Below are 55,370 nucleotides of genomic sequence, written 5' to 3' on the forward strand. Positions count from 1 at the left end.
AGGACACCTGGCCGGCATGGGAATTCAGCCGCGAGGATCTCAGCGTCAACAGAACGGTCGGATCGTCATGCAGGACAAGCGGCACCAGCACCGCGGCGTCAACCGTCCGCCCACCGGTGCGCGCGACGCGGTCGAGGTCATCCTCGGGCGAGGGCCGGTCGCGCGGCAGGCGTGCCGGATCGGCCAGCCGCGCCCGCAGGACGGCGGGGTCGATACGCAATGTCGTGACGCTCACGTCATGGCCTTCGCATCCGGTCGTCGCGGGCCCGATCGCCGGCGGCGCGTCACGCGATGCACGAATCAGGCCCCATTCAATCCGCCGCCATGTCGAGCGTCGGCACCTCGTCGATCGGGAAGAAGGTCCCCTCGCTCCAGACGCCGAGCACCTCGCGGCCTTCCAGCATCTCCGATTCGGCGAGAGCCACCAGTTCGTAGAACACCGCGCGGCTGATCCGCGCCTCGAGCCCCGGCCGCACGGTGATGTAGGGCCTCGGTTCCCGGGTCGTGGGGCACAGTTGCACACGGATCGGGTGCGCGGCGTCGGCGGTCACCATCTCATCGAGGTTGGTGCGGAAGGTCAGGCATTGCTGCGGCACGCCGCCGCCGCAGTCGCAGTCGCGCCAGAATAGCTCGACGGCGACGAAGGGGGCGTCCTCCACCTCGATCCGCCCACGCTCGGCCGGGGTTTCCAGCCAATAGGACCCGTCATCGCCGCGCTTGAGGACGGATGAGAACAGGCAGACCAACGGCTTCCGCTGGATCGCGCTGCCCTTGTAGTACCAGGTGCCGTCGCGGCCGATGCGAATGGCGTAGTCGCCGCATTCCTGTCGCGCCCGTGCGAGCACCGTGCCGGCCGGCGGCATGCAGCCGCGTGGCACGCATCCTGCTCCGCTTGCGATGGTTTCCACAGGCTTCGATTCCATACCCTGGACGGTGTTTTCCATGCCCTGGACGGTCATTGCATTTCGTCGCCCTTGCACTCAGCGTGGCCGATGCGAGCTAATTGTCAGTGTGGTCGCATCGGCATGCGCGCCTCCGCAACCGTCATATAGGGAGCCCAGCCCGCATGAGTGAAGTGGCCGAGACGACACAGGACCCATCTGTCCTGGTGGCGGAGGTGGAAGCCCTCGGCGCCCGCCTGGCCCGGGTGCGGGACGCGATCGGCCGCGTCATCTTCGGGCAGGAACTGGTGATCGAGCGCGTGCTGATCACCCTGCTGTCGGGCGGGCATGTGCTGCTGGTGGGCGTGCCGGGGCTCGGCAAGACCAAGCTGGTGGACACGCTCGGCACCGTGCTGGGCCTCGACCCTCGGCGCGTGCAGTTCACGCCGGACCTGATGCCGGCCGACATCCTGGGCTCGGAAGTGCTGGAGGAGGACGCCCAGGGCCGCCGCGCCTTCCGCTTCATCAAGGGCCCGATCTTCTGCCAGCTGCTGATGGCCGATGAGATCAACCGCGCCTCCCCCCGCACGCAATCCGCCCTGCTGCAGGCGATGCAGGAACACCGCGTGGCGATCGGCGGCGAGATCCACGCCCTGCCCACGCCCTTCCATGTGCTGGCCACGCAGAACCCGATCGAGCAGGAAGGCACCTACCCCTTGCCGGAAGCGCAGCTCGACCGCTTCCTGCTGGAAATCGAGGTCGGCTACCCCGACGAGGCCGCAGAACGCGCCATGCTGCTGGCGACCACCGGCGCGCGCGAGGCGAAGCCCGTCCAGGCCATGACCGGCGCCGAACTGATCGCCGCCCAGGCGCTGATCCGCCGCATCCCGGTCGGCGAGCAGGTGCTCGAGGCCATCCTGAAACTGGTGCGCGGCGCCCGGCCGGAAACCACCGGCCTCGACGCCGTACGCAAGCACCTGGCCTGGGGGCCGGGACCGCGCGCGGCCCAGGCGCTGATGCTGGCGACTCGCGCCCGCGCGCTGCTGGACGGGCGCCTTGCCCCCAGCGTGGACGACGTGATCGCGCTCGCCGAACCCGTGCTGCGGCACCGCATGGCGCTGACCTTCGCGGCCCGCGCGGACGGCGTGCGGCTGAGCGAGGTGATCGATGCGCTGAAGGACAGCCTGGGGTGAGGATGTGGGCCCGGGTCGCGTTGGAGAGGGGCTCTGCCCCTCTCCAAACCTCACCCCGCCAAAGGCCTAAGGGCCTCTGGACACCAATACCTGGTCGGGAAATTCGGGGAGGGGCGTGGCCCACCCGTGACCAAGGGCGCGCGTGTGACGCCCCTCCCCGAAATTCCCGATTGAAGTTGAGGGATCCAAGGGCCTTAAGCCCTTGGCGGGAGGGGTTCGGGGAGGGCAGAGCCCTCCCTGACGGCAACCTGTGACCACCGTCCCCATCCCCTGGGCCGAGGCCCTCGGCGCCACGCTCCCGCCGCTCGTCGTGCAGGCCGAGCGCGTGGCATCGACCGTCATGCAGGGCGTCCACGGCCGGCGACGCCCCGGTCAGGGTGATGCCTTCTGGCAGTTCCGTCCGTATCTGCCTGGAGATTCGGCAGCGAGGGTCGATTGGCGGCAATCCGCCAAGTCCGACCGACTGTTCGTGCGCGAGACGGAATGGGAGGCCGCGCAGACCGTCGCCCTGTGGTGCCAATCCGGCGAGGGCATGGATTGGCGTAGTGATGCGATGCTGCCGACCAAGCGCGTGCGGGCGGAATTGTTGCTTCTGGCGTTGTCCGCGCTGCTGTTCCGGGGCGGCGAGAGGGTGCGGCTGTTCGGCCTGCCGCGGGCGTTTTCCGGCCGTGGTGCACTGTCGAGCCTGGCGCAGTCGCTGCCCCGCCAGACGGAACAGGCGGAGGATGTACGGATTCCGCGCCATGCGCGGGCGGTGCTGATCGGCGACTTCCTCGCACCGCTTGAGGAGACGCGCCGCGCGGTGGCGCAACTGGCAGCGGGCGCGGTGCGGGGCCATCTGCTGCAGGTGCTTGATCCCGCGGAGGAAACCCTGCCCTTTTCTGGCCGTGTCCGATTCCAGGCCCTTGGCCGGGTGGAGGAAGCGCTGGTGCCGCGCGTCGAGGGCGTGCGCGCGCTGTATGAGGAGCGCCTGGCCCGGCATCGGGATGGGTTGGCCGCACTCGCGGCGGCGTCAGGCTGGTCGTTTGCCACCCACCGCACCGACCAACCGCCGGAAGCGGCGCTGCTGGCGCTGCATCGCCGCCTGGCGCCCGGCTGATGTGGCAGGTCGGACCCCTTGCCTTCGCGGCACCCTGGCTGCTGCTGGCGCTGCCCGCGCTGCCGCTGCTGTGGTGGCTGCTGCGGGTCAGTCCGCCGGCGCCAAAGACCCAGGCCTTCCCGGCGATCCGCCTGCTGCGCGACCTGCCGCCGACCGAGGAGACGCCGCACCGCACGCCCTGGTGGCTGCTGCTGCTGCGCATTGTCGCGGCGGCGCTGCTGATCCTGGGGCTGGCGCGGCCGGTCTGGCAGCCGGGCGGGGGTGGCGGCGGGTCGGGACCGCTGCTCGTGGTGATCGACAATGGCTGGGCCGCCGCGCCCGATTGGCCGGCGCGCATGGCGGCCGCCATGGCGGCCCTGGACGCTGCGGCCCGGGAGGACCGGCGTGTCGCGCTGTTGCCGACCGCCCCGCCCGAGACGGGCGAGCCGATCGCGGCGACCGGGCTGATGCCGGCGGAGGAAGCGCATGCGCGCCTTGCCGCCCTGCGGCCACGGGCCTGGGCACCGGACCGTGCCGCGGCGCTGGCGGCATTGGCTGCCTTCCGCCGCACCAATCCCGGCCCCTTCGCGACGCTTTATGTCGCCGATGGCGTGGAGCATGCGGTGGAGGGCGACGCCTTCACGCCGCTGGCCACGGCGCTGGCGGAAGCCGGACCACTGATCGTGGCGCGCGCCGAGGCACGGCCGGCCCGGCTGCTGCCGCCGCCGCGCGCCGAGGCCGACCGGCTGGTGGTGCGTGTGCTGCAAACCCCGGTGACGACGCCGACCGAAGCCACCGTGCTGGCGCGCACGGGCGATGGGCGGGCGATCGCCTCGGCGACCATTCCGATCCCGGCCGGGGCCGGCAGCGCCGAGGCGGCGATCGACCTGCCGATCGAGATCCGCAACCAGGTCGTGCGGCTGGACCTGGAACCCGAAGCCGGTGCTGCCGGCACCGTGCTGCTCGATGAACGCTTTCGCCGGCGGCCGGTCGGCATCTCGGCGTCAGTGGAGACCTCGGCCGATGCGCCGCTGACCGGGGACCTGTTCTACCTGGAACGCGCGCTGGCGCCTTATGCGGAGATCCGGCGCGGCACGCCGGAACAGCTGCTGTCGCGCCAGCTCGCGGTGCTGATCCTCGCCGATCGCGAGGTACCGGAGGGACGCGAGCGGGAGGCGCTATCGCGCTGGGTCGAACAGGGCGGCATGCTGATCCGCTTCGCCGGGCCGCGGCTCGCCGAACGGCCCGACCCGCTGCTGCCGGTCGCGCTGCGGGCGGGGGAACGGCAGCTGGGCGGCGCGCTGTCCTGGGACCGGCCGCAGGCGCTGGCCCCCTTCCCCGAAGGCTCGCCATTCGCCGGGCTGGTACCGCCGGCCGAGGTCACGATTGAACGCCAGGTGCTGGCCGAACCCTCGGCGCGGCTCAGCGACCGGTCCTGGGCACGGCTGGCCGATGGCACGCCGCTCGTCACCGCGGCGGCGCGCGGCCAGGGGCGCATCGTGTTGTTCCATGTCACCGCCAATGCGGAATGGTCGAACCTGCCGCTCTCGGGCCTGTTCGTGGACATGCTGCGGCGGCTCGTCGCGCTGTCGGCCGGGGTGCAGGGCAGCGAGGGCGAGGTGCCGCTCGCGCCACTGGAAATCCTCGATGGCTTCGGGCGGCTCGGCGCCGCGCCGCCGGCGGCCGCCCCCATTCCGGCGAACCGGGTGGAGGAGACCGCGGCGTCCCCGCGCCATCCGCCGGGCTGGTACGGATCGCCGGGCCAGGCGGAGGATGCCGCCTGGCGGCGGGCGCTCAACCTGTCAGCCCATCTGCCGGCGCCGCGCGCCACCGCCGTGCCGCCAGCCACGGCGCGGGTCGAATCCATCGGCGGCGTGCCGGCCGAACGCGACCTCGGGCCCTGGCTGCTGGCGGCGGCGCTGCTGCTGCTGGCGCTGGACCTGCTGGTCTCGCTCGGCCAGCGCGGGCTGGTCGGCAAGCAATGGTCGCGCTGGACGCGGGCGGCGGCGGTCGCAGCGATGCTGCTCGGCGCCGGGTCGGCGCGCGCGCAGGAGGCAGAGGGCGCCGCGGCCAACGCCACGCGGCTCGCCTATGTGGCGACCGGCGATGCGCAGGTGGATGAGACATCGCGCATGGGCCTCGCCGGCCTGTCGGATTTCATGAACCGCCGCACCGCCGCCGCGCTGGCCGACCCGGTCGCGGTGGTGCCCGGGCGCGACGACCTGTCCTACTATCCGCTGATCTATTGGCCGGTGCTGCCGGAAGCCGCGCAGCCGGATGGGGCGGCGGTCGCCGCGCTCAACACCTTTATGCGCAATGGCGGGATCATCCTGCTCGACACCCGCGACGAGGGTTCGGGCGAGGGCATGAACCAGGGGGCGCGGGCAGCGCTGCGGCGGGTGACGCGAGACCTCGCCATCCCGCCCCTCGCCCCGGTTGCCGAGGACCATGTGCTGCGCCGCGCCTTCTACCTGCTGCAGGACCTGCCGGGGCGGTATGCCGGCGGGCAGGTCTGGGCGGCGCGCGACCAGGACCGCGCCAATGACAGCGTCTCCCCGGTGATCATCGGCGGGCATGACTGGGCGGCGGCCTGGGCGATGGATGCGCGCGGGCAGAATCCTTACGCCACCATTCCCGGCGGGGCGCGGCAGCGGGTGCTCGCCTATCGCTTCGGGACGAACCTCGTGATGTACGCGCTGACCGGCAACTACAAGGGTGACCAGGTGCATGTGCCGGCCATCCTGGAAAGGCTTGGGAATTGAACGACGCGGCTTCCTCGTCCCATGGGCCTGCCGCGTCGCTGCTGCGCGAACGCCAGCCGCATGGCCATGCGCGCGTCACCTATGTCGAGTTGTTCTTCGACCTGATCTTCGTCTTCGCCATCACGCAGCTGTCGCATGGGCTCGCGCATCATTTCGACCTGCATACGGCCGCGCAGATGCTGGTGCTGTTCGTCGCGCTGTGGTGCACCTGGATCAATACGGCCTGGGTGACCAACTGGTTCGACCCGGACCGGCTGCCCACGCGGCTGATGCTGTTCGCGATGATGTTCGCGGGCCTGGTCGCGGCCACCACCATCCCGGCGGCCTATGGCGTCGATGGCCTTGTGTTCGCCTGCGCCTATGTGGCGCTGGAGGCCGGGCGCTTCGGCTGGGCGTGGTGGATGACGCCGGCGGACAACGTGGCGCTGCGCCGCAACTTCCAGCGCATCCTGGTGTGGGTGGGCATGGCCGCGCCCTTCTGGATCCTGGGCGGGCTGCTGCCGGGCGATTGGCGGCTGGCCTGCTGGGCGATCGCGGTGGCGATCTGGGTGGCCGGGCCGATCCTGCGCTTCCCGGTGCCGGGCCTCGGCGCATCCTCGACCCAGGATTGGAACATCGAAGGCGCGCATTTCGCCGAGCGCTGCGCGCTGTTCGTCATCATCGCGCTAGGCGAGGGCATCCTGGTGACCGGCGCGACCGCCGCCGGCCTGCCCACGACCTTCGCGAACCTGGCCGCCTTCGCGGTCGCCTTCATCGGCAGCATCGCCATGTGGTGGGTGTATTTCCACATCGGCGAATCGCGCGGCACGCGGCTGATCACCCAGCATGACGACCCCGGCCGCATCGCGCGCGTCGGCTACACCTATCTCCACGCGCCGATCGCCGCGGGCATCGTGCTGACGGCCGTGTCCGACGACATGCTGCTAAAGCATGCCGGCGACATCGCCGGCACGGCGGGAGCGGTGGCGCTGCTCGGCGGGCCGGCGCTGTATCTGGTCGGTCTGGCACTGTTCAAGCGGCTTAACCTCGGCCACATGCCGCTGTCGCATCTGGTCGGGATCGGGCTGATGGCGGCGCTGGCGGTGGTCGGGCGCGATCTGCCGGTTCTGGTGCTCGGCATCGCCGTATCGGCGACGCTGGTGCTGGTCGCGGCGTGGGAACACATCTCGCTGGGCAGGCGGGCCGCATGAACCAGTCCGTCGCCGGCATCGACTTCGCACCCGTCCTGCCGCTGTGGCTGCTGGGCGTCGCGGCGGCCCTGGCGCTGCTGGCCCTGGCGCCGGCCGCCTGGCGCCGGGCGCGCGGCGTGGTGTGGCGCGCCGTCACCTTCGCGCTGATCCTGCTCGCGCTCGCCAACCCGCGCCTGGTCGAGGAATCCCGCGAGACGCGCCCGGACATCGCCCTGCTGGTCGTCGACCAGAGCGATTCCGCCCGCATCGGCACCCGCGCCGCGCAGATCGAAGCGGCGCGACGGGAGATCGAGGCGCGCGCCGGCCGGCTGCCCGACCTTGAACTGCGCAGCGTCGAGGTGCCGGAGGGCGGCAACCAAGGCACGCGGCTGTTCACCGCCATGGAACGCGCGCTGGCCGAAATTCCTCGCGCGCGATTGGCCGGCGTGATCGCGCTGACGGATGGGCAGGCGCATGACATTCCCGCCGCCTCGCCGATCGACGCGCCCTTCCATGCGCTGATACCGGGCCGTGCCGGGGAGACCGATCGCCGGCTGCGCGTCATCGAGGCGCCCGGTTTCGGCATCGTCGGGCGAGAGGTGGAGATCCGCGTCGCGGTGGATGACCTCGGCGTCGCCAACCCGACCGGCGCGGCGCGGCTGACCATCCGCCGCGATGGGGAGACGCCGCGCGTCGAATCCGTCCCGGTCGGCCGCGATCACCGCATCGCCGTGCCGATCCAGCGCGGCGGCCCGACCGTTGTCGAGATCGAGGCCGAGGCGCGGCCCGGCGAGGTCTCGACGCTCAACAACCGCCAGGTCGTGACCATCAACGGCGTGCGCGACCGGCTGCGCGTGCTGCTGGTGTCCGGTGAGCCCCATGCGGGCGAGCGCACCTGGCGGCGGCTGCTCAAGGCCGATCCGAATGTGGACCTGGTCCACTTCACCATCCTGCGGCCGCCCGAAAAGGACGACCTGACGCCGCTGAACGAGTTGGCGCTGATCGCCTTCCCGGTGCGCGAGCTGTTCCAGGTGAAGCTGCGCGACTTCGACCTGATCGTGTTCGATCGATTCTCCAACCGCGGCATCCTGCCGGCGGCCTACCTTCGCAACATCGCCGACTATGTGCGCGGCGGCGGCGCGCTGCTGATGTCCACCGGGCCGGAATTCAGCGGGCCGGTGTCCCTGGCGCTGACGCCGCTCGGTTCCGTGCTGCCGGCGCGCCCGGCCGGGCGGCAGAACATCGTCGCCGAGGGCGCCTTCCGCCCGCGCGTCTCCGCGCTCGGCTTCCGCCATCCGGTGACCGAAGGGCTGATCGGCGCCAATACCGAGCAGACGGATGCCGCCTGGGGCCGCTGGTATCGCTGGCTGCGCGCCGACCAGCGCAGCGGCAGCACCATCATGGAGGGGCCGGACGGGTCGCCGCTGCTGGTGCTGGACCGGATGGGCGAAGGCCGCGTCGCCCTGCTACTGTCCGACCACATCTGGCTGTGGTCGCGCGGCCATGATGGGGGCGGCCCGCAGCAGGAATTGCTGCGCCGCATCGCCCATTGGCTGATGCGCGAGACGGAGCTGGAGGAGGAGGACCTGACGGCCCGCATCGACTCCGGCCGGCTGACCGTCACGCGCCGCAGCCTGGATGCCGGTGCGCCGCCCGAGATCGCCGTCACCGCCCCCGATGGCGCCGTCACCCGCGCCCAGCCCGAGGCCGCCGGCGGCGGGCGGGCCGTGCTGACGCTGCCGGCCACGCTGCCCGGCGTGTGGAACGCCACCGACGGGCGACGCACCGCCTTTGCCGCCGCAGCCGCCGCCAATCCGCTCGAGGTCGCCGACCTGCGTGCCGACCCGGAGAAGCTGCGCCCGCTGCTGACCGGCACGGGCGGCGTCGCGCGCTACCTCGGCGATGGCGCTGTGCCGGCGGTGCCCGAGTTGCGCCGCGTCGCGCCCGGGCGCGATGTCGCCGGAGCGGGCTGGATCGGCCTGCGCCGCAATGGCGACCACACGGTCACCGGCATCAGTGCCATTCCACTGCTGCCGGCGTGGCTGGCGCTGGCGCTGTTACTGGGCGCGGCGGTGATGGCCTGGCGGCGGGAAGGTCGGTAGAGCCGCTTCCATTCGCCTTGGCGCATGGCAACGTCTTCCGTCGTTGTTTCTCGGGCATCCTCACCCGATCGGGTCATGCCGTGGGAGCGAAGTCCGTAGGACCGGGCTCACCGAAACCGGTGCGGATCCTTGTCTGCGCGAGCCTCGTCATCGGGGCGGATGATTGAACCTGCCCGGCACCTGCACCGGGTCCGGTCCCGGGCCAGTGACGATGGGCCGAGGTCTCGGCGTCGTACCGGCCTGGTCGCGGCAACGCATGATTTCCCACCGCGGCAAACTGCTCTAAACGGTGCGTCATGCGATGCATTTTCCTGCTGGCGCCCCTCGCGCTGACGCTGTTGCCGGTTGCGCCGGCGCTGGCCCAGTTCTCGGGCCCGCCGCCCGAAACACCGCGCGCTGCGCCGCGCCCGCCGCCCGCCCTGCCCGGCATCGCCGCGCGGCGAGCGCCGGAACCGATTCCGGGTGACCCGAACGCCAACCTGTCGCCTACCGCGGCGCTGTTCGACGCGATCAATCGCGGCGACCTGCCGGCGGCGCGCGATGCGGTGAACCGGGGTGCGAGCCTTGAGGAGCGCAACGTGCTCGGCCTGACGCCGATCGACGCGGCGGTCGACCAGGGTCGAAACGAGATCCTGTTCTTCCTGCTGTCGTCCCGTGGCGCCACCCGCGGGCCGCAGGCGCCGCCCGAGGCTTCCTTGAGCCCGGCCCAGCGCGCCGCGCGCGATCGTGCCGCGGCGGCCGAAGCCGAGCGATCGGCCCGGGCGGCCGCGGGGGCGTTGGGCGCCGGCGGCGGCCCGCGCGGTCCCGCGCCGGTCACGCGGCCGCGACTGTTCGCCAATGATGGCGGCGCGGCCCGGCCGGAGATGGGGTTCCTCGGCTTCGATGCCGGGCGCGTCGGCGGGACGGCACCGGCACGGACGGGGCGGCGGGGCTGAAGGGTCGCTGCCGCTTCTGGACGAGTAGAGTCATCCTGGCGGGCTTTGCCCCCCGAATCCACGCCACCAAAGGCTCAGCACCTTTGGAAACCTGTCCCTACCGCTGCCCGCCAGGGTTCGGACCGGAATGATCCGGGCGCCTTCGGCATGACGGTCATCACGCCTGCAGCTGCCGAGCCCAACGGTGGCGTCTCATGATGGCCCGCACCGCCATGCACGGCACCAGCCACCCGCCGTCCAAGGGGCCGTAGCCCCCCCGGTGGGGTGATTTGGAGGAGCACGGCCCCTCCATCGGCAAGGTGAGGGGTCACCGCCGCGTCGCTTCCGCCCGGTACGCCTCCACCCGTGCCTTCAGCCCCGGCCTCGCCAGCGACCGCGCCAGCGCCGCGAGATCCGCATCATCCGCAGCGCGTCGCGTCCGCCCATGCAGCGCGGCGACGGTCGTGGCATCCAGGCGGGATGCTGCCGCCCGCGCGGCGGCCAGGGCGCCATCCAGCGCCGCTTCCTCGGCGATCTCGGTGACCAATCCCACCGCGCGTGCCTGCTCCGCAGCCACCGGCGCGCCAGCCAGCAACAGCCGCCGGGCAACGCCGTCCCCCACCAGCCCGGCCAGCCGGCCGGTGCCCAGCACCAGCCCGAAGGCCGGCCCGGGGAAGGCGAAGCTCGCCCCTGGCAGGGCAAGCCGGTGGTCGCAGGCTGCGAACAGGTCCGCCCCGGCGCCGAACACCCGCCCGCCGGCGACCGCCATCGTTGTCACCGGTAGGGCATGGATGCGCTGCAGCAGCAATTCGATGCGGATGATGCGGAGCGCGAGTTCACCATCGGTCACCGTCTCCAGGTCCGCGAGATCGAGCCCGGTGCAGAAGTTCCGACCCTGGCCGCGCAGCACGACCAGCCGGGCGCCGGCGGCCATGGCGCCATCCAGTGCCGCGTCGATGGCCGCGACCATCTCGGCGCCCAAGGCGTTGCCGCGCTCGGGCCGGGCAAGCCACAGCGTCGCCACGCCGTCCTGAAGCGTGCTGTCCACCGCCTGCCCGTCCATCGCGAATCCCCTGCTGATGCGGCGCGCAGCATGGCGCCGGCGGGCGCAGCTGGAAACGGTTGCGCTGCCGACCGGTTCCTGCTGCACATCCATGCCGAGTCGTGATAGAGGGAAGGCAGGGGAATCAGGGGGTTCGGGGTCGTGCTTCGCATGATCGCGATACTGGCTGCCTTGGCCTTGGGGGGCTGCGGCAGCACGCGTGGCACGGCGCCGGGGGGTTCCGTGCCTGGCTATGCGGGGGGCAATACCTCCTGCGTGCCCTATGCGCGCGCGCGCAGTGGCATCGATTTGGCGGGGGATGCCTGGCAGTGGTGGGATGCCGCCGCGCAATCCGGCCGCTATGACCGGTCACGTAGCCCGCGGGTCGGCGGGGTGCTGGTGTTCATGCGCACGCAGCGCAACCGGACCGGGCATCTTTCCGTCGTGACGCGAGTCGTGTCATCGCGCGAGATCCGCGTGGACCATGCCAATTGGGCGTCCGGCAGCAATCGCGGAAGGGTCGCGCAGGACCAGCCGGTGGTCGATGTCTCGCCGAACAACGACTGGTCGCTGGTGCGGGTCTGGTATCCGCCGGCCAATGCGCTGGGCCAGACGAATTTCCCGACCTTCGGCTTCATCCATGGCGGGCGGCTGATGGCCGCGGCGCATTGATGAAGCGAGGCAAGCCAGAGTCAGGATGAAGCCTTGGAGGGGCGTGGCCCATAACAGCGGCCCGGATTGGCGAGCGGCGCGGCAGGGTGGCTCGGAGGAGCGCCGCCCCTCCAAGCCACCCCGCCAGGGACCAACGGGTCCCGGACCGCGTGTTTTTTTAACGATTCGCAGGGCGGGAGTGCCTGGTGGATGAAGCCCCGAATTTTACTGAGGGCCGGTCCAAACCTTCGTCGCCCGGCGCCAATTCAAGGTGTCCAGAGGCCCTTAGGCCTTTGGTGGGGAGAGGTCCGGAGAGGGGCAAAGCCCCTCTCCTGCTCATCGTCGCAGCAACAAGCCAGCACCCCTCTCCAATCGACCCGTCCACCCGGCCTTCAGGATTTTTCCACCGCATCGGCCTCGATGATCATCGGCCGCCACAGTGCGATCTGGTCGGCGACGAAGGTCGTGAAGCCGGCCTGAGTCATCGGCTCGACGAAATTGCCGATGCGCAGGAAGGCCTCGGTCACGTCGGGGCGGGCGCAGATCTCGGCCAGTGCGGCGTGCAGCGGCGTGGCGATGCTGGCGGGCAGCCCGGCCGGCGCGCTCATGCCGTGCCAGTTCTTGATGACGATGTCCTGGCCGGTCTCGCGGAAGGTCGGGACGTCCGGCGTCAGCGACAGGCGCTGTTCCGACGCCGTCGCCAGCGCCAGCAATTGCCCGGCCTGGACGGCCGGCAGGGCGCTGACGACGCCCTCGAAGGACATCTGCACCGTGCCGTTGGTCAGTTCCGTGCGCAGCGCAGCGGCGCCGCGATAGGGGATGTGCACCATGTCCACCCCGGCCATGCGCGCGAAGGTCGCGCCGGTGATGTGGCCGATCGAGCCGATGCCGCTCGACCCGTAGTTCAACTGCCCGGGTGCGGCGTGGGCCTTGGCGATCAGTTCCGGCACCGCGCGCGCGCCCAGCGACGGATGCGCCAGCACCCCGCCGAAGGTGGCGCCGAGATAGGCGACATGGCTGAAATCGGCCAACGCATCATAGGTGATGCGCGGGAACATGGTCGGCGCGATGGTGAAGGGCGCGTTGTTCGACAGCAGGAAGGCATAGCCATCCGCCGGTTCGCGCTTCAGGGTATTGGCGGCGAGCATGCCCCCGGCGCCCGGCCGGTTGTCCACCACGAAGGGCCGCCCGAAGCGTTCGGTCAGATGCGGGGCGATGATGCGGGCGACCACGTCGCTCGACCCGCCGGGCGGGAAGGAGATCAGGATGCGCACCGGCCGGTTCGGCCAGGTGCCCTGCGCGGTGACCAGTGCGGGGCGGGCCAGGACGCCGCCCAGGGTGGCGAGGACCAGGCGCCGGCGACCGGACCGCATCATGCGGGGCATCCTTCGGAGTGTTGCAGTTGCGAGGCTGACACGGTCGAATGACGCCGGGCAAGCGACTTGTTGCGCCGCAACATGACCGGCGCTGGGGACGGTATCGACGTGAAGCACTGGCGTATCCGGCTCAACGCCGGCATTTCCGGCCCGCAATGCTGGCTGCTGCTGGCGATCCGCCGGGGCTGGCTGGAGGAGGCCGGCATCGCGCTCAACCTCGAACCCGGCCAGGGGGCCTGGACCGCCGCGGCGGCCATGGCGGAAGGCGGCCATGACCTGGGCTACGGCGACATCCATGCGCTTGCGGAGATTGCGATGCGCCGACCGGGCGGCACGGCGCGCGGCATCCATGCGACCTTCGCCGCTTCGGCGGCCGCCATCGCCCTGCCGATCGGCGCATCCAGCAGCCTCTCGGGGCGCCGGCTGATCGGCCATGCCTCCGATGTCGGGCTGCGGCTGTTTCCGGCCTTCTGCGCGGCGCAAGGGATCGACCCGGCGGCGACGCGGGTGATGCCGGCGGACGGGTCGATGGTCGCTCTGTGGGACCGCGTCCGCGCCGGGGAGGCCGATGGCCTGTTCGCCTATGTCAGCACGCTGACCGCAGCGCTCGCCGCCGAGGGCCGCGATGCCGCCGGGGAGATCACCTGGCTACGCTACGACGAAGGCGCGCCCGACCTGCATGGCAGCGCGCTGATGGCCTCGCCGCGGCTGATCGCCGAGGAACCGGAGGCGCTGACCCGGCTGCTCGCCGCGCTGGATCGCGGCCTGGATGCGGCGCTGGACGATCCCGATGCGGCGATGGATGCGGTGCTGTCCTTCGCCCCGGCGGCGAACCGTGCGGCGGAGCGGGTGCGCTGGCAGGTGACGCTCGCGGTCGAGATGGCCGGACGCGGCACCTTCGGCGGCATCAGCCAGGCGCGATTTGGTCGCGGCCTGGCCCTGCAGGCGGCGGCCGCCGGTCTGCCGGCGCCGCGCATCGAGGACGTCTTCACCGACCGCTTCCTGCCGCCCCCCGAAAAGCGCACGCCGCGCCCGGTGGCCGCCTGATGCGTCCGCTTCGCTTCCTGCTGAATGGTGGGCCATCCGGCCCGCTCGCGGGATTCTTCCTGGCGGAGGCCGAGGGCTTCTTCGCCCGCGAGGGCATCGCCCCGGTCTTCCTCGCCGGTGGCGGCGCGGCGGCGTCGATCGAGGATATGGATGACGCGACCTGCGACCTTGCCTATGGCGACATGCCGGCGTTGGTCGCTCGGCTTGGCGGCGCGCCGGAAGGCACCGGCCCCGCCGCCATCTTCATCGGCTTCAACCGCACCCCGCTGACCATCGCTGTGGCCGCGGATGGGCCGATCCGCCGCCCAGCGGACCTGGCGGGCCGGCGCATCAGCGGCCATGGGAGGGATGCCGCGTTGCGCGCCTTGCCGGCACTCGCGCTGCGGGCAGGCATCGACCCGGCCGCCGTGACCATCATCGCGGACCCCGCCAGTCTCGCCGACCAGGCGCGACGGATGCTGGACGAGGATGCGGCCGACGGCGTCTTTGGCTTCGCCAACACCATCATCGCGTCACTGGAGGCCGCGGGTCTGTACGCGTTGGTGCCGCGGCTGCACTTCCTCGACTATGCGGAGGTGCTGCCCGAGTTGCATGGCAACGCCCTGGTGGCGTCGCGCGCGTTGCTTGACGACGATCCGGCGCTGCTGCGGGGCGCGCTGCGCGCCGTCTGCGCCGGCATGGCGGCGGCGATCGCCGAGCCGGCGCGCGCCGTCGTCAGCCTGTGCGCCTCGCGCCCGAAGCTGATCCCGGCGGTCGAGCTGCGCCGCCTGCAAGGCACTATCGCGCGGGAGATGGCGCATCCCGACCGCTTCGCCCTCGGCCTCGGCGATGCCGATCCGGCGCGCATCGCAGCGGGGGTCGATACCATCGCCGACGCGCTGCGCCTGCCCCGCCGGCCGCAGCCGGGGGAGGTCTTCACCGCAGCGTATCTGCCTGCGCGACCTGCACGACCGTGGCCCGTGCCGGGTCCAGGCTGACCAGCGCCTGGGCGCGCATGCGGTCAAGCCGGGCGAGGTCGTCCTCCTGCTCGCGCCGCAACACCATGGCGGCGGGGTCGCAGGTGGTGTCGGGCTGGGCGCGGCAGCGTTCATCGGCCAATGCCAATTGGGCCGCGCGGGCGGCGAGGATCGCGCCGCGCCGGGCTTCGAAGAACTGCGTGCGCGCATCCTCATCGGGGAAGCTGGCGGGCACCATGGCAACGGTGACCTGGCCCGGGTAGCGCATGGTCCGAGCGGAGGCGAGGCTGATGACGGTCGCGGTCGCGCCGATGATGCCGTTCGGCGCCATGCGGAACACCGCCGGGTCGTCGAACGGGCGCAGCGCCTGGGTGGTCTCGATATAGCCCTCCGCCTGGCAGCGCACCTCAAGCGCGGCGTGGGAGCGGGTGAGTTGCACCGTGCCGGGGGCGGCGGCAACCTCGCCGACGACATTGTCGCCACGATGAATGGCGCAATGGGCGCCCGGGGGTTCGGAGGCAAGCGCCACTTCCCCGTTCCAGGGCGGGTGCGGATAGGCGGCGCGCATGGCGGCATTCATCGCCACGGTCGCGCAACCGGGCAGGCTCAACACCCCGGCGCCGAGGATCATCACGCGGAGATATGCAGTCATGGGTTGCACTCCGGGCCGCCTTGAACCCGTCCAGATTGTAGCATCAATGCTTAGGAAAGTGTGAATGCATATATCGTGAGGGCCGAAGCCGGCGCCTCCCGCGACGGACGGCCGCAAGGCCCAGCGGCCGTCGGCCCGAGCCTGTCAGGCAGGACATCCGAGATGCGAGGTGGCGGCTTCCATCCGGCCCGCACCGGGAATAGGAGTGGCCGCCCGGGCCAGTGCACTGCGCCGCCCCGCCGGAGGAATCGCAATGTCCCTGACCCGCCGCGGCCTGGTGGCCGCCCTGCCCGCCGCCGTAGCGCTGGTGCCATCCGTCGCGCGTGCCCAGGATAGTTGGCCTGATCGCCCCGTGCGCTTCGTGGTGCCCTTCCCCGGCGGGTCCAGCCCCGACCTGACCGGCCGCGTGGTCGCGGAACATCTCGGCCGCGTGCTCGGCCAACCGGTGGTGGTGGACAACCGCGCCGGCGCCGGCGGCAACATCGGCACCGACGCCATTGCCAAGGCGACTGACGGCCACACCATCGGCCTGTCGATCAACGGCCCGCTGACGACGGCGACCGCGCTTTACCCCAACCTGCCCTACGATCCGGTCAAGGACCTGATCGCGGTATCGCTGCTGGCGCGCGGGCCGCAATTCCTGGTGGTGAACAACGACCTGCCGGTCACCGACCTGGCGGGCTTCCTCGCGCATGTGCGGGCCAATGCCGGCAAGCTCGCCTTCGGCTCGGTGGGGTCGGGGTCGGGCGGGCATCTCGGCATGCTCGATCTCCTCGCGCGGTCGGGCGGGCTCGAGATGCTGCACGTCGCCTATCGCGGCTTTCCGCCGGCGACGCTCGACCTCGTCGCCGGGCGCATCCAGGCCATGATGGTGACCACCGCGGCTGTCCTGCCGCAGGTGCAGGCCGGGCAGATCCGGGCCATCGCGGTGACCTCCGCCAATCGGTTCGCACAGACGCCACAGGTGCCGACCCTGGCGGAACAGGGGCTGGCCAATGCCGAATCCTATGGCTGGCAGACCATGGTCGTGCCGGCCTCGACACCACCGGAACGCGTCGCCCGGCTGGCGGCGGAAACGCAACGGGGGCTGCGTGAACCCGCCAACCGCGAAAGGCTGGAAAGCGCGGGGTTCGAGGTGATGGCGACCAGCCCGGCCGAGGCCACCGCCTTCCTGGCGGAGGAGACGGCACGCTGGGGCGGGATGATCCGGTGGCTGAACATCCGGCTCGACGGCTGAAGGACTGCGCGAGTGAAGAACCGGAAGGGGCTTTGCCCCCTCCGGACCTCCCCCACCAAAGGCCTAAGGGCCTCTGGACACCTCAACCTGGTGCCGGCTGTTGGCCGGGCGGGTTCCGCGCATGGGAATGGTCAATCCCGGGTATCGGCAACCCGTCAGTGCCCACGCCATGCATCGGCTTCCAATACGCTGCAGCCTCCCTTTGCCGCCGTGCCTCAGGGGAGGCTCTGATGCCAAAACCTGCTCCCGCGCCCGAAACGCGCTCCGTACGTACCACGCCAGGTGTCGCGCCTGGCACAGAGTTCCCGCGGTCCAGGCGGCCGTAGCGCCTGGTGGGGAGGCTTGGAGGGCCAAAGCCCCTCCAATTCTTCGGACAAGCACGCCGCGATCAGCCCGCGATCGCCGTCGTATCCTTGCGCGTCTTCCACAGCGACCACAGCACCCCGCCGGCGATCATCGCCAGCGTGACGCCCAGGGAGATCGCCGGATCCACCTTCCCCACGATCTGGTTCCAGAAGATCTTCCCCCCGATGAACACCAGCACCAGCGCGAGCGCGTATTTCAGGTAGTGGAAGCGGTGCACCATGGCTGCCAGCGCGAAGTACAGCGCGCGCAGGCCGAGGATCGCCATGATGTTCGCGGTGTAGACGATGAAGGTGTCGGTGGTGATCGCGAAGATCGCCGGCACGGAATCGACCGCGAAGATCAGGTCGGCGATGTTGATCACCACCAGGGCCAGGAACAGCGGCGTCGCCACCCGCGCCATCGCGCCGGTCTTCGGGTCGGCTTCGCGCACGAAGAACTTCTGGCCATGCAGCGTGTCCGACACGCGCATGTGCCGGCGCATGAAGCGCACGATCGGGTTCTGCGCCATATCGGGGTCGCCTTCCGGCACCACCAGCATCTTGATGCCGGTGCCGATCAGAAAGGCGCCGAAGATGTACAGCACCCACGAATATTCCTGCACCAGCGCCGCACCGACCGCGATCATGATGCCACGCAGCACGATGACGCCGATGATGCCCCACACCAGCGCGCGATACTGGTACGCGCGGGGAATGGCGAAGTATCCGAAGATCAGGCTGATGACGAAGACGTTGTCGATCGACAGCGCCTTTTCGATGAAGAAGCCGGTGAAGAAGGCCACGCCGGCATGGGTGCCGTCGCTGGTGGCCAAGGCACCGGCATCATGCGCCCACCAGATGCCCGCGCCGAACAGCATCGCGAAGCCGATGTAGAAGGCCGAGAGCCACAGGCTCTGGGCGATCCCCATCTCGCGATCCTTGCGGTTCAGCACGCCGAGGTCGAAGGCCAGCAGCGCCAGCACCACCGACAGGAAGCCGCCCCACATCCACAGCGGCTTGTCCAACCATTCCGCGGTCAGGAATTCCATCCCCGACATCTCCTCTCTGGCGCGATCGACGATCGGCCAGAAAGGGCCTGTCGAATCGCGCGGTTTCCCACGCGATCCGACATCACGGACGCCGCCCATGCAGGGCCGACGACCGCCAGAGGGGCCCGGATCGAGAGGGGGAGATGGTTTCGGCCCGGCCCGTCGTCAAGACCGGTTGCGGCGGAAGCCCGGATGCCCCATGTGGATTTGCACGGGCGCTTCCGGGCCACTAGGTTGCGCCCCGTTCAGACGGAATAGGGCTGCGCCCAGAAGGGTGCGTCCGCAACGGGATCGAGGCGTCGCCATGGGTTCGTTCAGCATCTGGCACTGGCTGGTCGTTCTGCTTGTCATCCTGCTGCTGTTCGGCAGCGGCAAGATCAGCGGCCTGATGGGCGACCTGGCGAAGGGCATCAAGTCCTTCAAGGCGAACATCAAGGAAGACGAGAAGGACGCCTCCATGGAAGCGCAGGCCCCGGCGACGCCGCCGGCCGGGAACATCCCGGGCCCGCAGCAGGGCACGGCTTCCGCTGCACAGGCGCAGCCGCAGCCGGGCAACCGCCCCGCGGCCTGACCGACCTATTCAAGCGGCGGCACCGGCCCGTCACCCCTGCGCAGCGCCGCCCGAATGGGTTGCTGGGCAGGGGACGGGCCGGTGCCGTTTCCGGAGGCCGCACGACCCCCTCGCCCCCGCGGCGTGGCCGGGCCCCGTTGCTCCCGGGTAGGGTAGTGCCATGAATTTTCAGACAGCGACCAGCGCCATCATTGCGGCCGGACAGCGCATGGACCGGCCGGGCTGGGTTCCGGCAACGGCCGGGAACATCTCGATCCGCCAGCCCTCCGGACAGATCGCCATCACCCGGTCGGGCTGTCACAAGGGTATGCTCCAGGCCGAGGACGTGATCCGCGTCGATGCCGCGGGAGCGCCCGTCGACCAGGGCGCCCGGCCATCCTACGAGACGCTGCTCCATTGCGGCATCTATCGCCGCTTCGCCGATGCGGGTGCGGTTCTGCATGGCCATTCCATCGCCAATACGGTTCTCTCGCGCCGCGCGGGGGCTTTCATTCGCCTCGGCGGGTATGAATTGTTGAAGGCATTCCCGGGCGGGCCGACGCATGACGTGGCGGTCGATTTGCCGGTATTCGACAACGACCAGGACATTCAACGGCTGCAACGGGCCCTGGATGCGCTGTGGGATGATGCGCCGGGCGCTCCGCCGGGCTATCTGATCCGCGGTCACGGCGTCTATGTCTGGGGGCCGGACATGAACGCCGCCATGACACGGCTGGAGGCGCTGGAATTCATGCTCCTCTGCCATCTGGAAGAAGGGAGGCATTCGCCATGAGCCTGCTCACCATCCGCGACGCCGCCACCGGCGCCGAGACGTTCCACACGCAGGATGCCGCGAAGATGGCCGAGGCGCTTGCGCCGATTGGCGTGCGCTTCGAACGCTGGCCGGTCGCGCCGCTGCCCGAGGGCGCGGAAGCCGACGCCGTGCTCGCCGCCTATCGCCCGCAGCTCGATGCCTTCCTGCGCGAAAGCAAGGCCGGCACTGCCGACGTCATCCGCCTGACCGCCGACCATCCGCAGAAGGATGCGATCCGCGCCAAGTTCCTCTCGGAGCACATCCATACCGAGGACGAGGTGCGCTTCTTCCACGAAGGCGCGGGCAATTTCGTCATGCATGTGGATGGGAAGATCTACGACGCGCATTGCACGCGCGGCGACCTGATCTCGGTGCCGGCCAACACCAAGCACTGGTTCGATGCCGGGGAGATTCCGCACGTCACCGCGCTGCGCGTGTTCACCGACACCACCGGCTGGACGCCGCATTACACCGGCAGCGATATCGCCGCGCGCATCCCCGTCTCGGTGGGCTGAACACGCCATGGCGCTGTCCTGCGTGCTGACGGATATCGAGGGCACCACCAGCGCCATCGCCTTCGTGAAGGACACGCTGTTCCCCTTCGCGCATGACGAACTCGACGCCTTCCTCGATGCGCATTGGGAAGACCCGGAGGTGGCCGCCATCCTCGCCGAGGTGCGCGCCATCGCGCTGCATGAGGAACCGCGTTCCGTGCTGCGCCTCTGGATGAATGAGGACGCGAAGGTTACCCCGCTCAAGACCCTGCAGGGGTTGATCTGGCGCGCGGGGTATCTGGATGGGCGGCTCAAGGGCCATCTGTGGCCGGATGTCGCACCCTGCCTGCGGGCCTGGTCGGCGGCGGGGCTGCGCCTCGCGGTCTATTCCTCCGGCTCGGTCGCGGCGCAGAAACTCCTGTTCGGGCATTCGCAGGCCGGCGACCTGACGCCGCTGTTCGACGGCTTCTTCGACACCAAGGTCGGCGGCAAGCGGGAGGCCGCGTCCTACGCCACCATCGCCGCGGGACTGCACCTGCCGCCCAGCGAGGTCCTGTTCCTGTCCGACGTGGCGGAGGAACTGGACGCCGCGGCGCAAGCGGGCCTTGCCACCTGCCAGCTTGTCCGCGCGGCGGATGGCACGCAGCTCAGCGACCGCCACGCGCAGGCGGCGGATTTTCCGGCCGTGGCGCGGTTGTTCGGCCTGCCGGCGGCAGGCTGACGGCCGCATGCCCTACGCGGTCACGCTGCGCCTCGACGCAGCTGCGGCCGCGCCGATCGAGGCGATGTGGCGCGCCCTCGCCGAGGCCGGGCTGCATGAGGACAGCCTCGCACTCGGCTATCCGCCACATGTCACGCTGAGCATCCATCCGGACGGGGTGGATACGACACGGCTCGATGCCGCCGTCGCGCGCTTCGCCGAGGGCTGGACCTGGCCGGCGCTGCACTTCGCGAGCTTCGGCGTCTTCGCCGCGCTGGTGCCGGTGCTCTACCTCGCGCCGGTCGTGACGGATGCATTGCTGCTGGGTCATCAGGCGCTGCTCGGCGCGCTGGACGACCTGCCCTGCGACGCGCATTACCGTCCCGGTTGCTGGGTGCCGCACGTCACCCTCGCCAAGGGCGGTTCGGCCAGCCAGCCCGGTTGGATGGGTCGCGCACTGGACTGCCTCGTGCCGCTGTGGAGCAGCCTGCGGGCCGGCCGGGCGGAACGCCTTGATCTCGTGCAGTTCCGGCCGGTGGCCGTGCTGCGAAGCCTTGTCATCCAGCCTGGTTTGGCGCCGCGCGCGACAAGCGTCTAGAAGCCAGCCAGGCCCACAGCGGAGGTTTCCCGTCATGCTCACGACCTGGACGGTCGAGGACGGCCGTTGTCGTGTCCGCGAGGGCGCCGTCTCCGATGTCACAGCCGCCCTGCCCGCGCCGGAACTGCGCGCCGCCGCGATTGCCGTGGCCGAGCCCGAAAGCCTGCGCCACGCGGTCTGGATCGACCTGCTGAATCCCACCCAGCAGGAGGAGCGCGCGGTCCAGGATGCGCTCGGCATCGAGATCCCGACACGCGAGGAGATGCAGGAGATCGAAAGCTCCTCCCGGCTCTATCGCGAGAACGACGCGCTGTTCCTGACCGCAAGCTTTCTCTACGGCGTGGAGGTCGGCGAATACGCTTCGACGCCGATCACCTTCGTGCTGACCAACACCGCGCTGATCACGGTGCGCTACGCGACGCCCAAGGCCTTCACGGTGTTCGGCGTGCGGGCGCAGCGCCAGCCGGGCACGCTGCTGGTCACCGCCGATGCGGTGATGCTGCACCTGTTCGAACAGATCGTGGATCGGCTTGCCGACGTGCTGGAGCGCCTGGGTGCGGACATGGACCGGGCCAGCCAGCGCACCTTTCGCGCCGCGCGGTCCAACATCAAGGCGAACCGCCGCGACGAACAGCTCAAGGAGACTCTGATCACCCTCGGCCAGGTCGGTGAGGTCACCAGCCGCACCATGGACACGCTGATCGGCCTGACCCGCATCCTGACCTTCATCGGTGCCGAGAAGGCCACGGCGGTGCGCAAGGAAAACCAGAACCTGCTCAAGACACTGGTGCGCGACGTGCGATCGCTGGTCGATCATTCGAACGCGCTGACCAACAAGGCACAATTCCTGCTCGATGCCGTGCTTGGCGTGATCAACGTCGAGCAGAACGCGATCATCAAGACCTTCACCGTCGCCTCGGTGGCGCTGATGCCGCCTACGCTTATCGCCAGCATCTACGGCATGAACTTCGAGAACATGCCCGAGTTGAAATGGGCCGAGGGCTATCCGATCGCCCTGGTCCTGATGGTGGTCAGCGCGATCCTTCCCGTCCTGTATTTCCGTCGCAAGGGCTGGCTGTAGGGCGAACCCCGCTGACCGGGGCGGGCGGCGACGCCCGCCCGTCTCGGGCGAGGGCGAACCGCGATCGAGCGAAGCGGTCTGGTCGTGGCGCGAATCCGGCGCAGGATGGCCCAGCCACCACTGCCGCAAAGGATTCAGCGATGCGCCTGCTTCTCGCCAACCCCAACACCACGGCCGGCATCACGGCGCTGATGGCCGAGGCCGCCCGAGCCGTCGCCGCGCCAGGCACCGAGATCAAGCCGGTGACCGGGACGATCGGCGCCGCCGTGATCGGCAGCCGCATGGAGATGGTGGTCGGCGACTATTCCAGCCTGACGCTGGTGGCGCGGGAAGCCGAGGGCTGCGATGCCGTGATCGTCGCCGCGTCGATCGACAGCGGCCTGCGCGCCATCAAGCAGATGCTGGATGTTCCCGTGCTCGGCCTGACCGAGGCGGCCATCCACGCCGCCTGCCTGTCGGGTGGGCGGTTCGGCATGGTGGTGTCCTCCGCCCGCGTCGCCAGCGTGATGCGGGAGATGGTGGAGGGCTACGGGCTCAGCACCCGCCTGGCCGGCATCCGCTGGCTGGGCAGCGAGGCCAGCGCGGTGTTCAGCGACCCCGAGGGCTACGCCATCGCGATCACCGGCCTGGTGCAGCGCCTGGCAGAGGAGGATGGCGCCGATGCGGTCGTGCTGGTCGGTGCCGTGATGGCCGGCATGCCCGCGCGCATCGGGGATGCGGTGCCGGTGCCGGTGATAGAAGGCGTCACCGCCGCGGTCGTGCTGGCCGAAGGGATGGCAAGGCTGGGGCTGCGCAAGGCGACGTTGGGTAGTTTCGCGCCGCCGGTCGGGCGCAGCGTGACGGGGCTGGACCCAGCGCTGGAGGCGCGGTTCCGGGCGGCGGGGTGAGTTGCTTCGATGTGCGGGAATCGGAGGGGCGCTGCTCCATTGGCGCGAAGATGAGGTCCTGCGCGGTGTGACCGGAGAGGGCCTTGCCCCCCTCCGGACCTCCCCCACCAAAGGCTTAAGGCCTTTGGAAACCTTGGTTTTGGCGCTGAACACCGCGGTGCGGTCCGAGAATCATGGTGCCATTCTTCGCACCCCTTTCAGCCGCGCGCTGTTCCCCATGCAAAGCGCCAAAATTCCGCGGTCCAGGAGCCCGTTGGCTCCTGGCGGGGTGGTTTGGAGGGGCGGCGCCCCTCCAACCTTCACCCCGCCCGAAGCCGCGCCGCGAGCGGGGTCCACCGCGCAACTTCCGTCCGCAGATGCGCCTCGGCCGCTTCGGGAGAACTGTCCGGCCAGGTCTCGACCCCGATGCGCGCCAAGCGTTCCTTCGTCGTCGGGTTTGCCAGCGCCTCCCGCGCGGCGGCGCGCAGCCGGGCGAGGATGTCCGGCGGTACGTCCGGTCGCGCGTAGAGGATCTGCCAGGCGCTGACGTCGAAGCCGTCCACGCCCGATTCCGCCAGTGTCGGCAGGCTGGGATCGGGCGCGCCGCGCTGCGCGCCGCTGGTCGCCAGCGCCCGCAGCGCGCCGGCTTCGACGAGGGGCTGCAGAACGGTCGGCGTGTCGATCGTCATGTGCATGCGGCCGGCGACGAGGTCCTGGATGGCGGCCGCCGTGATGCGATAGGGCACCATGGTGAAGTCGAGGCCGAGCGTGGCCTTGAGCAGTTCGCCCGCCATCGCGTTGGTGGTGCCGGGCGTGCCGCCACCGTAGTTCACGCCCGCACCCTCCCGCCGCAGCCAGGCGAGAAAGGTCGGCATGTCGGTGGCCGGGACGTCCTTGTGCACCACCAGCATGAAGGTCTGTCGCGCGGCGAGTGCCACCGGTGCGAAGGCCGTCGCGGGATCGTAGGGGAAGTTGGGATAGAGCAGGTTCATGACCGGGTGGTTGTTTGTCGCCGTCATCAGCGCATAGCCATCGGCCGGGGCGCGGAGGAGTGCGAGCGCGCCGAGCGTGCTGCCCGCACCGGGCAGGTTCTCCGGGACCAGCGGGCGACCGAGCGGCACGGCGATCTGCTCGGCAAGGATGCGCCCCACCGCATCGGTCAGCCCGCCCGGCCCGACAGGCAGGATCATGCGCAGCGGGCGGTTGGGGTAGGCGTCCTGGGCCAGGGCCCGGGTGGTGGGCAGGAATGCGGCGGCACCCAGCAAGGCGCGGCGGGTCGTATGCGGCATGGCAGCCCCTTCGGTTAGGAACAGATCGGTTCTGATGGCCGTGCGATAGCGTCCCGCCGGGAGACTAGGGCAGATGCCGCGCCTGTAAAATCGAGGCTCCGACCCGATGCCATGGACCAGGCCTCGGGCCTGCAGCGCGACCGCGCTCGTCAATCGCTTTGCCATCGATGCCGCCGGCGCATGGGGCTTGCGGCAAGACCAGGACTCTCCCCGGTTCCCGCGGCGCAGCATTCCTGCTTGGATCGGGGCAGCCAGCAGGAGCCCGAGCATGAGTGAACCGGTCCGCGTCCCCGCCTCCCTGACGAATTGCCGCTGGGGTGCCTTCGATGCGTCCTTCCCGCCGGTCGCGAGCATCGATCCGGGCGAGCTGGTGGTCCTCGAATGCCTGTCCGGCGGGCCGGAGGTGATGCCGCCGCAGGAGAAGATGATGGCGGTGCCGCCCATGCTGCGGGAGGTGCACCAGAGACTGCCGCGGCTTGGCGCCCACATCATCACCGGCCCGGTCGAGGTGCGCGGCGCGGAACCCGGCGATGCGCTGCGCATCGACATCGAGAAGATCGAGTTGGGCAATGATTGGGGCTTCTGCGGCTTCCGCCCGCTCTTCGGCACGCTGCCCGAGGACTTCCCCTATCGCCGGACGCTGCACATCCCGGTGGACCGCGCGGCGATGACCTGTCGGCTGCCCTTCGGCCCGTCCGAGGCCGGGATGGAGTTGAAGCTGGCGCCGTTCTTCGGCGTGATGGGCGTGGCGCCGCCGCGCGACTGGGGGGCGGTCAACACCAAGGAGCCGCGCGCGATGGGCGGCAACCTCGACAACAAGGAGCTGACCGAGGGGACCACGTTGTTCCTGCCGGTGTTCAACGAGGGTGCGCTGTTCTCGGCCGGTGACGGCCATGGCGTGCAGGGTGATGGCGAGGTCTGCATCAATGCACTGGAAATCTGCCTGACCGGGCATTTCCGCCTGTCACTGGTGAAGGGCGGCGGGGCGAAGGACCCGGTGCTGAAGTTCCCGCGCGCCGAGACGAAGACGCACTTCATCACCATGGGGCTGAACGAGGATCTCGACCTCGCCATGAAGCAGGCGCTGCGGGAGATGATCGGCTTCATCTGTTCGCGCACGAACCTGTCCGACGCCGATGCGTATCAGTTCTGCTCGCTGGCGGTGGATTTCCGGGTGACGCAGACGGTGAACGGCGAGAAGGGGGTGCATGGGATGCTGAGGAAGGGGCTGCTGTTCTGAAAGACCGAGGCCAGGGACTGTGCCGGGCGCCGATGGCTCCGGGCGCCTGAAGTCGGCACAGCCGTTGCATCCCCTGGGCATCAAACCGCCCAGGGGCCTGCAGCCACCATGACCATCCCACCGTTCAGCCGCCGCGCCCTGATGGGTGCCGCCGCCACCGGCGTCGCCGGGCTCCCATCAGCCAGCCCCGCGCTTGCCCAGGCCACGCCGGAACGCGTCATCCGCTATGGCATCTCCATGGCCGATATCCCGCAGACCACCGGCCAGCCGGACCGCGGCGCCGGTGCGTACCAGTTCACCGGGTACACGTTGTACGACCCGCTGGTGGCCTGGGAGATGGACGTGGCCGACCGCCCGGGGAAGCTGGTTCCCGGCCTCGCCACCTCCTGGGAGGCCGACCCCGCCGATCGTCGCAAATGGGTGTTCCGCCTGCGCGAAGGTGTCACCTTCCACGATGGCTCCGCCTTCGATGCCGACGCCGTGATCTGGAATTTCGAGAAGGTGCTGAATACCCAGGCACCGCATTTCGACAACCGCCAGGCGGCCCAGGTCCGCCCGCGCCTGCCCTCCGTCGCATCCTACCGCAAGGTCGATGCGCAAACCGTCGAGGTCACCACCAAGGCGGTGGACAGCTTCTTCCCGTACCAGATGCTGTGGTTCCTCATTTCCTCCCCGGCGCAATACGCGAAGCTCAGCAATTCCTGGGACCGCTTCGCATCAGAACCGTCGGGCACCGGCCCCTTTCGCCTCGCGCGCCTCACCCCACGGCAGAGCGTCGAACTGGTGAAGAACGCAACCTACTGGGACCCGCGGCGCATCCCCAAGGTGGACCGCGTCATCCTGGTGGTCGCCCCCGAGGCGACGACGCGATCTAACGCGCTGATCTCCGGCCAGGTGGACATGATCGAGACGCCGGCGCCCGACATCGTCGCGCGGCTGCGGCAGTCCGGCGCGCGCATCGTCGAGAACGTCACGCCGCATGTCTGGAACTATCATCTCAGCCTGCTCGAAGGTTCACCCTGGCGCGACATCCGCCTGCGCAAGGCGGCGAACCTCGCCATCAACCGCGATGAGGTGGTGGGGCTGCTGAACGGCCTGGCCAAGCCCGCGGTCGGCATGGTGGACCCGTCCTCTCCGTGGTTCGGCCAGCCCGAATTCCGCATCCGCACCGATATGGACGAAGCGCGCAAACTGGTCCGCGAGGCCGGGTACAGCCCGCAGAACCCGCTGCGCACGCGCTTCCTGGTGCCCTCCGGCGGGTCGGGACAAATGCTGTCCATGCCGATGAACGAGTATATCCAGTCCGCCTGGCGCGAGGTCGGCATCCAGGTGGAGTTCCAGGTCGTCGAGCTCGAAGTTTCCTACACCTGCTGGCGCCAGGGTGCGGCCGGGGAGATCGCGCGCAGCGGCAATATCACCGCGAACAACGTCGCCTACGTCACCTCCGATCCGCTCTACGCCTTCATCCGTTTCTTCCATTCCAACCAGGCCGCGCCGACCGGCGTGAATTGGAGCCACTATCGCGACGCCGAGATGGACCGGTTGATCGACAGCGCACAGCAAAGCTTCGACGTCGCCGAACAGGATGCGCTGATGCGCAAGGTGCACGAAAAGGCGGTGAATGAGGCACTGCTGGTCTACGTCGTGCACGACACCAACCCGCATGCATTGGGGCGCAATGTGCGTGGCTATACCCAGGCACAGCACTGGTTCCAGGATCTGACGACGGTGTCTTAGAGAGCAGGATCCGTTCGCCTTCGCTCACGCCTCCTGCTCCATGCCTTTGTTTGATCGTGTGATTCACGCCTCCGGCGATTCCGCCTGCGGCGATCACGCTTTGGGTTGACACCCGGAGGGCGGGCGGCGGGCTTCCGCCCGCCTTGCCTTCGCGCACGCACTGGTGCGTCCGGGGCGGATGATGGTCCGCGCGCGGTCGCGCCATGCGGTCCCGGATCGGGTGCAGACGGCGGGATGCTCGGCGCCGACGCGATGCGGAAGTCGTGGTGCGTCAGCGCAGCGGCCCGCCGCCGCGCCCAGGCTGTAGCCACAGCCCGACCGGCGGCAGCGTCGCCGGCGCCTGGCTTATCGTCGGGTCGGGCGGGCACAGCGGCCGCATTGCGCCGCAATCCCACACGAAGCGGTCGGGCCGGCCGGTCAGCTGGCCGCCGCGTTCGAACCGGCATTCGCAGAGCTTGCCGGCCATGCAGGCGGCCTGGCCCTCGATCTCCGCCGTGCACACCGGCGGGGACTGCGCCCGGGCGGACAGGGCGGTCGTGGCAAGAAGCAGGATCATCCAGCGCATCGGACCAGTCTGCGCCGCGAAGCTTGCCGATCCGTTGCCGCCGCCTATTGCGGGTAGGTGCCGACCACCACCGGGCGCGACGGATCGCCCCCTTCGAACATCACCCAGACCGTTTCGCCCACCGAAGGGGGCGCCGCGCCCGGCATCCCGAGCGCGCGGCAAGGCATCGCCCAGCCGCTATCCTCGTCTCCGCTGACGGCGGGCACGCGCACCTGCACGCGCCCGCGCGCCATCGGATCGAGGTTGTTGATGCACATGCCGCGAAAGATACCGTGGTAGGTCATGCCGAAGCCTCCGATATGGGCAGGGCTACCTTGGCACAGCCGCCGCGGCCCCGCATTGCGACAAGCGGCGCTTGACGCAGCGCAACACAGAAGGTCTATCTACCGAGCGACGGCCCCGCGGGACCGTCATCGGTGTCCTGCCCCCGAGGCGCGCGGCGCGGCCGCGACGACCGGGGCACCAGGCCACCGAGAGTAAAAGCCCGTGACGCGACGCCCGGTCCCGCCCCGTTTTGGCGCGTATCGGCCACGCGGCACGGACCGAAACGGGCCTTCGCCGGCACGCGGTCCTTCGTGCGCCGGGCAACGCGTTGCGAGGCTTCCCCATGCCGCTCGGCGACCCTGCTGAACCCGACCCGGATTCCACATCCTTCGTGCGCCTGGTGGGCGGTCGCGCCTGGTCCAGCCGCATCGCCGCCCTCGCCGAGCGGGCGCAATCCGGGCCGCTATCCGGCCGCGCCGCGCAGCAACGCCACGCCCTGGAATTCGCCCTGGCCCGCGCCGCCGACCCGCGCGCCGCGGCGAAGGCCGGGCAGGCCGAACGCCGTGTCCTGGCCTTCGCGCAGGATGCGGTGCGCCTTGCCCGCAGCCTGCCCGCCGGCCCCCGCGCCCGCCTGCGCGCCCTGTTGGCCGAGGGCCTGACGGGCGAGGCCACGTTGATCCCGCTGTGGCACCTGCTGCGCAGCGCGGCGCTGTATCGCGAACGAGGCTTCAGCGTGGAATTTGCCGGCCTGGCCGAGGAAGCCCCGTTCGACCTGCGCATCACCCGCGACGGCACCGTCGCCGAGGTGGCCTGCGAAACCGTCTCGGCCGAGGATGGCCGGCCAGTCCATCGCGGCGACTGGTGCGCCCTGGTCGATCGCGTGCATCCGGAACTGCAGACATGGCTCGCCGCCCATCCTGGCCGCTATCTGCTGAAGGTCACGCTGCCCGATGGCCTGGCCGGCCCCGGCAAGGCGGCCGAGTTGCAATCGCGCATCGTCGCGCTGCTCGCCGCCCAGAAGCGCCAGGACAGCAGCGCGGACGCGGTGCTAAAGCTCGACCCGCTGGTGCTGGCCGGCGCCCAGACCGCCGCCGCCCTGCCGCAGCACCTGCGCGCGCAGTTCGGGCCGGAGGCCCATCTCGCCGTCACGGCCGGCGCCTCGGGTGGTTCGGTCTTCGTCATGGCCGCCCGCGCAGGGCGGGAGAATGCGGTGGCGGATGCCGTGGTCGCCCGCATGCGCACCGCGGCGGCGGCACGGCTGACCGGGAGCGCGCCCGGGATCCTGTCGGTGTTCGTGGAAGACCTGGATCGCGCGGAATGGCGGTCGCTGCGGGAGACACTGCAACTTGAAGGCGCTGTGCGACGGTTCCTCACCGAACCCATGGCACGGCGCGTGGTGGCCACGGCCTGCGCCTCGCGGATGGAAATGTTCGGCATGGCGCCGCCGGATGCTGCACCGGACGGCGAGCTGCGATTCCGCAACCCCGGGCATCCGGCCGGGAAACTGCCGGCCCTCGCACCGGCTGTGACGTCACTGGCGTGATGGCGCGCGAGGAGGCCGATCGGGGCGGGCGCATTGGAAGCGCCATGCCCGTCCAGCCATGGGTTTCCAACGACTGCCATGCAATGCTGATGCGGTCCCAAAGCGGCGAACGCGCCCCCGGACGGCAGGAACCTGGTACCGCGGCATCAATGCGCCGAAGCCGGCACAGTCGCATGAAGCGCGCTGAGACAACGCAGACCGGCCACGGCGCACAGAGCCAGGAATCCGGCATTCCAAAGGCCCCTCGGCCTTTGGTGGGGTGAGGTCCGGAGAGGGGCCAAGCCCCTCTCCGCGTCCCGTCCTCTCAGGCCGGCGTGAACATCGGCACCGGCGCGGCACCTTCCTCGGTCGGCTTGAAGACGATCTTCACCTTCTGCCCGATCTTCAGCGAATCGAGGTCGCAGTCCACGATGTTGGTGAACATGCGCGGGCCTTCGTCGAGTTCGACGTAGGCCACCGCATGCGGCTCCTTCGTGCGCATGACGGAGAAGGAGTAAATCGTCCCCGTGCCCTTCGCTTCCACCATCTCGATGTTGTTCGAGAGCGTGAAAGGCGAGCAGCCGCGCGGATACCAGAAATGCTTGCCGGTATCCTTGCACAGGCCGATGAGGAACCTGCCCTCGCGGGCAGCGTCCCAGAACGGCTTGGTCGTGGGGTCTTCCTTCGGCGCCGGAATGGCGCGGTTGGCGGATTGCGTCGCCATGATGATCACTCCCGCTCCATGATGAGGGTCGCACCGCCGTGGCGGTGGCCCAGCAGGCCGCCCACGCCGTTCGCCAGCGCCAGCTTGCAGCCCGGCACCTGGACCTTGGGGTGCGCTTCGCCGCGAAGCTGGCGCACCGCCTCGATCACCTTGGTCATGCCACCGCGGTTCGCCGGGTGGTTGTTGCACAGCCCGCCGCCATCGGTGTTGAACGGCAGCTTGCCGACGCCGCTGATGAGGTTGCCGTCCATGACGAACTTGCCGCCCTCGCCCTTCTTGCAGAAGCCGAGGTCCTCAAGCTGCATCAGCACCGTGATGGTGAAGCTGTCATAGATCGAGGCGTACTGGATGTCGGCCGGCTTCACCTTCGCTTCGGCGAAGGCGGCCGCACCGGCCTGGCGCACGGCCGAGTAGGACAGGTCGATGCCGCCACCGGCCTGGTTCTTGGTGGCCTCGGCGCAGCCGAGCACCTTCACCAGCGGACGCTTCAGCGACTTCGCGATCTCCGGCTTCGCCACGATCAGCGCACCGCCGCCATCGGAGATGACGCAGCAATCGAGCCGGTGCAGCGGGTCGGAGACCATCGGGGAGTTCACCACCTCCTCGACCGTGACGACCTTCTGCAGCATCGCATGCGGGTTATACTGGGCGTGGGTGGAGGCGGCGACCTTGATCCAGGCGAGCTGTTCCGAGGTGGTGCCGAATTCATGCATGTGGCGCATCGCCACCATGCCGTAGGAATTTACCACCGTGCGGCCCATCGGGATCTCGAAGGGGTCGTCGGGGATGTTCGGCGCCCAGGACCGCGGCACGGTGCCCGTCGCCATGCCTTCGGCGCGCGGCCGGCCGGCCAGGGTGATCAGGGCGACGTTGCAGCGGCCTTCCTTGATCGCCTGCGCGGCGTGGCCAACATGCATGACGTAGGAGCAGCCGCCCATGTCGGTGGAATCGACATGGCGCAGCTTGGTCAGCCCCATGTAGTCCGCCATGTTGATGGGCCCGAGGCCCGGGGCGGCACCGGTGCAGAAGAAGCCGTCCACGTCGTCCTTCGACAGGCCGGCATCCTGCAGGGCGCCGTAGGCGACCTCCGCATGGAGTTGCGCGACCGACTGTTTCTCGGCCTTGCGCGTCGGGTGCTCGAAAGCCCCGACGAGATAGGCCTGGCCGTTGATGCTCATGACGGGAGCGTTTCCTCCTGCTGGTTCAAGCGCGGCGCAGGGAAGCAGCGGAAGGCCACGCTGTCGAGGGGGCGGCCCAACCGATCGGTCAGCGCCGGCGGCCAGTGCCGCCCGACCTTAGGCCCAGGGCCCTGCCCCGGGCCCGGGCCCGGAGCGCATGGCGCGACCGCGCCAAGACCTTCAGCGGCCGCCGGCACGCCAGCGCTGGGCGCGAAGGCAAGCGGCCCGGATGGGCCGCGCCCGCCGATCGAGGGCATATAAGAAAGTCCCGCCGGGGCCGTGCGGAATTGCACGACACCCGGCGGGGTTTCACTGCCTGGCTGGGGGGCAATTCAGCGCGGCAGGAACTCGGCGAAGTATTCGTAGCTGTCGGCATTCATCTGCGCGGCAGCGGGGTCGTCCTTGGCCAGCGCCTCGACCCGGGCAGGCTGGTAGGCATGGTCGCGGGTGCCGAGGGCGAGGTGGCTCATCTCATGCAGGATGATGCCGCCCTGGCTGTCCTGGCCGGTGCGCGCGGCGCGGAAGTAGGCCGGGCAGACGCCCATGACTTCCCGCGCATTCCCGCCCCAGCGGACATAGGCGAAGGTCTGGCCGCGGCAGGATTCGGCGCGGTTGCATTCGTAGGTCAGGCGCGGTTCGCGCTGGTCCATGCCGGCCGAGATGGCGCGGAAGTTCTTGGCGATCGCCCCCGCCGGATTGCTGCCGAAGAAGCGGGCAAGGTGCGGGCGGATCGCCTCGGGTTCCAGCGCCAGCGCGGCGAGCGAGGCGTTGGTCATCTGGCGGGCATCGGAGAAGCCACGACGGATGGCAACGCGCTGTTCCTCGGTGCAGGTACCGGCCTGCGACAGGGCCTGCCGGTCGCCGCCCTTCACGCCCTGCGCCGCGAGCGGCAGCGGGGCCAGCATCAGGGTGGCGAGGGCGGCGGCGATGGAGAAGGACTTGCGCATCTCGTGTCTGCCTGGGTTGGGGTGGCAGGGGGAGAATGACGCGACGGGTCGGCCCCGGCGATGAAACGGTTCACGGGTGGATCGGTTGCGGCGACAAGGTTGGAGGGGCCTTGACCCTCCAAGCCACCCCACCAAAGGCCTAAAGGCCTCTGGACACCTCAACTTCGCGCCGGGCGGAAAGGGCATCCTGGCCCGCTGAAGGAACGTCGGGCACAGGAGCGGGTCTGGTCATCGGCCCTGGCCGCCTGGCCCGGCGCCAGACGATGGCTTTCCAAATGACACTGTCATTTGGTGGGGGTGGCCTGGAGGGGCAAAGCCCCTCCAGCCTTCCGGCCGCCTGCCTCAGGCCGTCGCGGCGCGGCGCTTTTCCTGCGCGTTCCGCAGCAGCGCGATGCCGCGATACACCCCGTGCACCATCTTGGAATACGGCATCACCAGGAAGAAGGCGAAGACCAACCCGAGATGGATGGCGAGCATCAGCCCCATCGCCCCGGTATGGCGCACCACCAGCAGCAGCAACCCGGTCACGGCGATCAGGAACAGCAGACCGAGGATGGCGAATTCGCCGCCCATCACCTTGCGCGACACCGGGCCCGGGTCGGTGATAACCTTCACATGCGCAAGCCCCGCCGCGCCGATCATCATCAGCACCCCGCCCCAGGTACCGAACTGCACGGGCAGGGAGAAGAAGGCGTGCGGCGAGGTCCAACCAAGCAGATAATGATAGATCGTGCCGGTGCAGGTGGCCGCAAAGCACAGCAGGAAGCCATACATCAGGGCCTGGTGCAGCCAGCGCCGGCGGACGGAGAAACTGTCGTCGATGTCATTGCAGCCATGGCCGCCGCCGCCGAGGTTGCGCATCGTGGCGATGTCCACCATCGCTTCCGCCGCCGGTGCCGGTGCGAAGGCGCCGCCGCCGCCGGTGGCGCGCCAGTAGCTGCGCGCGCCCATGGCCATGGCCAGGATCGCATAGCCGAAGGTCAGCACGCCAAGCCCGATCATCAGCCAGTGCGGGATGATGCGGAAAAAGGCGCCGGCCCCGCGTTGCGCGGACCACAGCACCGCGGGGTCCTGCAAGGCCACCGTCAGGATCAGCAGCAAGGCAACGCCCAGCGACGCGGCAAGCGCGACCACCGTGCCATTGCGTTCGAACATCGCGCCGAGCGCGCCAGGCCAGGCGTGCTTCGCGTAGGTCTCATTGCGGATCTCGGCAAAGGTCGCGGGGATGTTAATGCCGAAGGCGTGCGGCGGCGCATACTGGCAGGCGTGGTAACAGCCCTTGCAGCCGTGGCACAGGTTGGCGAGGTGCGTGAGATCGGCTTCCGCGAAGGAGCGACGCATCGCCATGGCGGGGAACACGGCGCAATACCCTTCGCAGTAGCGGCAGGAATTGCAGATCTCCATCTGCCGCCGCGCCTCGGCGATGGTTTCGGATTCCTGGGCCATCGCGTCAGTTCCTCACCAGTTTCGCCGCTTCCTCGCCCGCGATGCGGCCGAAGGTGGTGCCGATGGTCATGCCGAAGCCGGCCAGATAGCCCTGGCCGAGGATGTTGCCGGACATGATCTCGCCCGAGGCGAACATGTTCGCGCTGGGCGTGCCGTCGGCCATCATCACGCGCGCGCGGTCGTTCACTTTCACCGACAGGAAGGTGAAGGTGATGCCCGGCCGCAGCGGGTGGCAGTAGTAGGGCGGCGTGTCGATGCGCCGCGCCCAGTGGGATTTCGGCGGGGTCAGGCCCTCGGTGCGGCAGTCGTCCAGCGTCTGCGCGCTGAAGGTGCCGGGCCGCACGGCGGCGTTGTAGTCGGCGACCACCTTTTCCAGCTTGCCGGCGTCGAGGCCGATCATCCCGGCGAGCTCGGCGATGCTGCCCGCCTCGTAAGGGGCGAAGACCGGCGGCAGGTAGTTGTGCTGTGCTTTCGAGTCATTGATGGCGAAGGCGACCTGGCCGGGCTGCTGGGCGATCAGCCGTCCCCAGATGGCGTAGCGCTTCGGCCAGACATCTTCGCCTTCATCGTAGAAGCGTTCGACGTCGCGGTTCACCACCACGGCGAAGGGCACGCAGTCGAGCCGCATCGCAAGCCCGCCATCTTCCATCGGCGCGCGGGCGTCGTTGGCCACGGCATGGAACTGCGTCGGGTCGCCCACTTCCTGCACGCCCGATGCCAGCATGTCCTTCAGGATGCGGCCCTGCGCGTATGGCGTGCCGCGGATCTGGAAATTGTCGGCGGCATCGCCCCAGTATTTGCGCAGCCATTCGCGATTGGCCTGGAAGCCGCCGGCGGAGGCGATGAAGGCCTTGAAGCGGATCCGCGCGGGGAAGCCGCGATGGGAGACGATGGCCTCGGTCGCGAAGCCGTCCTTCACCTCGATATGCTGGACCTCGGTGTCGTACAGGATGGTGATGCCGAGCGCTTCCGCGGTGCGGTACAGCGCATTCACCAGCGCCTTGCCGCCGCCGAGGAAGAAGGCGTTGGTGCGCGACAGCGACAGCGTGCCCGACAAGGATGGCTGGAACACGACACCACAGGATTCGAGGAACTTCGGTGCCTGTTCGCTGGCGCGGATGCACATGCGGGCAAGCTGTTCATTGGTCTTGCCCGCCGTGACGCGACGCAGATCGTCCCAGTATTCTTCCTCGAGGTAGGATTCCGTCAGCACCCCGGTCGGGCCATGATGCAGGGCGCGCAGATTGCGGGTGTGGCGTGAATTGCCGCCGCGCATCGACTTCGGCGCGTGTTCGGCGATCACGACGCTCGCGCCCGCCCGCCGCGCCGTGATGGCGGCGCAGAGCGCGGCATTTCCGCCGCCTGCGATCAGGACGTCGAAGGTCTGGCTGAGATCGGCCATGCTTTCGCGGCTCCGGTGTTCGCCTCGATGTGTACAGATGTATCCAGCGATGTCCAGATGGTTGTTCCGATTGACCGTCAGATCGGCTATGGCTGCGCCATGGACGGCATCACCCCGACCCGGGATCTCGGCGAAAGCGCCTATGCCCGCATTCGTGCGGCCATTCGTGACGGCGGGCTGGCACCCGGAGAAAGGCTGACGGAGGTCGATCTCGCCGCCCGCTTCGGTGTGTCCCGTACCCCGGTTCGCCAGGCTATCGCGCGGCTGGAAGCCGAGGGGCTGCTGTCGCATGAGGCCCGCCGGGGCCTGACGGTGACCCGGCCGGACCACCAGCAGGTCGTCGAACTCTACGTCATGCGCGAAGTGTTGGAAGGGGCGGCGGCCCGGCTTGCCGCCCAGCACGCCAGCGACACTGAGATCGCCGCCATGGCCGAAATCGTCGAAGGCGAGCCAGCCGCCTTTGGCGACGCCGCCGCGCTGGCGGCGGTGAACCAGCGGCTGCATGGGCTGCTGTATCTCGCCGCGCACAACCGCTACCTGCTGCGCAGCCTGGAACAGCTCGCCGCGACCATGTCGCTGCTGCCGACGCTGTTGACGCGCGGCGGGCGGGCGGAACAGGCGCATGCGGAACATCGCGCCATCCTCAAGGCCATCGCGAAGCGCGATGGCGACGCGGCGGAAGCAGCCGCGCGCAAACATGCCCGCGCGGCGCAGAAGCATCGCCTGGCATGGATGGTGGGCACCATCGGCGTGCCGCTCGCAGCGCCGGGGAATGCCGGGCCCGATTGACTTGCGGGCCGCGGCGCCGAAGGCTGCTGGCTTCACGCGCCGGAGAGTTGCCCGATGAAACGCCTTTCGCTCGCCCTGGCGGCGGCCTGCCTGCTCGGCTTCGCACAGCCGGCGCGGTCGCAATCCCTGACCATGGCGGTGGAGGCACCCTTCGGGCTCGACCCGCATTTCCTGTTCGCCGGGCCGAACATGGCGGCGGCGCGCCATATCTATGACAGCCTGATCAACCGCGACGCCGAAAGCCGCTTCGTCCCGGGCATCGTCGAATCCTGGGCGATGGTCGAACCGCTGGTCTGGGAACTGCGCCTGCGCCACGGCGTCACCTTCCATGACGGCAGCCCGTTCACCGCCGATGACGTCGCTTTTTCCATCGCCCGCGTGCCGAGCCTGCCGAACAATCCCGGCCCCTATACCTCCAACCTGCGGACCATCGTGCGGGTGGAGGTGGTGGATCCCCACACCGTCCGCCTCCACACCGACCAGCCCAACCCGGTGCTGCCGGGGCAACTCACCAACATCTTCGTCGTGTCAAAACGCGCGGCGGAAGGCGCATCGACCTCCCACTTCAACAGCGGCCGCGCGGCGATCGGCACCGGGCCGTTCCGGTTGGAGCAGGTGCGCGGCCAGGAAGGCATGACGATCGCGCGCAACGACTCCTTCTGGGGCGACAAGGCGGCGTATCAGCGCGTCGATATCCGGGTGATCGGCAATGACGCCTCGCGCCTCGCTGCATTGCTGAGCGGCGACATCGAGATCATCGAGAGCGTGCCGCCCGCCGATGTGGAACGGCTGCAGCGCGATGCGCGGCTGTCGGTGTTCCGGCGCAATTCCGACCGCATCATGTATCTGCTGCCGAATATCCGGTTGGACCAGTTCCCGCTGATCGTCGATGCCAGCGGGCAGGCGTTGCCGCGCAACCCGCTGCGCGATGTACGGGTCCGGCAGGCGCTGTCGATCGCGCTGGATCGGCAGGCCCTGGTGGCGCGCGCGCTGGACGGCCAGGGTGTGGCGACGGTGCAGATGGTGCCGGAACAGTTCGGCGGCTTCGATCCGTCGATCACCGTGCCCGCCGCCGACCCGGCCCGCGCCCGCGCGCTGCTGGCCGAGGCCGGTTATCCGAACGGCTTCGGCCTGACGCTGGGCTGTTCCAACAACCGCTATGTCAACGATGCGCGGGTCTGCCAGGCGGCGGGGCAGATGCTGACGCGTGCCGGCTTCCAGGTGCGGGTGGAAACGCAGCCCTGGAACGTATTCTCGCCGCGCACGCTGGCGCAGCGCAACGATCTGCCGCTGATGCTGTACGGGCTGTCGCTGTCATCCTCGCGCGATGCGTCCTACATCCTGTCCACCGCGGTGCATACGCGGGTGCCCGACCAAGCCTTCGGCCAGGGCAATCGCGGTGGCTTCAGTGATGCGCGGCTGGACGGGCTGATCGATGCCGTGATCGGCAATGCGACCGAGGGACGCGAGGCAGCGCTGCGCCATGCCGCGCGGGAATCGCTCGACCAGGTGCCGTTCATCCCGCTCTACAACCAGGTGGTTGTGGTCGCAGCGCGGCGCGGGATCGAATACACGCCGCGCATGGATGAACAGATGGTCGCCTACCATGCGCGGCCGGTGGCGCGCTGACGGGCATCGTCACCGTCCGGACGGCAGCAGCCCCGCGCGTGCGAGGCCGGCGCGTTCGGCTGCCTTCGAGTCAGGCTGCGATGCCGCAAAGTCGGCCGTGTTCATGTACAGCCGCGGCAGGTTGAAGCGTTCCATCACCTGCCGGGTGGACGGATCGTCCAGCGCATCGCGGAAGGCATCGTGCAGCCGCGCGACGGCGGCCGGATCCATTCCCTTCGGCCCGGCGATGCCATAGGGGCTGTCGACCACCACGTCGAAGCCGGATTCGCGCAGCGTCGGCACATCGGGGAAGCGCGGCATGCGCGCACTACCCCACACCACCAGCAGTCGGAAGCGGCCATCAGCGACGGTCGGCGCCCAGCCGCTGGCATCGGCGATCATGTCCACCTGGCGCGACAGCAGCGCGGTCGTCAGTTCCCCGCCGCCGCGATAGGGCACATGTGTGAACTCGACGCCGGCGCGCTGGGCGAGATCCAGCATCGTCATATGCTGCACCGAACTTGCGCCAAGCGTGCCGTAGGTGAGCCGGCCCGGATTGGCCCGCGCGGCAGCGAAAAGCTCGTCCAGCGTCTTCCAGGGGCTGTCGGCATGCACGCAGATGCCGTGCACCGATCCGCTGAGCTGCACGATGAAGGTGAAGTCGTCGATCGAATCATAGTTTGGGCGGTCGGCCAGCAGCATCGCGCGGTGCACGCCGCTGAAGAACTGCGCGATGGTGTAGCCATCCGGCCGCGCATCCTTCAGCGCGGCTGCGCCCAGGGTGCCGCTCGCGCCCGGTCGGTTCTCGGGTATCACGGGCTGGCCAAGGCGGCGCCCGGCCTGGTCGGCCACCGCGCGCAGGAAGACATCGGCCGAAGCGCCCGGGGGCCACGGTATCAGCAGCCGGATCGGCCGGTCGGGGAAGCCCGTCTGGGCCGCGGCAGGTGTTGCCAGCGCGGTGGGCGCCGCCAACAGCGCTCGACGCGAGAAGCCTGCCCGATCCATGATCCGCATTCGCCTGTCCCCCGGCCTGTCGTGGCCATGGTCCCGGCCAAAGCGGCCGGCGGTCAAGCCGCCAGCGCATCCTTCACGAAGCGCCCGCCGAGCATGATGGCGGACAGGTGCTCGCCCTGACCGGCCAGCAGGCTGAGATCCTTCAGCGGATCGCCCTCGACCACGATCAGGTCGGCGAGCGCACCCGGCGCGACGCAGCCGATGCTGCCTTCCGCCACCAGGAGCTTCGCCGCGTTTATGGTCGCGCTGCGGATCACCTCGATGGCCGGCAGCACCTGGCCGCGGATGACGAATTCGGACGATTGGTGGCGGTGCATGTCGCCCAGCAGATCAGTGCCGAAGGCCATCATCAGCCCGGCATCGCGCATGATCTCCAGCGAGCGCAGCCCGGCCGTCCGCACATCGTCGATCTTGGCGACCGATTCCGCCGGCAGGCCGAGCGACGCACCTTCATCCTTCAACGCCTGGTAGGTGACCAGCGTCGGGCAGGCGATGGCGCCGCGTTCGGCGGCGAAGCGTGCGGTCGGGGACTGGATCAGGTTGCAATGTTCCAGGCTGCGCACGCCGCATTCGACGGCGCGATGGATGGCGCTGTCGGTGTACAGGTGGGCCGCCACATAGGTGCCGGCGTTCTCGGCTTCCTCGACCGAGGACAGCACTTCCTCCTTCGAGAAGCCGACGAAGGCGATGGGGTCGGTGGGGGATGCGACGCCGCCATTGGCCATGATCTTGATGTAGTCGGCGCCGGCCTTGATTTCCTCCCGGCAGGCGCGCCGCACATCGGGCACGCCATCGACCAGCCGGCCCAGCGTGCCGAGCCGGGCCGCGAAGAACGCCGTGTCGCGCGTGTCGTGGCGGCCGCGGAAGTCGCAATGCCCACCGGTCTGGGACAAGGCCTTGCCGCAGATGTTCAGGCGCGGGCCGTCGAAATGCCCTTCGTCGCGCGCCATGCGCAGCCCATGCGTGGCGCCGCCGAGGTCGCGCACCGTGGTGAAGCCGCGCATCAGCATGCCGTTCATGATCTTCGCCGCGCGGAAGGCGATGACGGCATCGGGCAGCATCGCATTCAGGCCGAGATTCACGATGGAGGCGACGACATGCACATGCGCGTCGATCAGCCCGGGCATCAGCGTGCGGCCGCGCAGGTCGATGTGGCGCGCGGAGGCGGCCACGATCGGCTTGTCGCTGACCTCCTTGATGGTGCCGCCCTCGACCAGGACGTGGCCGGGGACGGCGCCCTCGGCGGTGCCGTCCAGGATGGCGGCGTTCTCGAACAGGATGGTGTCAGTCATGCGGGCGGTCTCCGGCATTCAAACGGCAGCAAGGTCGGCGGCGCGGCGCAGCGCACCGGGCAGGAAGCCGCCGATCACCTCGGCGACGGCGATATCCTCGTCCGTAAAGGCGTCGACGGCATCGAGGATGTTCAGCGTGCCGACCACGACGCCACCCTCACGAACGGGAATATTGATGCAGGCGGCGCAGCCAAGGCTTTCGATCAGCGCGTGGTCGGGGAACGCCCAGCGGATGTCGTCCATGCCGTTGCCGTGCCAGACGCGCCCCTGTTTCAGCACATGCTCGCCCCACGGCGTCGGGCCCATATGCTTTCGGCCGGTCAGTGGATAGGCAACGGGGTCGGAGGAATACACGCGCTCCACCTCCGCCCCACCGGGCACCACGAACAGCGCGGTGAACAGGCGATGGCGCATCAGCGCGGCGGAGGCGGCCTCGGCGGCGCGGAACACCGCGACAGGGTCGGCGTCATCCGCGGCAGCGCGGGCAAGGGCGATCAGGGCAGGCGGCAGGGCCACGGTCATGCGGGGGCCTTCTGGTTCAGTTCGGGAAACAGGCCGCGCTGGCGGAAGCGCAGCAGCAGGATCAGCGCGACGCCAACCGAGGCTTCGCGCAAAGCCGCCGCCTGGACGGCGGTCACACCTGGCACGATCTCGGCGGCGAAGCGCGTGGCTTCCAGGAAGGCGATCAGGATATACGCACCGATCGCCGCACCCGTCGGGCGCCCATTGCCGCCGGCCGTCACCGCAAGGAAGACATAGATGGTGATCAGCGGCTGGAAGATCTCCGGCGCGATGTATGACGTGTAGTGACCGTACAGCGCGCCCGCGAGGGCGGCGATGGCGCAGGCGATGGCGAAGGCTTCCGCCTTCAGCCGCGTCACCCGCTTGCCGGCGACGGCGGCGACGATCTGGTCCTCGCGCACCGCGCGCAACGCGCGCCCCCAGGGGGAGGCTACAAGCCGGCGCAGCGCCAGCCACACCAACCCGACGAGGGCGCTGACCACGACCAGCGATACGATATGGAACCCCTGCCCCCAGTCGCGCGGCATGCCGGCTGGAATGCCGGAAATGCCATCCGTGCCGCCGGTCAGCCAGATCTCGTTCGATGCGACGACGCGCACGGCTTCCGCGAAGCCGAGGGTGACGATGGCGAGATAGTCGTCGCGCAACCGCAGCGTGGAGACGCAGACGACAAAACCTGCCACCGCGCCCGCCACCATCGCCGCGACCAACCCAATCGGAACCGGGACACCGCCCCATTTCACCAGCGTCGCCGAGGCATAGGCCCCGATGGCAAAGAAGCCGGCAAGGCCGAGATTGACCAGTCCCGTGACACCCCAGGCCAGGCACAGGCTCTGCGCCAGCAACGCGTAGATGCCCGCGATCACCAGCAGGAAGATGATGTAGGAGATCATCAGGCGGCTCGCGCGCCGAAGAAGCCCGCCGGGCGCAGCGTCAGCACCGCGAGGATGACGACGAAGCCGACCACCAGGCGATATGCGGGGCTGAAGGCCAGCACGGCGAGTTCCTCCGCCATGCCGATGGCGATCGCGCCCGTCACCGCGCCGGGGATCGACCCCAGCCCGCCGAGCACGGCAGCGGCAAAAATCGACAACACCAACCGCGTGCCGGTCAGCGGATCGACCGAGGTATCGAGCCCGACCAGCATCCCGCCCATGCCCGCAAGCCCCGCGCCCACCGCCACCGTCACGGCGGCAACGCGCGCGGGGTCGACACCCCGCAGCAGGGCCAGGTCGCGATTGTCGGCCACCGCGCGCATCGCCCGTCCGGTGCGGCTGTAGCGCAGGAAGGCCCAGAGCAGCGCCATGCAGGCGAGTGCGAGCCCGAAATTCTGCACCTGCTGCGGCCCGATGCGGAATTCGCCGAAGCGCCAGTCCCGCAACAGTGGCAGGTCGAAGCCGCGCAGATCATTGCCGAAGCAGAAGCGCAGCATGTTCTCGATCACCAGCCCGGCGGCCATCGAGGCGATCGCCATCATCAGCGCGCCGGCGGATTCGAGAGGCTTCACCGCCACCCATTGCAGCGCGAGGCCCGCGAGCGCCGCCGCCGCGAAGGCGATCGGCAGCGCCGCGATCATCGGCAGGCCGAACACCGTGTTGCCGACCCAGCCCGCATAGGCACCCACCGTCGCCAGCGCGCCGATGGCGAAGTTCGGGTAGTTCAGCACCGCGAAGATCGCCGTGAAGCCGAGCGCCGGCACCGCAAGGATGATGCCGGCGATCACGCCGTTGATCAGCGCCTGGAGAAGCGCCTCGATCATCAGGCGATGCGGATCAGCGTCTGGCGGCCGCCGCGCACCTGTTCATAGCGGAACTTGCAGTCGGTGATGTCGCCCGCATCGGTGAAGTCGCACGGGCCCGAGGCGCCGTCATAGTCGACCTTCTTGCCCGCCGCGATGGCGCGCAACCCGTCCATCGCATTGTCCACGCGATCGCCCCCGCCCTGGCTGACCTTGCGGATGTTGTCGTGGATCACCTGACCAGTGCCGTCGCCGCCAATGGCCATCGCCATCAGCACCAGGTTGATGTGGTCGTAGATCTGGCAGGTGTAGGGATCGGGATTGTCGTTGCCGACGATCCGCTTCACGCGGTCGAAGGCGGCCGACCCTTCCGCCGGTGACGGCGCGAGGGTGTAGATGCCCTCCGTCACCTCATTCGGCAGCGATCCGATCATCTGCTGGTTCACCGAATAGGCGTAGGCGAGGATCTTGCCGCGGAAGCCCGCGCGGAAGATGTCGCGCAGCAGCACCGTGGTGTCGGGCGTATAGCCGCCGAGCACCAGCACCTCCGGCCGTGCGCGCAGCGCCTGGTCCACCTCGGTACGAAGCGACGGCTTGTTGTTGTCGTAGATCAGCATGTCGATCGTGCCGCCGGCGGCCTCGATCGGCGGCTTCATGTTGGCGAGCTGCGACTGGGTGAAGGGCGTCTGCGGCGCCATGAAGAAGGCGCGCTTCGCACCGAGTTCGACGATGTATTCGCCGAACTTGCGACCCTGCAGCGTGGTGTTGGGCTGGGTGCGGATCAGCCAGCCATTATGCGGCAGGGCGGTGATGGAATCCGCGCCCGACACGGTGGCGAGGAAGGTCTTGTTCTCCCAGCACAGCGGCGCAACCGCGGTGGTCACCGACGACGCCCATGTGCCCATGATGGCGGCGACGCGATCGACATCGATCAGCTTGCGCGCGGCGCGCAGGCCGGCTTCCGGGTTGGTCTGGTCATCCTCGCTGACCAGCTGGACCTGGCGGCCGAGCACGCCGCCGGCGCCGTTCACCTCGGTGATCACGGCGCGCACGCAATTGGCCATGACCGGGCCATAGGGGCCGCCCGCCCCGGTCAGCGGCGTCAGCGTGCCGAGCCGGATCGGCGCGCCCTGCGCGCGGACCAGCGAGGGCATGGCGAGAAGCGAGGCGCCGGCGATCAGCGCCGAGCGGCGAGTGATGCTGGTCATGGGGTGGTCTCCCTTTGGGTCCCTGTGTCGTCCATCCTGCCCGCTCCACGGCCGCCGAGGAACAGGCGTCGTATCGCCGGGTCGCGCGCCAGCGCGGGCGCGGGTCCTTCATGCGCCTGGCGGCCATCCACCAGCACGAGGGCGCGGTCGGAGATCTCCATCGCCTGCAGCGCGTTCTGTTCCACCATCAGCACGGCCACGCCGGATTCGACGGTGGCGCGCACCAGGGCGAACAGATCCGTCGCCGCCATGGGCGACAGGCCGGCGGTCGGTTCATCAAGCAGCAGGAGGCGTGGTTCACTCATCAGCGCCTGGCCCATGGCGAGGATCTGGCGCTGCCCGCCCGACATGGTGCGCGCGGCCTGGCGGCGGCGTTCCGCCAGCAATGGAAAGCGGTCCATCACCGCCGCCATGCGTGCCCTCGCGCGGCGCGGATCGAGGAAGCAACCCATGACGAGGTTCTCCTCGACGCTCAGCGTACCGAACACGTTGCGTTCCTGCGGCACCAGTACCATGCCGGCCTCGATCACCGCGCGTGGCGATTGGCCTGTGACGTCGCGGCCGTCGAGTGCGACATGCCCTGCGCGCGGACGCAGCAGGCCGGTCAGCAGCTTCAGCACGGTCGATTTGCCGGCGCCATTCGGCCCGATGACGCAGACGAGTTCCCCCGGCGCCACTGCAAAGGAGACGCCTTTCACCACATGGTCGGCCGCGGCATAGCCGCCCGTCAGGTCGTGGACCATCAGTGCCGTCATCGTGCACCGCCCAGATAGGCGTCCTGCACCGCGGCGTCCTCGCGGATCTGCGCGAAGCTTCCCTCCGCCAGGGTGCGGCCAGCGGCCATGACGACGATGTGGTCGGAGATCCGTTCGATCAGCGCCATGTCGTGCTCGACCAGCAGGATGGTGCGACCTTCGGCGACGATGGCGCGCAGCAGGTCGCCGATCTCCTCGGCCAGCGTCGGGTTCACCCCCGCGGCGGGCTCGTCGAGCAGCATCAACGCCGGTTCGGCCATCAGCGTGCGGCCGATCTCGAGCAACTTCTTCTGCCCGCCGGACAGCGCGGTGACCTGGTTGTCGATGACATGAGACAGGCGCAAGCGGCGGGCGGTGGCCAAGGCCTGCTCGGCCAGCGCCTGTTCGCGCCGGCGCGCGGCGGCGGACCCAAGCAGGGCGGCCGTCCAGCTCTCTCCCGGCTGGTCCTGACCGTAGAGCATCAGGTGCTCGAACACCGACAGCTTCGGGAAGCCGCGGGCGATCTGGAAGGACCGGACCATGCCGCGCGCGGTGATCTGTTCCGGCTTCAGGCCAAGAAGTTCCTGCCCACGCAGCCGCACGCTGCCTGCATGCGGGCGCACTAGGCCGGAGACGGCGTTGAACAGCGTGGTCTTGCCCGCGCCGTTCGGGCCGATCAGGGCGGTGATGCGGCCGGGCGCGACGTCGAAGGCGACGCCATCCAGCGCGGCCAGCCCGCCGAAGGACAGGCGCAGCCCGTCCACCGCCAGCAGCGCGTCGCTGTTTCGTGAAGCCTCCATGACGCGCAGAACGGCGCATTCCGCGTCGGCTGGCAAGAGGCTTCAGGCATGGGCGAACAAAGGCTGGCCCGGATGGTCCCAGCGCGTGCGCAGCACCGAGCCCGACTCGCTCTCGGTGATGAAGATGTCGCGGTTGTCCGGCCCGCCGAAGCAGACATTGGTGGTGCCCAGCCCGCGCGGAGACCTGATGCGCAGCAGGGGTTCGCCGAGGCGGGAAAAGATCCAGACCGTTCCCATGCCGGCATGGGCGACGACCAGGTTCCCCTGCGTATCCAGCGCCATCCCGTCCGGCCCGGCCAGGCCGCCGGACATGGCGATGAACCGTCCGACGCGGATCACGCCGCCATCGGGGGTAATCGGCACGCGCCAGATCGCGTTGTCGCGTGTCGCGCCGACATACAGGGTGTGGCCATCGGGCGTCAGCACCAGGCCGTTCGGGCTGGGTATGTTGGACACCAGCGCATCCGCCTGGTCGGCACCCGCGCGCAGGCGATAGGCGCGCCCGGCCGGGTCATGCAGGCCGGTCTGGCCCTGGTCGGTGAAGTACAGGTCGCCATTCATCGCGAAGGTGCAATCATTGACGCCGCGGAAGCCCTCGCGTCGCGCGCGCGGAACCAGGGGCGCGACGGCACCCGTGGCGGGATCCAGCCGCAGCAGGCCGCGCTTGGCATCGGTGATCGCCGCCCAGCCGTCGCGATGGAAGGCGAGGCCGTTCGGTTCGCCATCATAATCGGCGACAACGGTCCAGTCGCCCGCCGGACTGACACGGAAAATCCGGCCGAAGACGATGTCGGTCAGCCACAGATTGCCGGCGCGATCGAAGGACGGGCCTTCCAGGAAGGAATGCGGCGTCGGGCCGGGCCGGCCGTACAGCCAGTCGCTGCCGCGGTCGCGGATGCGCAGCGCCTCGGGCACTTCGGTGTGGATCTCGGCGGTGACGGAAGGCGGTGCGGCGTACATGGTTCAACCCAGGGTGATGTTGGCCAGGCGGATCAGCCGCGCGGCGCGGTCCCGCTGCGCGATGACGAAGGTGGCGAAGTCCTCGGGGGTGCTGCCGAGCGGGACGATGCCGATCTGGTCCATGCGGGCACGCACGTCAGGCTGGTTCAGCGCAAAGACGGCCGCTGCGTGCAGCCGCATCACGGCGGCGGCCGGCGAACCGGCGACGGTCCACAACCCGTTCCATTCGTCGAAATCGAAGCCGCGATAGCCCTGTTCGTCGAGCGTGGTCACGTCAGGCAGGGCACTGATGCGACGCAGGCCGGCGGCCCCCAGCGCGCGCAGTCGGCCGCCCTGGACATGGGCGGTTGCCGCCGCGGCCGAGGCGAAGGCGCAGGTGACGTTGCCCGCCACCAGGTCGGTCATGGCCGGACCGCCGCCGCGATACGGGATGTGCGTCATCTCGACGCCGGTGAGGCGCGTGAATTCCACCATCGCGAGATGCGCGCCGGTGCCGTTGCCCGAACTGGCGTAGGAGACCGTGCCCGGCCGTGCCTTGGCCGCTGCCACGAGGTCGGCCGTCGTCCGATGGGGTGAACTGGCGGCCACCACCAGCATCTGCGGCTGCCAGGTCAGCTGCGTGATGGGCGCGAAGGCGGACGCGTAGTCGAACGGCAGGCCCGTCATCAGCGTCGGGTTCACCACATGGCCCATGCTGTCGAGCAGCAGGGTGTGGCCATCCTTCGGGGCGCGGGCAACTTCGGCGGCACCGATGGAACCGCCGGCGCCGCCGCGATTCTCGATGACGATGTTCTGGCCGAGTTGGGACATCAGATGCGGCAGCAGCAGCCGCGCCACGGTGTCGGTGCCCCCGCCGGGCGGATAGGGCGGGATGATGCGCAGCGGCTGCGTCGGGAAAGATTGGGCGCGAGCGCTGCCGGCCACCGGCAGCGATGCGGTGGCACCCAGCAAGGCACGGCGTTGGATGGACATGGACGGCGTCCCCGCGGATTTTGGCGAACCCTGCGCCACCGCGCGCCCCCGGTCCAGTCGTCCGGGCCGGCGGGCAACGAGGCGATGGCGCCGCCGGGCCAACGGGTCCAGGCTTCGACCGGATGGGCCGGCCGGCATGTCCCTTGTCGCCGGCTTGATTCACGCAACATCCTTGCATCGGACCGCCCCGGACGCCGACGGAGAAGACCATGCGCAGCACATACCGGATCGAACGCCGCAGGGCGCTGGCGGGTGGCGCGGCCTTCGCGCTGGTCGCCGTGGCGGGCGCGCGCGTGCCGGGCGCGCAGACGCTCGACCGTGTCTCCTTCCAGACCAATTGGCTCGCCCAGGCGGAGCAAGGTGGATACTACCAGGCGGTCGCCGGGGGCATCTATCGCCGCCATGGCATCGAATGCGACCTGCGCATGGGCGGGCCGCAGCAGAACCTGGCGCAGCTGCTTCTGGCCGGGCGCGTGGACATGGTGATGTCGAACGGCTTCCAGGCGCTGTCCTATGTGCGGGAGAACCTGCCCTTCCTGACCATCGCCGCGATCATGCAGAAGGATCCGCAGATCCTGATGAGCCATGAGGAAGCCGGCATCACCGGCTTCAAGCAGATGCGCGGCCGCCCGCTGCTGATCGGTGCCGGCGGGCGGATCACCTTCTGGCCCTTCCTGCGCGCGCGCTTCGGCCTCAACGACGAACAGATCCGCCCCTATACCTTCAACCTGCAGCCCTTCCTCGCCGACAAGGGCGCCATCCAGCAGGGGTTCCTGACCTCGGAGCCATTCTCCGCCATGCAGGCCGGCGCGCATCCACGGGTGCACCTGATCGCCGATGCCGGCTTTCCGAATTACCAGACGACGATCGACATCTCCCGCCGCATGGTTGAGCAGAAGGCCGATGTCGTGCAGCGTTTCGTCGACGCCACCATCGAGGGCTGGGCGCAATACATGCAGGGACAGGACGTCGAAGCGGCGAACCGCATGATCATGCGCGACAATCCGGAGATGACACCCGAACGCATCGCCTATGCGGTGCGCGTGATGAATGAACGCGGCATCGTATTCTCGGGCGATGCCGAAAGACTGGGCATCGGCGCGATGACCGATACGCGATGGGAGAGTTTCTACACCACCATGCGTGACGCCGGCGCCGCGCCGCCGGGGCTCGACATCAGGCGGGCCTATTCGCTGCAATTCGTGAACAAGCGGGTGGGGCTGCGTTGAACCCGGGCGCGCCGCTCGTCTCGCTGCGCGGCGTCCGCAAGCGCTACGCGGGCGGCACGCTCGCGCTGGACGGAATCGACCTTGCGATCGGCCAGGGCGACTTCCTGGCGCTGCTGGGCCCGTCTGGCTGCGGCAAGTCCACCCTGCTGCGCATCCTGGCCGGACTCGACGCGCCATCGGCCGGATCGCTGGACTGGGCGGATGGCAAGCCGCAGCACGACATCGGCTTCGTCTTCCAGGAACCGACGCTGATGCCCTGGGCGACGGTGATGCGCAATGTCGCCCTGCCGCTGGAACTTGCGGGCATGAGGCGCAGCGAGGCCGAGGACCACGCCGCGACGTGGCTGGCGCGGGTCGAGCTGGCGGGTTTCGAGCACGCCTATCCACGCGCGCTGTCGGGCGGCATGAAGATGCGCGTGTCGATCGCGCGCGCCCTGGTGACGCGACCGCGCCTGCTGCTGATGGACGAGCCTTTCGCCGCGCTGGACGAGATCACCCGCTTCCGCCTGAACAACGATCTGCGGCAGCTGTGGCTGGCGGAGCGCTTCACCGTGGTCTTCGTCACCCATTCGGTGTTCGAGAGCGTCTTCCTCGCCGAGCGTATCGCCGTGATGGCGCCACGCCCGGGGCGCATCGTACAGTCGTTCCCGGTTGCGGCACCGGAGGGCCGCGGCGAGGAGTTCCGCACCTCGGCCGACTATGCGGCGCAATGCCGCACCGTGTCCCACGCCCTGTCGGCCGCGATGGAGCCGGCGGCGTGAACGGCGGGCCGCCGGGGATCGTGTTGCGCATGCTGGCGCCGACGGTGATCGTCCTGCTGTTCCTCGGCGGATGGGAGGCCGTGGTACGGATCAACGGCCTGCCGCCCTATATCCTTCCAGGGCCCTTGCTGGTGGCGCAGACGCTGGCGAAGGATTGGGGAACGCTGTCGGTCTCGCTGCTGGTCACGCTGAAGATCACCTTGATGGCGCTGGGCGTGGCAGCGTCGCTAGGGCTGCTGCTGGCGGTGCTGTTCGCGCAGTCGCGCATCGTCGAGATGTCACTGCTGCCCTTCGCCGTCATCCTGCAGGTGACGCCGATCGTCGCCATCGCGCCGCTGATCATCATCTGGGTGAACGACGTCACGCTCTCCCTGCTCATCTGTGCCTGGATCGTCGCCTTCTTCCCGATCCTGTCGAACACCATCGTCGGCCTGAATTCCGCCGACCACAATCTGCGCGACCTGTTCCGGCTCTACCGGGCCAGCCGATGGCAGATGCTGTGGCGGCTGATGCTGCCCAGCGCCCTGCCCTATTTCCTGGCCGGGCTGCGCATCTCTGGCGGGTTGGCGCTGATCGGGGCGATCGTCGCGGAATTCGTGGCGGGCACCGGCGGCAGCGCGTCCGGGCTGGCATTCCGTATCCTCGAGGCCGGGTACCAGCTGCAGATCCCGCGCATGTTCGCCGCCCTGGTGCTGGTATCGGGGACCGGGATCGCGATCTTCCTGGCACTCACGCTGCTGTCGCACCTGCTGCTGCGCCGCTGGCACGACAGCGCCATTGACCGGGGATGATGGCGCTAAGCGCCACCGATGCGGTCGTAGCGCAGCCCGCGCGCCAGCCAGCAGCCGACCGTGGCGCCGGTCGCCTGTCCTGCGGCGTCGCGATGGATGGCAATGGTCCAGTCGCCGGGGGGGGTGTGGTCCAGCGCCCGCGGACAGGGCAGCGCCCAGAGGTCGGGCCCGATCGGATCCAGCAATTCCATGCGGCCACGGCCCAGGAAACCTGAGAAGGCGCCATACAGCGCGCCACCGGCATTGGCGATGGTGAGTTCGGCGCCAAGCTCGGCGCAGGCGTAGCGACCGGCGGCGTCGATGCGCGTCGATCCTCCGGCCGGGCGCAGCAGCGTCGACTGATTTTCCCTCACCCGCCGCATGCGCAATCCCTGCGGCGTCGGATGGATGCGGGTCTGCACGTTTGCCGCCGACCCGTCGGCGTTCAGGTCCAGCGTCTCCGCACTATGGCCGAAACGCAGCCGAAGCCTGCCAGGCGATGCCGCGTCGATGCGTACGGACAGACCGGTCGATGGGTCCAGATAGGCGCCGCACCAGTCCGGCGCGGGCAGGTCGGATGCCGCTGTGGTTCGTGGCTCGTCCAGCAGCGCGGCCAGCAGGTCGAGCATGGCCGCATGCGCATCGGAGAGATGGTTGAACATCACCACCACGGAGACGCGCTCGGCCGCGACATGGATGCGGTTGCTGCGCCAGCCGCGAAGGGCACCGCCATGACCGGTGACGGCACGACCGAATTCCGCGCCACGCGCGAGACCGAAGCCATAGAAGGCCGGCGCGCCATCGGCAAACGCCACGGGTGCCGACAGGCGACGATACAGCGACCCCGCATCATCGCGCGTCGCGTCGATGTGCTTTTCCCATGCGATCATGTCGTCCAGCGAAGCGCCAAGCCCGGCATCGCCGGTCCAATGGATGCGGTTCACCGCCGGGCGGAAGCCGGTGGCGTGGGTGCCCTCATAGCCTTCCGTGCCGTCCGGCATGGCATGCGTGTCGGCGGCCAGAAAGGCCGTCTCCATGCCTGCCTGGTCGAAGGTGCCGCCGCGCAGCATATCGGCGAAGCTCTGGCCGGTGCGGGCCTCCAGCATCTCGGTCAACAGGCGGAAATTCTGGTTTACGTAGGAATACTGCGTGCCGGGCGCGAAATGCAGCGATCGCGTACCACCGATGACGCGGGCGGATTCCTCAGGCCCGAACGGGGCCTCGACGGGTGACCCGTGCAGCATGGCGACGGCCCAGTAATCGCGTAGCCCCGACTGGTTGTGCGCGAGGTGCAGGCTGCCCGGCGCCACGCCCTCCAGCAGCGGCAACCGACGCCGCAGATCGTCGTCCAGCACCGTCGGGTCCGACAGCCGGTCCAGCAGCGTCGCGCAGGCGAACTGCTTGGTGATGGAGCACATGCGGAACAGCGCGCGCGGCGTGAACGGGATACGCTGCTCGGCATTGGCGAAGCCCCAGGCGTGGCGCAGCAGCACTTCGCCATTCCGCAGGACGGCGGCGGCGCCGCCCGGTCCAGGATATAGGCGCGGCAGGGCCTGGGCGATGCGTTCGATCGGCGTGTCGGTCATGGCGCGACTGTCGCGCGCGGGCGGCCGCTTCGCAAATCGGCTTGCGGAGACGATTTTCGCGGTGGAGTTGCCGCGCAGAGTGGCACGATGCACGAATGACGTCGCGCGGGACATCGCCAGGCCGATGTTGCAGCGCAGCACCTGCAATGCCAAATTTGGTCTTCACTGGAGCGTGACCCATGATCCCGACCGTCGTTGGGCTTGATCATCTCGTTGTCGCCGTGCGGGATCTTGATGCCGCGGCCGATGCCTGGCGCGCGCTGGGTTTCACCCTGTCGCCGCGCGGGCTGCACAGCGCGCATGTCGGCAGCGCCAACCACACGATGATGTTCGGGCAGGACTACCTTGAATTGCTGGCCGTGCTGGTGCCGCAGCCGCACAACCAGGCACTGCGCGACTTCCTGGCGAAGCGCGAGGGGCTGGAGCGCGCCGCCTTCACCACCACCGATGCCGCCGCGGGTGCGGATGCGTTGCGCGCGCGGGGCGTCGATTCAGTGGGGCCGCTGCATTTCGGCCGCCCTGTGCCGATGCCCGATGGCAGCGAAGCCGAGGCGCGCTTCAGCGTGTTCCGGTTTCCGTCGTCCCTGTATCCAGCCGGCCTCGGCATCTTCGCCTGCCAGCACCACACGCGCGAGGCGGTCTGGGTGCCATCGCTGCAGACGCACCAGAACGGCGCGACCCGCATCCTGCGGGCACTGGCGACGACCGAAGACCCCGCCGGCGCGGCGGCGACGCTTGCGGGGGCGATCGACAGCACGGTGCGGCAGGATGGCGACTTTTGCCTCGTCGCAACCGGACCGGGCCGGGCGGACATAGGCTTCGCACCGCGCGCCGTCATCGCCCGCCTCGCGCATTGCGCCGAGGATGCGCTGCCCGCCGAGGGCGGCGCCGGCATGGTGCTGGCGACGCCGACACCGCGCCCGCCTGGCCTTGCCAATGGCGTTGCCGTGATCTTCCAGACCGCCTGATCCACGCGACAGGAGAATGACGACCATGACCGGACCGACCCGCCGCGAGACGCTGCTGCTTGGCGCCGCCGCGATGTTTCCCGCCACCGCGATGGCGCAGGAGACGCCCCGCCGCGGCGGCGTGCTGACGGTGCATTTCGCTACGGAACAGCGCATCCTCAATCCGTCGCTTCAGGCGTCGACCGGCGTCTACATCGTCGGCGGCAAGATGCAGGAAGCGCTGGTCGATCTTGACGCGCAGGGCAATCCGGTCGGCGTGCTGGCGGAATCCTGGGAGAGTGCGCCGGACGGGCTGACCCATGTGTTCCGCCTGCGCCGTGGCGTGACATGGCATGACGGCAAGGACTTCACCTCCGCCGATGTCGCCTTCTCCGCGATGGAGATGTGGAAGAAGATCCTCAACTACGGGACGACGATGCAGCAGTTCCTCACGGAAGTGCAGACGCCCGACCCGCATACCGCGATCTTCAAGTACGAACGCCCGATGCCGCAGGGGCTGCTGCTGCGCGGATTGCCGGACCTGGGCTACGTCTCGCCCAAGCATATCTTCGAGACGGGCGACATCCGGCAGAATCCGGCGAACAACGCGCCGGTCGGCACCGGGCCGTTCAAGTTCGTCCAGTACGAACGCGGGCAGCACATCATCGCCGAGCGCAACCCGAACTACTGGCGCGAGAACATGCCGTATCTCGACCGCATCATCTGGCGCGTGGTTGGCGACCGCGCGGCCGCCGCTGCGCAGATGGAATCCGGCCAGCTCCTGTTCAGCCCGTATTCGGCACTGTCGATCGCCGACATGCAGCGGCTCGGACGCGATCCGCGCTTCGAATCCACGACGCGCGGCAACGAAGGCAATGTCCGCACCAACACGCTGGAATTCAACTTCCGCAATCCGATCCTGGCGGATATCCGCGTGCGCAAGGCAATTGCGCATTCGCTCAACGTGCCCTTCTTCATCGAGAACTTCCTCGGGCCCTTCGCCAAGCCCGGCACCGGGCCGATCCCGTCGGTCTCGACCGACTACTACCCGACCGCGTCGATGCCGCAATACGGCTACGACGTCGCAGCGGCAAACCGCCTGCTCGACGAAGCCGGGCACCGGCGCGGCGCCGGCGGCGTGCGGTTCAACCTACGCCTCAATCCCGCTCCCTGGGGCGAGGACATCGCGCTGTGGACCACCTTCATCCAGCAATCGCTGCAACAGGTGGGCATCCGCGTCGAGATCGTGCGGCTCGATGCCGCCGGCTTCCTCCGCACGGTCTACAACGACTGGAATTTCGACCTGGCGACAGGGTGGCACCAGTATCGCAGCGACCCTGCGGTCAGCACGACGGTGTGGTACCGGTCCGGCAGCCCGCGCGGCGCTCCCTGGACGAATCAATGGGGCTGGACCGATCCCGCCATCGATGCGGTCATCGATAATGCGGCAACCGAGGTCGATCCGGTGAAGCGCAAGGCGCTGTACGCCGACTTCGTACGCGCCGCGCAGACCGAATTACCGCTGTGGATGCCCATCGAGCAGATCTTCGTCTCGGTGTTCAACCGGCGCATCCGCAATGCGGGGAACAATCCGCGCTGGGCGTCTTCCTCCTGGCATGACACCTGGTTGGCGTCTTGAGGGTCCTGCGCCTCGCGCTGTGGCGGCTGGCGGCGTCGCTGCCGACGCTGCTGCTGATCCTTGCCGGAATGTTCCTGCTGTTGCAGTTGGCGCCGGGCGACACGGTCGATGCGCTGATGGCGCAGATGGGTGGTGGCGACCCCGCGCTTGCCGAGGAACTGCGCCGCTTCTACGGGCTTGATGTCGGGGTCGCGGCGCAGCTCTGGCGATACCTGATGCGACTGGTGACCCTCGATCTGGGCTTCTCGGCCATTTATGGCAAACCGGTCGCGACCGTGATCCTCGAACGGCTGCCGCCGACCATCCTGCTGATGGTCGCATCCCTGTCCTTCGCCTTCTTCTTCGGGCTGCTGTTGGGCGTAGTGGCAGCCCGGCGGGTGAACAAGTGGCCCGACACGCTGATCTCGACCTTGGGACTGGTGTTCTATGCCACGCCGTCCTTCTGGTTCGGCCTGATGGCGATCGTCCTGTTCAGCGTCTATCTGCAATGGTTGCCGGCGGGCGGCTTCACTGACATCACGGAATCCTACACCGGCATCGCCGCCGTGCTGGACATCGTGCGGCACCTGGTGCTGCCGACGCTGACACTGGGGCTGATCTTCCTGGCGATCTACCTGCGCATCATGCGCGCCTCGATGCTCGAGGTGCTGTCGCTTGACTTCGTGCGCACCGCGCGCGCCAAGGGTCTGTCGGAGACGCGGGTCGTGGTGCGGCATGTCCTGCGCAATGCCATGCTGCCGATGGTCACGCTGATCGGGTTGCAGGCGGGGACGATGCTGGGCGGATCGGTGGTGGTGGAAAGCGTCTTCGCGCTGCCGGGCCTGGGCCGGCTAGCCTATGAGAGCGTGGTGCAGCGGGACCTCAACACCCTGCTCGGCATCGTCTTCGTGTCGGCGCTGCTGGTGATCACCATCAACTTCCTGGTCGACAT

At 69.4% G+C, this 55,370-nt stretch carries 53 protein-coding genes (2 of these 53 cut by a window edge); 28 read left to right on the forward strand and 25 right to left on the reverse strand.

The genetic code is table 11. The features are described from left to right. Both AAFN86_RS24530 and AAFN86_RS24535 read right to left on the reverse strand, forming a co-directional pair. Positions 1-235: the 5' end (the start) of a CoA pyrophosphatase gene (locus AAFN86_RS24530; RefSeq protein ID WP_347546215.1), read on the reverse strand. Its footprint begins 386 nt before the window's first position; 235 of the gene's 621 nt are visible here — the first part of the coding sequence; its start codon is at positions 233-235; the stop codon falls past the left edge of the window. Positions 236-311: 76 nt separating this feature from the next. Continuing rightward, the gene (locus AAFN86_RS24535) at positions 312-878 is read right to left on the reverse strand and encodes a DUF1285 domain-containing protein (RefSeq protein WP_347546216.1); all 567 of its coding nucleotides are present in this window, start codon (positions 876-878) and stop codon (positions 312-314) included. 188 nt (positions 879-1,066) lie between these two features. On the opposite strand from AAFN86_RS24535, the gene AAFN86_RS24540 reads away from it, so the two are divergent. The 6 genes from AAFN86_RS24540 (at position 1,067) to AAFN86_RS24565 (ending at position 10,120) form a co-directional block, all read left to right on the forward strand. Then, positions 1,067-2,074 carry a MoxR family ATPase gene (locus AAFN86_RS24540; protein WP_347546217.1) on the forward strand — a complete coding sequence of 336 codons (1,008 nt, stop codon included), beginning with the start codon at positions 1,067-1,069 and terminating at the stop codon, positions 2,072-2,074. Between the two features lie 250 nt (positions 2,075-2,324). After that, the gene (locus AAFN86_RS24545) at positions 2,325-3,173 is read left to right on the forward strand and encodes a DUF58 domain-containing protein (RefSeq protein WP_347546218.1); all 849 of its coding nucleotides are present in this window, start codon (positions 2,325-2,327) and stop codon (positions 3,171-3,173) included. Further along, positions 3,173-5,914: a DUF4159 domain-containing protein gene (locus tag AAFN86_RS24550; protein WP_347546220.1), complete on the forward strand. Its 2,742-nt coding sequence runs from the start codon at positions 3,173-3,175 to the stop codon at positions 5,912-5,914. Before AAFN86_RS24545 ends, AAFN86_RS24550 begins: the two co-directional genes overlap by 1 nt. Continuing rightward, complete coding sequence (locus AAFN86_RS24555) at positions 5,911-7,104, forward strand: low temperature requirement protein A (protein ID WP_347546221.1); 1,194 nt, start codon at positions 5,911-5,913, stop codon at positions 7,102-7,104. The genes AAFN86_RS24550 and AAFN86_RS24555 overlap by 4 nt, the downstream gene beginning before the upstream one ends. Beyond that, the gene (locus AAFN86_RS24560) at positions 7,101-9,185 is read left to right on the forward strand and encodes a hypothetical protein (RefSeq protein WP_347546222.1); all 2,085 of its coding nucleotides are present in this window, start codon (positions 7,101-7,103) and stop codon (positions 9,183-9,185) included. Before AAFN86_RS24555 ends, AAFN86_RS24560 begins: the two co-directional genes overlap by 4 nt. Positions 9,186-9,481: 296 nt before the next feature. Continuing rightward, complete coding sequence (locus AAFN86_RS24565) at positions 9,482-10,120, forward strand: ankyrin repeat domain-containing protein (protein ID WP_347546223.1); 639 nt, start codon at positions 9,482-9,484, stop codon at positions 10,118-10,120. A gap of 307 nt (positions 10,121-10,427) precedes the next feature. Here the strand turns inward: AAFN86_RS24565 and AAFN86_RS24570 are convergent, their stop codons facing one another. Further along, positions 10,428-11,162: an enoyl-CoA hydratase/isomerase family protein gene (locus AAFN86_RS24570; RefSeq protein ID WP_347546224.1), complete on the reverse strand. Its 735-nt coding sequence runs from the start codon at positions 11,160-11,162 to the stop codon at positions 10,428-10,430. Positions 11,163-11,312: 150 nt separating this feature from the next. Between AAFN86_RS24570 and AAFN86_RS24575 the strand changes: the two genes are divergently transcribed. After that, positions 11,313-11,813 (forward strand): CHAP domain-containing protein, encoded by a 501-nt coding sequence (locus AAFN86_RS24575; protein WP_347546296.1) that lies wholly within the window; start codon positions 11,313-11,315, stop codon positions 11,811-11,813. A gap of 371 nt (positions 11,814-12,184) precedes the next feature. On the opposite strand, the gene AAFN86_RS24580 is transcribed toward AAFN86_RS24575, so the two are convergent. After that, the gene (locus AAFN86_RS24580; RefSeq protein ID WP_347546226.1) at positions 12,185-13,168 is read right to left on the reverse strand and encodes a tripartite tricarboxylate transporter substrate binding protein; all 984 of its coding nucleotides are present in this window, start codon (positions 13,166-13,168) and stop codon (positions 12,185-12,187) included. 81 nt (positions 13,169-13,249) lie between these two features. Between AAFN86_RS24580 and AAFN86_RS24585 the strand changes: the two genes are divergently transcribed. Together AAFN86_RS24585 and AAFN86_RS24590 are read left to right on the forward strand one after the other, a co-directional pair. After that, a complete protein-coding gene (locus tag AAFN86_RS24585) occupies positions 13,250-14,215 on the forward strand; it encodes an ABC transporter substrate-binding protein (RefSeq protein ID WP_347546227.1) in 966 nt (321 codons plus the stop codon). Next, positions 14,215-15,192: an ABC transporter substrate-binding protein gene (locus AAFN86_RS24590; RefSeq protein WP_347546228.1), complete on the forward strand. Its 978-nt coding sequence runs from the start codon at positions 14,215-14,217 to the stop codon at positions 15,190-15,192. The genes AAFN86_RS24585 and AAFN86_RS24590 overlap by 1 nt, the downstream gene beginning before the upstream one ends. Here AAFN86_RS24590 and AAFN86_RS24595 read toward each other — a convergent pair. Next, positions 15,131-15,823, reverse strand: a complete 693-nt coding sequence (locus AAFN86_RS24595) for a hypothetical protein (RefSeq protein ID WP_347546229.1) — start codon at positions 15,821-15,823, stop codon at positions 15,131-15,133. The two genes, AAFN86_RS24590 and AAFN86_RS24595, sit on opposite strands and share 62 nt — an antisense overlap. Positions 15,824-16,076: 253 nt before the next feature. On the opposite strand from AAFN86_RS24595, the gene AAFN86_RS24600 reads away from it, so the two are divergent. Beyond that, on the forward strand, positions 16,077-17,060 hold the full coding sequence (locus AAFN86_RS24600; RefSeq protein WP_347546230.1) for a tripartite tricarboxylate transporter substrate binding protein: 984 nt from the start codon (positions 16,077-16,079) through the stop codon (positions 17,058-17,060). A 388-nt stretch (positions 17,061-17,448) separates the two neighbouring features. Here AAFN86_RS24600 and AAFN86_RS24605 read toward each other — a convergent pair whose 3' ends face one another. Beyond that, positions 17,449-18,453 carry a TerC family protein gene (locus AAFN86_RS24605; protein WP_347546231.1) on the reverse strand — a complete coding sequence of 335 codons (1,005 nt, stop codon included), beginning with the start codon at positions 18,451-18,453 and terminating at the stop codon, positions 17,449-17,451. A 304-nt stretch (positions 18,454-18,757) separates the two neighbouring features. Between AAFN86_RS24605 and AAFN86_RS24610 the strand changes: the two genes are divergently transcribed. The 7 genes from AAFN86_RS24610 (at position 18,758) to AAFN86_RS24640 (ending at position 23,577) form a co-directional block, all read left to right on the forward strand. Next, positions 18,758-19,024, forward strand: a complete 267-nt coding sequence (locus tag AAFN86_RS24610) for a twin-arginine translocase TatA/TatE family subunit (RefSeq protein ID WP_347546232.1) — start codon at positions 18,758-18,760, stop codon at positions 19,022-19,024. A 160-nt stretch (positions 19,025-19,184) separates the two neighbouring features. After that, entirely contained in the window at positions 19,185-19,796 is a 612-nt protein-coding gene (locus tag AAFN86_RS24615) for a methylthioribulose 1-phosphate dehydratase (RefSeq protein WP_347546233.1), read from the forward strand. After that, a complete protein-coding gene (locus tag AAFN86_RS24620; RefSeq protein ID WP_347546235.1) occupies positions 19,793-20,332 on the forward strand; it encodes an acireductone dioxygenase in 540 nt (179 codons plus the stop codon). The genes AAFN86_RS24615 and AAFN86_RS24620 overlap by 4 nt, the downstream gene beginning before the upstream one ends. Before the next feature lie 7 nt (positions 20,333-20,339). Beyond that, positions 20,340-21,032: an acireductone synthase gene (mtnC, locus tag AAFN86_RS24625; protein ID WP_347546236.1), complete on the forward strand. Its 693-nt coding sequence runs from the start codon at positions 20,340-20,342 to the stop codon at positions 21,030-21,032. Between the two features lie 7 nt (positions 21,033-21,039). Next, positions 21,040-21,609 (forward strand): 2'-5' RNA ligase family protein, encoded by a 570-nt coding sequence (locus AAFN86_RS24630; RefSeq protein WP_347546238.1) that lies wholly within the window; start codon positions 21,040-21,042, stop codon positions 21,607-21,609. A gap of 34 nt (positions 21,610-21,643) precedes the next feature. Further along, complete coding sequence (corA, locus tag AAFN86_RS24635) at positions 21,644-22,690, forward strand: magnesium/cobalt transporter CorA (RefSeq protein WP_347546239.1); 1,047 nt, start codon at positions 21,644-21,646, stop codon at positions 22,688-22,690. A gap of 140 nt (positions 22,691-22,830) precedes the next feature. Further along, positions 22,831-23,577, forward strand: coding sequence for an aspartate/glutamate racemase family protein (locus tag AAFN86_RS24640; RefSeq protein ID WP_347546240.1), 747 nt, complete (start codon positions 22,831-22,833; stop codon positions 23,575-23,577). A gap of 299 nt (positions 23,578-23,876) precedes the next feature. On the opposite strand, the gene AAFN86_RS24645 is transcribed toward AAFN86_RS24640, so the two are convergent. Next, entirely contained in the window at positions 23,877-24,845 is a 969-nt protein-coding gene (locus tag AAFN86_RS24645) for a tripartite tricarboxylate transporter substrate-binding protein (protein ID WP_347546241.1), read from the reverse strand. A 268-nt stretch (positions 24,846-25,113) separates the two neighbouring features. Between AAFN86_RS24645 and AAFN86_RS24650 the strand changes: the two genes are divergently transcribed. Both AAFN86_RS24650 and AAFN86_RS24655 read left to right on the forward strand, forming a co-directional pair. Next, on the forward strand, positions 25,114-26,085 hold the full coding sequence (locus tag AAFN86_RS24650) for an acetamidase/formamidase family protein (RefSeq protein WP_347546242.1): 972 nt from the start codon (positions 25,114-25,116) through the stop codon (positions 26,083-26,085). A gap of 108 nt (positions 26,086-26,193) precedes the next feature. After that, entirely contained in the window at positions 26,194-27,822 is a 1,629-nt protein-coding gene (locus AAFN86_RS24655) for an ABC transporter substrate-binding protein (protein WP_347546243.1), read from the forward strand. Positions 27,823-28,093: 271 nt separating this feature from the next. On the opposite strand, the gene AAFN86_RS24660 is transcribed toward AAFN86_RS24655, so the two are convergent. Beyond that, on the reverse strand, positions 28,094-28,387 hold the full coding sequence (locus AAFN86_RS24660) for a hypothetical protein (RefSeq protein WP_347546244.1): 294 nt from the start codon (positions 28,385-28,387) through the stop codon (positions 28,094-28,096). Positions 28,388-28,431: 44 nt separating this feature from the next. Further along, positions 28,432-28,671: a phage baseplate assembly protein V gene (locus AAFN86_RS24665; RefSeq protein WP_347546245.1), complete on the reverse strand. Its 240-nt coding sequence runs from the start codon at positions 28,669-28,671 to the stop codon at positions 28,432-28,434. 323 nt (positions 28,672-28,994) lie between these two features. On the opposite strand from AAFN86_RS24665, the gene AAFN86_RS24670 reads away from it, so the two are divergent. After that, positions 28,995-30,194, forward strand: a complete 1,200-nt coding sequence (locus AAFN86_RS24670; RefSeq protein ID WP_347546247.1) for a hypothetical protein — start codon at positions 28,995-28,997, stop codon at positions 30,192-30,194. A 304-nt stretch (positions 30,195-30,498) separates the two neighbouring features. Here AAFN86_RS24670 and AAFN86_RS24675 read toward each other — a convergent pair whose 3' ends face one another. The 5 genes from AAFN86_RS24675 to tcuA form a co-directional block, all read right to left on the reverse strand. After that, positions 30,499-30,897 carry an OB-fold domain-containing protein gene (locus AAFN86_RS24675; RefSeq protein ID WP_347546248.1) on the reverse strand — a complete coding sequence of 133 codons (399 nt, stop codon included), beginning with the start codon at positions 30,895-30,897 and terminating at the stop codon, positions 30,499-30,501. A 5-nt stretch (positions 30,898-30,902) separates the two neighbouring features. Further along, a complete protein-coding gene (locus AAFN86_RS24680; protein ID WP_347546250.1) occupies positions 30,903-32,075 on the reverse strand; it encodes a thiolase domain-containing protein in 1,173 nt (390 codons plus the stop codon). A gap of 332 nt (positions 32,076-32,407) precedes the next feature. After that, a complete protein-coding gene (locus AAFN86_RS24685; RefSeq protein WP_347546251.1) occupies positions 32,408-33,022 on the reverse strand; it encodes a M35 family metallopeptidase in 615 nt (204 codons plus the stop codon). A 342-nt stretch (positions 33,023-33,364) separates the two neighbouring features. After that, a complete protein-coding gene (gene tcuB / locus AAFN86_RS24690) occupies positions 33,365-34,468 on the reverse strand; it encodes a tricarballylate utilization 4Fe-4S protein TcuB (RefSeq protein ID WP_347546252.1) in 1,104 nt (367 codons plus the stop codon). A 4-nt stretch (positions 34,469-34,472) separates the two neighbouring features. Beyond that, complete coding sequence (gene tcuA / locus AAFN86_RS24695; RefSeq protein WP_347546253.1) at positions 34,473-35,870, reverse strand: FAD-dependent tricarballylate dehydrogenase TcuA; 1,398 nt, start codon at positions 35,868-35,870, stop codon at positions 34,473-34,475. A gap of 57 nt (positions 35,871-35,927) precedes the next feature. On the opposite strand from tcuA, the gene AAFN86_RS24700 reads away from it, so the two are divergent. After that, positions 35,928-36,659, forward strand: a complete 732-nt coding sequence (locus AAFN86_RS24700; protein WP_347546254.1) for a GntR family transcriptional regulator — start codon at positions 35,928-35,930, stop codon at positions 36,657-36,659. 54 nt (positions 36,660-36,713) lie between these two features. After that, the gene (locus AAFN86_RS24705; protein WP_347546255.1) at positions 36,714-38,288 is read left to right on the forward strand and encodes an ABC transporter substrate-binding protein; all 1,575 of its coding nucleotides are present in this window, start codon (positions 36,714-36,716) and stop codon (positions 38,286-38,288) included. A gap of 9 nt (positions 38,289-38,297) precedes the next feature. On the opposite strand, the gene AAFN86_RS24710 is transcribed toward AAFN86_RS24705, so the two are convergent. The 10 genes from AAFN86_RS24710 to AAFN86_RS24755 are packed head-to-tail and all read right to left on the reverse strand — an operon-like array spanning position 38,298 to position 47,507. Next, positions 38,298-39,281 (reverse strand): tripartite tricarboxylate transporter substrate binding protein, encoded by a 984-nt coding sequence (locus AAFN86_RS24710; RefSeq protein ID WP_347546256.1) that lies wholly within the window; start codon positions 39,279-39,281, stop codon positions 38,298-38,300. A gap of 53 nt (positions 39,282-39,334) precedes the next feature. Then, complete coding sequence (locus AAFN86_RS24715) at positions 39,335-40,573, reverse strand: amidohydrolase family protein (protein ID WP_347546257.1); 1,239 nt, start codon at positions 40,571-40,573, stop codon at positions 39,335-39,337. A gap of 18 nt (positions 40,574-40,591) precedes the next feature. Continuing rightward, a complete protein-coding gene (locus AAFN86_RS24720; RefSeq protein ID WP_347546258.1) occupies positions 40,592-41,095 on the reverse strand; it encodes a GAF domain-containing protein in 504 nt (167 codons plus the stop codon). Then, complete coding sequence (locus AAFN86_RS24725; RefSeq protein ID WP_347546259.1) at positions 41,092-41,988, reverse strand: branched-chain amino acid ABC transporter permease; 897 nt, start codon at positions 41,986-41,988, stop codon at positions 41,092-41,094. The genes AAFN86_RS24720 and AAFN86_RS24725 overlap by 4 nt, the downstream gene beginning before the upstream one ends. Next, entirely contained in the window at positions 41,988-42,854 is an 867-nt protein-coding gene (locus tag AAFN86_RS24730; protein ID WP_347546260.1) for a branched-chain amino acid ABC transporter permease, read from the reverse strand. The genes AAFN86_RS24725 and AAFN86_RS24730 overlap by 1 nt, the downstream gene beginning before the upstream one ends. Continuing rightward, positions 42,854-44,041, reverse strand: a complete 1,188-nt coding sequence (locus tag AAFN86_RS24735) for an ABC transporter substrate-binding protein (RefSeq protein WP_347546261.1) — start codon at positions 44,039-44,041, stop codon at positions 42,854-42,856. The genes AAFN86_RS24730 and AAFN86_RS24735 overlap by 1 nt, the downstream gene beginning before the upstream one ends. Next, on the reverse strand, positions 44,038-44,796 hold the full coding sequence (locus AAFN86_RS24740; RefSeq protein WP_347546262.1) for an ABC transporter ATP-binding protein: 759 nt from the start codon (positions 44,794-44,796) through the stop codon (positions 44,038-44,040). The genes AAFN86_RS24735 and AAFN86_RS24740 overlap by 4 nt, the downstream gene beginning before the upstream one ends. Beyond that, positions 44,793-45,575, reverse strand: a complete 783-nt coding sequence (locus AAFN86_RS24745; protein WP_347546263.1) for an ABC transporter ATP-binding protein — start codon at positions 45,573-45,575, stop codon at positions 44,793-44,795. Before AAFN86_RS24745 ends, AAFN86_RS24740 begins: the two co-directional genes overlap by 4 nt. 42 nt (positions 45,576-45,617) lie before the next feature. Continuing rightward, positions 45,618-46,535 carry an SMP-30/gluconolactonase/LRE family protein gene (locus tag AAFN86_RS24750; RefSeq protein ID WP_347546264.1) on the reverse strand — a complete coding sequence of 306 codons (918 nt, stop codon included), beginning with the start codon at positions 46,533-46,535 and terminating at the stop codon, positions 45,618-45,620. 3 nt (positions 46,536-46,538) lie between these two features. Beyond that, positions 46,539-47,507 (reverse strand): tripartite tricarboxylate transporter substrate-binding protein, encoded by a 969-nt coding sequence (locus tag AAFN86_RS24755; protein WP_347546265.1) that lies wholly within the window; start codon positions 47,505-47,507, stop codon positions 46,539-46,541. Between the two features lie 209 nt (positions 47,508-47,716). On the opposite strand from AAFN86_RS24755, the gene AAFN86_RS24760 reads away from it, so the two are divergent. Genes AAFN86_RS24760 through AAFN86_RS24770 form a run of 3 tightly spaced genes read left to right on the forward strand, consistent with a single transcriptional unit; the run spans position 47,717 to position 50,288 of the window. Beyond that, complete coding sequence (locus AAFN86_RS24760) at positions 47,717-48,736, forward strand: ABC transporter substrate-binding protein (protein WP_347546266.1); 1,020 nt, start codon at positions 47,717-47,719, stop codon at positions 48,734-48,736. Next, the gene (locus AAFN86_RS24765) at positions 48,733-49,497 is read left to right on the forward strand and encodes an ABC transporter ATP-binding protein (RefSeq protein ID WP_347546267.1); all 765 of its coding nucleotides are present in this window, start codon (positions 48,733-48,735) and stop codon (positions 49,495-49,497) included. The genes AAFN86_RS24760 and AAFN86_RS24765 overlap by 4 nt, the downstream gene beginning before the upstream one ends. Then, entirely contained in the window at positions 49,494-50,288 is a 795-nt protein-coding gene (locus AAFN86_RS24770) for an ABC transporter permease (protein WP_347546268.1), read from the forward strand. Before AAFN86_RS24765 ends, AAFN86_RS24770 begins: the two co-directional genes overlap by 4 nt. 5 nt (positions 50,289-50,293) lie before the next feature. Here the strand turns inward: AAFN86_RS24770 and AAFN86_RS24775 are convergent, their stop codons facing one another. Then, positions 50,294-51,853 carry a D-aminopeptidase gene (locus AAFN86_RS24775; RefSeq protein WP_347546269.1) on the reverse strand — a complete coding sequence of 520 codons (1,560 nt, stop codon included), beginning with the start codon at positions 51,851-51,853 and terminating at the stop codon, positions 50,294-50,296. 179 nt (positions 51,854-52,032) lie between these two features. Here AAFN86_RS24775 and AAFN86_RS24780 point away from each other — a divergent pair, with 179 nt between their 5' ends. The 3 genes in view from AAFN86_RS24780 to AAFN86_RS24790 are tightly spaced (at most 25 nt apart) and all read left to right on the forward strand, a layout consistent with a single transcriptional unit that may run on beyond the window. Then, the gene (locus tag AAFN86_RS24780) at positions 52,033-52,821 is read left to right on the forward strand and encodes a VOC family protein (protein WP_347546270.1); all 789 of its coding nucleotides are present in this window, start codon (positions 52,033-52,035) and stop codon (positions 52,819-52,821) included. 25 nt (positions 52,822-52,846) lie between these two features. Beyond that, a complete protein-coding gene (locus AAFN86_RS24785; RefSeq protein WP_347546271.1) occupies positions 52,847-54,439 on the forward strand; it encodes an ABC transporter substrate-binding protein in 1,593 nt (530 codons plus the stop codon). Beyond that, positions 54,436-55,370 carry the 5' portion of an ABC transporter permease gene (locus tag AAFN86_RS24790; RefSeq protein WP_347546272.1) on the forward strand. 43 nt of this gene lie beyond the right edge of the window, so only the first 935 of its 978 coding nucleotides appear in the window; its start codon is at positions 54,436-54,438; its stop codon lies beyond the right edge, outside the window. The genes AAFN86_RS24785 and AAFN86_RS24790 overlap by 4 nt, the downstream gene beginning before the upstream one ends.

This window comes from Roseomonas sp. CAU 1739, assembly GCF_039839775.1.
In the GTDB taxonomy this organism is placed as follows: Bacteria; Pseudomonadota; Alphaproteobacteria; order Acetobacterales; family Acetobacteraceae; genus Neoroseomonas.

Coding starts and splice junctions, on each gene's coding strand:
- AAFN86_RS24705 (WP_347546255.1), top strand. CDS start 36,714: ATGAAACGCCTTTCGCTCGCCCTGGCGGCGGCCTGCCTGCTCGGCTTC.
- AAFN86_RS24720 (WP_347546258.1), bottom strand. CDS start 41,095: ATGACCGTGGCCCTGCCGCCTGCCCTGATCGCCCTTGCCCGCGCTGCC.
- AAFN86_RS24580 (WP_347546226.1), bottom strand. CDS start 13,168: ATGATGCGGTCCGGTCGCCGGCGCCTGGTCCTCGCCACCCTGGGCGGC.
- AAFN86_RS24540 (WP_347546217.1), top strand. CDS start 1,067: ATGAGTGAAGTGGCCGAGACGACACAGGACCCATCTGTCCTGGTGGCG.
- AAFN86_RS24725 (WP_347546259.1), bottom strand. CDS start 41,988: ATGATCTCCTACATCATCTTCCTGCTGGTGATCGCGGGCATCTACGCG.
- AAFN86_RS24570 (WP_347546224.1), bottom strand. CDS start 11,162: ATGGACGGGCAGGCGGTGGACAGCACGCTTCAGGACGGCGTGGCGACG.
- AAFN86_RS24775 (WP_347546269.1), bottom strand. CDS start 51,853: ATGACCGACACGCCGATCGAACGCATCGCCCAGGCCCTGCCGCGCCTA.
- AAFN86_RS24675 (WP_347546248.1), bottom strand. CDS start 30,897: ATGGCGACGCAATCCGCCAACCGCGCCATTCCGGCGCCGAAGGAAGAC.
- AAFN86_RS24605 (WP_347546231.1), bottom strand. CDS start 18,453: ATGGAATTCCTGACCGCGGAATGGTTGGACAAGCCGCTGTGGATGTGG.
- AAFN86_RS24585 (WP_347546227.1), top strand. CDS start 13,250: ATGACCGGCGCTGGGGACGGTATCGACGTGAAGCACTGGCGTATCCGG.
- AAFN86_RS24630 (WP_347546238.1), top strand. CDS start 21,040: ATGCCCTACGCGGTCACGCTGCGCCTCGACGCAGCTGCGGCCGCGCCG.
- tcuB (WP_347546252.1), bottom strand. CDS start 34,468: ATGGCCCAGGAATCCGAAACCATCGCCGAGGCGCGGCGGCAGATGGAG.
- AAFN86_RS24755 (WP_347546265.1), bottom strand. CDS start 47,507: ATGTCCATCCAACGCCGTGCCTTGCTGGGTGCCACCGCATCGCTGCCG.
- AAFN86_RS24730 (WP_347546260.1), bottom strand. CDS start 42,854: ATGATCGAGGCGCTTCTCCAGGCGCTGATCAACGGCGTGATCGCCGGC.
- AAFN86_RS24600 (WP_347546230.1), top strand. CDS start 16,077: ATGTCCCTGACCCGCCGCGGCCTGGTGGCCGCCCTGCCCGCCGCCGTA.
- AAFN86_RS24610 (WP_347546232.1), top strand. CDS start 18,758: ATGGGTTCGTTCAGCATCTGGCACTGGCTGGTCGTTCTGCTTGTCATC.
- mtnC (WP_347546236.1), top strand. CDS start 20,340: ATGGCGCTGTCCTGCGTGCTGACGGATATCGAGGGCACCACCAGCGCC.
- AAFN86_RS24640 (WP_347546240.1), top strand. CDS start 22,831: ATGCGCCTGCTTCTCGCCAACCCCAACACCACGGCCGGCATCACGGCG.
- AAFN86_RS24655 (WP_347546243.1), top strand. CDS start 26,194: ATGACCATCCCACCGTTCAGCCGCCGCGCCCTGATGGGTGCCGCCGCC.
- AAFN86_RS24560 (WP_347546222.1), top strand. CDS start 7,101: ATGAACCAGTCCGTCGCCGGCATCGACTTCGCACCCGTCCTGCCGCTG.
- AAFN86_RS24660 (WP_347546244.1), bottom strand. CDS start 28,387: ATGCGCTGGATGATCCTGCTTCTTGCCACGACCGCCCTGTCCGCCCGG.
- AAFN86_RS24565 (WP_347546223.1), top strand. CDS start 9,482: ATGCGATGCATTTTCCTGCTGGCGCCCCTCGCGCTGACGCTGTTGCCG.
- AAFN86_RS24710 (WP_347546256.1), bottom strand. CDS start 39,281: ATGCGGATCATGGATCGGGCAGGCTTCTCGCGTCGAGCGCTGTTGGCG.
- AAFN86_RS24735 (WP_347546261.1), bottom strand. CDS start 44,041: ATGACCAGCATCACTCGCCGCTCGGCGCTGATCGCCGGCGCCTCGCTT.
- AAFN86_RS24615 (WP_347546233.1), top strand. CDS start 19,185: ATGAATTTTCAGACAGCGACCAGCGCCATCATTGCGGCCGGACAGCGC.
- AAFN86_RS24575 (WP_347546296.1), top strand. CDS start 11,313: ATGATCGCGATACTGGCTGCCTTGGCCTTGGGGGGCTGCGGCAGCACG.
- AAFN86_RS24650 (WP_347546242.1), top strand. CDS start 25,114: ATGAGTGAACCGGTCCGCGTCCCCGCCTCCCTGACGAATTGCCGCTGG.
- AAFN86_RS24620 (WP_347546235.1), top strand. CDS start 19,793: ATGAGCCTGCTCACCATCCGCGACGCCGCCACCGGCGCCGAGACGTTC.
- tcuA (WP_347546253.1), bottom strand. CDS start 35,870: ATGGCCGATCTCAGCCAGACCTTCGACGTCCTGATCGCAGGCGGCGGA.
- AAFN86_RS24780 (WP_347546270.1), top strand. CDS start 52,033: ATGATCCCGACCGTCGTTGGGCTTGATCATCTCGTTGTCGCCGTGCGG.
- AAFN86_RS24645 (WP_347546241.1), bottom strand. CDS start 24,845: ATGCCGCATACGACCCGCCGCGCCTTGCTGGGTGCCGCCGCATTCCTG.
- AAFN86_RS24680 (WP_347546250.1), bottom strand. CDS start 32,075: ATGAGCATCAACGGCCAGGCCTATCTCGTCGGGGCTTTCGAGCACCCG.
- AAFN86_RS24550 (WP_347546220.1), top strand. CDS start 3,173: ATGTGGCAGGTCGGACCCCTTGCCTTCGCGGCACCCTGGCTGCTGCTG.
- AAFN86_RS24785 (WP_347546271.1), top strand. CDS start 52,847: ATGACCGGACCGACCCGCCGCGAGACGCTGCTGCTTGGCGCCGCCGCG.
- AAFN86_RS24700 (WP_347546254.1), top strand. CDS start 35,928: ATGGTTGTTCCGATTGACCGTCAGATCGGCTATGGCTGCGCCATGGAC.
- corA (WP_347546239.1), top strand. CDS start 21,644: ATGCTCACGACCTGGACGGTCGAGGACGGCCGTTGTCGTGTCCGCGAG.
- AAFN86_RS24595 (WP_347546229.1), bottom strand. CDS start 15,823: ATGACTGCATATCTCCGCGTGATGATCCTCGGCGCCGGGGTGTTGAGC.
- AAFN86_RS24670 (WP_347546247.1), top strand. CDS start 28,995: ATGCCGCTCGGCGACCCTGCTGAACCCGACCCGGATTCCACATCCTTC.
- AAFN86_RS24715 (WP_347546257.1), bottom strand. CDS start 40,573: ATGACTGACACCATCCTGTTCGAGAACGCCGCCATCCTGGACGGCACC.
- AAFN86_RS24665 (WP_347546245.1), bottom strand. CDS start 28,671: ATGACCTACCACGGTATCTTTCGCGGCATGTGCATCAACAACCTCGAT.
- AAFN86_RS24590 (WP_347546228.1), top strand. CDS start 14,215: ATGCGTCCGCTTCGCTTCCTGCTGAATGGTGGGCCATCCGGCCCGCTC.
- AAFN86_RS24750 (WP_347546264.1), bottom strand. CDS start 46,535: ATGTACGCCGCACCGCCTTCCGTCACCGCCGAGATCCACACCGAAGTG.
- AAFN86_RS24745 (WP_347546263.1), bottom strand. CDS start 45,575: ATGGAGGCTTCACGAAACAGCGACGCGCTGCTGGCGGTGGACGGGCTG.
- AAFN86_RS24760 (WP_347546266.1), top strand. CDS start 47,717: ATGCGCAGCACATACCGGATCGAACGCCGCAGGGCGCTGGCGGGTGGC.
- AAFN86_RS24740 (WP_347546262.1), bottom strand. CDS start 44,796: ATGACGGCACTGATGGTCCACGACCTGACGGGCGGCTATGCCGCGGCC.
- AAFN86_RS24685 (WP_347546251.1), bottom strand. CDS start 33,022: ATGCGCAAGTCCTTCTCCATCGCCGCCGCCCTCGCCACCCTGATGCTG.